At 71.8% G+C, this 57,671-nt stretch carries 44 protein-coding genes, 2 pseudogenes and 1 riboswitch (1 of these 47 cut by a window edge); of the genes and pseudogenes, 30 read left to right on the top strand and 16 right to left on the bottom strand.

The features are described 5' to 3' along the window. The 3 genes from FRADC12_RS15595 to FRADC12_RS15585 form a co-directional block, all read left to right on the top strand. Positions 1–1,096: the 3' portion of an amino acid transporter gene (locus FRADC12_RS15595; RefSeq protein WP_232303824.1), read on the top strand. 959 nt of this gene lie to the left of the window's left edge; 1,096 of the gene's 2,055 nt are visible here — the last part of the coding sequence; the start codon falls outside the window, past its left edge; the stop codon is at positions 1,094–1,096. A gap of 132 nt (positions 1,097–1,228) precedes the next feature. Continuing rightward, positions 1,229–3,946: a sensor histidine kinase gene (locus FRADC12_RS15590; protein WP_045877194.1), complete on the top strand. Its 2,718-nt coding sequence runs from the start codon at positions 1,229–1,231 to the stop codon at positions 3,944–3,946. Beyond that, positions 3,943–4,722: a response regulator gene (locus FRADC12_RS15585; protein ID WP_045877193.1), complete on the top strand. Its 780-nt coding sequence runs from the start codon at positions 3,943–3,945 to the stop codon at positions 4,720–4,722. The genes FRADC12_RS15590 and FRADC12_RS15585 overlap by 4 nt, the downstream gene beginning before the upstream one ends. 13 nt (positions 4,723–4,735) lie before the next feature. Here the strand turns inward: FRADC12_RS15585 and FRADC12_RS28445 are convergent, their stop codons facing one another. Further along, on the bottom strand, positions 4,736–5,119 hold the full coding sequence (locus FRADC12_RS28445) for a type 2 periplasmic-binding domain-containing protein (protein WP_198152918.1): 384 nt from the start codon (positions 5,117–5,119) through the stop codon (positions 4,736–4,738). A 516-nt stretch (positions 5,120–5,635) separates the two neighbouring features. Next, positions 5,636–5,807, top strand: a riboswitch (cyclic di-AMP (ydaO/yuaA leader). A gap of 78 nt (positions 5,808–5,885) precedes the next feature. Here FRADC12_RS28445 and FRADC12_RS15575 point away from each other — a divergent pair. Next, complete coding sequence (locus FRADC12_RS15575; RefSeq protein ID WP_084010789.1) at positions 5,886–6,569, top strand: peptidoglycan-binding protein; 684 nt, start codon at positions 5,886–5,888, stop codon at positions 6,567–6,569. Positions 6,570–6,838: 269 nt separating this feature from the next. On the opposite strand, the gene FRADC12_RS15570 is transcribed toward FRADC12_RS15575, so the two are convergent. Continuing rightward, complete coding sequence (locus FRADC12_RS15570) at positions 6,839–9,415, bottom strand: DEAD/DEAH box helicase (protein ID WP_045877191.1); 2,577 nt, start codon at positions 9,413–9,415, stop codon at positions 6,839–6,841. A gap of 240 nt (positions 9,416–9,655) precedes the next feature. Between FRADC12_RS15570 and FRADC12_RS15565 the strand changes: the two genes are divergently transcribed. Further along, the gene (locus FRADC12_RS15565) at positions 9,656–10,429 is read left to right on the top strand and encodes a hypothetical protein (protein ID WP_157488876.1); all 774 of its coding nucleotides are present in this window, start codon (positions 9,656–9,658) and stop codon (positions 10,427–10,429) included. 479 nt (positions 10,430–10,908) lie between these two features. Continuing rightward, positions 10,909–12,171 (top strand): peptidylprolyl isomerase, encoded by a 1,263-nt coding sequence (locus FRADC12_RS34365; protein WP_084010787.1) that lies wholly within the window; start codon positions 10,909–10,911, stop codon positions 12,169–12,171. A gap of 147 nt (positions 12,172–12,318) precedes the next feature. Here FRADC12_RS34365 and FRADC12_RS15555 read toward each other — a convergent pair whose 3' ends face one another. The 4 genes and pseudogenes from FRADC12_RS15555 to FRADC12_RS15540 all read right to left on the bottom strand — a co-directional run. Beyond that, complete coding sequence (locus FRADC12_RS15555; protein WP_232303823.1) at positions 12,319–14,259, bottom strand: EAL domain-containing protein; 1,941 nt, start codon at positions 14,257–14,259, stop codon at positions 12,319–12,321. Positions 14,260–15,245: 986 nt separating this feature from the next. Then, positions 15,246–15,809, bottom strand: a pseudogene (locus FRADC12_RS15550) (DUF5753 domain-containing protein); the annotation flags it as partial. Between the two features lie 39 nt (positions 15,810–15,848). Beyond that, positions 15,849–17,027 carry an ISAs1 family transposase gene (locus tag FRADC12_RS15545; protein WP_045876696.1) on the bottom strand — a complete coding sequence of 393 codons (1,179 nt, stop codon included), beginning with the start codon at positions 17,025–17,027 and terminating at the stop codon, positions 15,849–15,851. A gap of 315 nt (positions 17,028–17,342) precedes the next feature. Then, a pseudogene (locus FRADC12_RS15540) lies at positions 17,343–17,657 on the bottom strand (helix-turn-helix domain-containing protein); the annotation flags it as partial. A gap of 1,587 nt (positions 17,658–19,244) precedes the next feature. On the opposite strand from FRADC12_RS15540, the gene FRADC12_RS15535 reads away from it, so the two are divergent. Both FRADC12_RS15535 and FRADC12_RS15530 read left to right on the top strand, forming a co-directional pair. Continuing rightward, the gene (locus FRADC12_RS15535) at positions 19,245–19,475 is read left to right on the top strand and encodes a DUF397 domain-containing protein (RefSeq protein ID WP_502685310.1); all 231 of its coding nucleotides are present in this window, start codon (positions 19,245–19,247) and stop codon (positions 19,473–19,475) included. A gap of 53 nt (positions 19,476–19,528) precedes the next feature. Continuing rightward, positions 19,529–20,317: a hypothetical protein gene (locus FRADC12_RS15530; RefSeq protein ID WP_045879661.1), complete on the top strand. Its 789-nt coding sequence runs from the start codon at positions 19,529–19,531 to the stop codon at positions 20,315–20,317. 249 nt (positions 20,318–20,566) lie between these two features. Here FRADC12_RS15530 and FRADC12_RS15520 read toward each other — a convergent pair whose 3' ends face one another. Next, positions 20,567–20,773, bottom strand: coding sequence for a cold-shock protein (locus FRADC12_RS15520; protein WP_045879660.1), 207 nt, complete (start codon positions 20,771–20,773; stop codon positions 20,567–20,569). A 404-nt stretch (positions 20,774–21,177) separates the two neighbouring features. On the opposite strand from FRADC12_RS15520, the gene FRADC12_RS15515 reads away from it, so the two are divergent. The 4 genes from FRADC12_RS15515 to FRADC12_RS15500 all read left to right on the top strand — a co-directional run bounded on the left by FRADC12_RS15515 (position 21,178) and on the right by FRADC12_RS15500 (position 26,766). Then, positions 21,178–22,839 (top strand): pyridoxal-phosphate dependent enzyme, encoded by a 1,662-nt coding sequence (locus tag FRADC12_RS15515; RefSeq protein WP_045879659.1) that lies wholly within the window; start codon positions 21,178–21,180, stop codon positions 22,837–22,839. Then, the gene (locus FRADC12_RS15510) at positions 22,836–24,164 is read left to right on the top strand and encodes a cystathionine gamma-synthase (protein WP_255355194.1); all 1,329 of its coding nucleotides are present in this window, start codon (positions 22,836–22,838) and stop codon (positions 24,162–24,164) included. The genes FRADC12_RS15515 and FRADC12_RS15510 overlap by 4 nt, the downstream gene beginning before the upstream one ends. Positions 24,165–24,995: 831 nt before the next feature. After that, the gene (locus FRADC12_RS15505) at positions 24,996–25,994 is read left to right on the top strand and encodes a hypothetical protein (RefSeq protein ID WP_232303822.1); all 999 of its coding nucleotides are present in this window, start codon (positions 24,996–24,998) and stop codon (positions 25,992–25,994) included. Positions 25,995–26,193: 199 nt separating this feature from the next. Further along, a complete protein-coding gene (locus FRADC12_RS15500; RefSeq protein WP_052710936.1) occupies positions 26,194–26,766 on the top strand; it encodes an NADPH-dependent FMN reductase in 573 nt (190 codons plus the stop codon). A 13-nt stretch (positions 26,767–26,779) separates the two neighbouring features. Here the strand turns inward: FRADC12_RS15500 and FRADC12_RS15495 are convergent, their stop codons facing one another. The 3 genes from FRADC12_RS15495 to FRADC12_RS15485 form a co-directional block, all read right to left on the bottom strand. Then, the gene (locus tag FRADC12_RS15495) at positions 26,780–28,525 is read right to left on the bottom strand and encodes an acyl-CoA dehydrogenase family protein (protein WP_232303821.1); all 1,746 of its coding nucleotides are present in this window, start codon (positions 28,523–28,525) and stop codon (positions 26,780–26,782) included. A 166-nt stretch (positions 28,526–28,691) separates the two neighbouring features. Next, a complete protein-coding gene (locus FRADC12_RS15490; protein WP_045877185.1) occupies positions 28,692–29,441 on the bottom strand; it encodes a histidine phosphatase family protein in 750 nt (249 codons plus the stop codon). A gap of 77 nt (positions 29,442–29,518) precedes the next feature. Continuing rightward, complete coding sequence (locus FRADC12_RS15485) at positions 29,519–31,219, bottom strand: long-chain fatty acid--CoA ligase (protein ID WP_045877184.1); 1,701 nt, start codon at positions 31,217–31,219, stop codon at positions 29,519–29,521. 594 nt (positions 31,220–31,813) lie between these two features. On the opposite strand from FRADC12_RS15485, the gene FRADC12_RS15480 reads away from it, so the two are divergent. Then, positions 31,814–32,212 carry a response regulator gene (locus tag FRADC12_RS15480; RefSeq protein ID WP_052710935.1) on the top strand — a complete coding sequence of 133 codons (399 nt, stop codon included), beginning with the start codon at positions 31,814–31,816 and terminating at the stop codon, positions 32,210–32,212. Continuing rightward, positions 32,209–33,159 (top strand): sensor histidine kinase, encoded by a 951-nt coding sequence (locus tag FRADC12_RS15475; RefSeq protein ID WP_052710934.1) that lies wholly within the window; start codon positions 32,209–32,211, stop codon positions 33,157–33,159. The genes FRADC12_RS15480 and FRADC12_RS15475 overlap by 4 nt, the downstream gene beginning before the upstream one ends. Positions 33,160–33,205: 46 nt before the next feature. On the opposite strand, the gene FRADC12_RS15470 is transcribed toward FRADC12_RS15475, so the two are convergent. Then, complete coding sequence (locus FRADC12_RS15470; protein WP_045877182.1) at positions 33,206–34,153, bottom strand: LysR family transcriptional regulator; 948 nt, start codon at positions 34,151–34,153, stop codon at positions 33,206–33,208. A 251-nt stretch (positions 34,154–34,404) separates the two neighbouring features. Here FRADC12_RS15470 and FRADC12_RS15465 point away from each other — a divergent pair, with 251 nt between their 5' ends. From FRADC12_RS15465 to FRADC12_RS15455, 3 genes are read left to right on the top strand one after another with little or no spacing between them, the layout of a single operon-like run. After that, positions 34,405–35,874 carry an amidohydrolase/deacetylase family metallohydrolase gene (locus tag FRADC12_RS15465; RefSeq protein WP_045877181.1) on the top strand — a complete coding sequence of 490 codons (1,470 nt, stop codon included), beginning with the start codon at positions 34,405–34,407 and terminating at the stop codon, positions 35,872–35,874. A gap of 11 nt (positions 35,875–35,885) precedes the next feature. After that, the gene (gene fdxA, locus FRADC12_RS15460) at positions 35,886–36,239 is read left to right on the top strand and encodes a ferredoxin (RefSeq protein ID WP_045877180.1); all 354 of its coding nucleotides are present in this window, start codon (positions 35,886–35,888) and stop codon (positions 36,237–36,239) included. Beyond that, on the top strand, positions 36,236–36,946 hold the full coding sequence (locus FRADC12_RS15455; protein WP_045877179.1) for a hypothetical protein: 711 nt from the start codon (positions 36,236–36,238) through the stop codon (positions 36,944–36,946). Before fdxA ends, FRADC12_RS15455 begins: the two co-directional genes overlap by 4 nt. A gap of 21 nt (positions 36,947–36,967) precedes the next feature. Here the strand turns inward: FRADC12_RS15455 and FRADC12_RS28440 are convergent, their stop codons facing one another. Continuing rightward, complete coding sequence (locus tag FRADC12_RS28440; RefSeq protein WP_052710933.1) at positions 36,968–38,353, bottom strand: sensor histidine kinase; 1,386 nt, start codon at positions 38,351–38,353, stop codon at positions 36,968–36,970. 563 nt (positions 38,354–38,916) lie between these two features. Between FRADC12_RS28440 and FRADC12_RS15445 the strand changes: the two genes are divergently transcribed. Then, the gene (locus tag FRADC12_RS15445; RefSeq protein WP_045877178.1) at positions 38,917–40,320 is read left to right on the top strand and encodes an adenylate/guanylate cyclase domain-containing protein; all 1,404 of its coding nucleotides are present in this window, start codon (positions 38,917–38,919) and stop codon (positions 40,318–40,320) included. Here the strand turns inward: FRADC12_RS15445 and FRADC12_RS15440 are convergent. Then, entirely contained in the window at positions 40,278–41,054 is a 777-nt protein-coding gene (locus FRADC12_RS15440; protein WP_232303820.1) for an SDR family oxidoreductase, read from the bottom strand. The two genes, FRADC12_RS15445 and FRADC12_RS15440, sit on opposite strands and share 43 nt — an antisense overlap. A 354-nt stretch (positions 41,055–41,408) precedes the next feature. Here FRADC12_RS15440 and FRADC12_RS15435 point away from each other — a divergent pair, with 354 nt between their 5' ends. Continuing rightward, a complete protein-coding gene (locus FRADC12_RS15435) occupies positions 41,409–41,825 on the top strand; it encodes a hypothetical protein (protein ID WP_198152916.1) in 417 nt (138 codons plus the stop codon). Between the two features lie 18 nt (positions 41,826–41,843). Here FRADC12_RS15435 and FRADC12_RS15430 read toward each other — a convergent pair whose 3' ends face one another. Then, on the bottom strand, positions 41,844–42,767 hold the full coding sequence (locus FRADC12_RS15430) for an LLM class F420-dependent oxidoreductase (protein ID WP_045877177.1): 924 nt from the start codon (positions 42,765–42,767) through the stop codon (positions 41,844–41,846). A gap of 302 nt (positions 42,768–43,069) precedes the next feature. Here FRADC12_RS15430 and FRADC12_RS15425 point away from each other — a divergent pair, with 302 nt between their 5' ends. Both FRADC12_RS15425 and FRADC12_RS15420 read left to right on the top strand, forming a co-directional pair. After that, positions 43,070–44,323, top strand: coding sequence for a YncE family protein (locus FRADC12_RS15425; protein ID WP_084011349.1), 1,254 nt, complete (start codon positions 43,070–43,072; stop codon positions 44,321–44,323). A gap of 88 nt (positions 44,324–44,411) precedes the next feature. Continuing rightward, positions 44,412–45,173, top strand: coding sequence for an SDR family NAD(P)-dependent oxidoreductase (locus FRADC12_RS15420; RefSeq protein WP_045877176.1), 762 nt, complete (start codon positions 44,412–44,414; stop codon positions 45,171–45,173). Positions 45,174–45,365: 192 nt separating this feature from the next. On the opposite strand, the gene FRADC12_RS15415 is transcribed toward FRADC12_RS15420, so the two are convergent. Then, the gene (locus FRADC12_RS15415; RefSeq protein ID WP_045877175.1) at positions 45,366–46,244 is read right to left on the bottom strand and encodes a TIGR03854 family LLM class F420-dependent oxidoreductase; all 879 of its coding nucleotides are present in this window, start codon (positions 46,242–46,244) and stop codon (positions 45,366–45,368) included. Between the two features lie 333 nt (positions 46,245–46,577). Between FRADC12_RS15415 and FRADC12_RS34360 the strand changes: the two genes are divergently transcribed. From FRADC12_RS34360 to FRADC12_RS15370, 9 genes are all read left to right on the top strand, one after another. After that, entirely contained in the window at positions 46,578–47,147 is a 570-nt protein-coding gene (locus tag FRADC12_RS34360) for a hypothetical protein (RefSeq protein WP_349305940.1), read from the top strand. Positions 47,148–47,477: 330 nt separating this feature from the next. Further along, a complete protein-coding gene (locus FRADC12_RS15405; RefSeq protein WP_045879651.1) occupies positions 47,478–49,370 on the top strand; it encodes a hypothetical protein in 1,893 nt (630 codons plus the stop codon). A gap of 201 nt (positions 49,371–49,571) precedes the next feature. Continuing rightward, a complete protein-coding gene (locus FRADC12_RS15400; protein WP_045877173.1) occupies positions 49,572–51,539 on the top strand; it encodes a serine/threonine-protein kinase in 1,968 nt (655 codons plus the stop codon). Between the two features lie 69 nt (positions 51,540–51,608). Beyond that, on the top strand, positions 51,609–52,412 hold the full coding sequence (locus FRADC12_RS15395) for a class I SAM-dependent methyltransferase (protein ID WP_045877172.1): 804 nt from the start codon (positions 51,609–51,611) through the stop codon (positions 52,410–52,412). Positions 52,413–52,861: 449 nt separating this feature from the next. Then, positions 52,862–53,377, top strand: a complete 516-nt coding sequence (locus tag FRADC12_RS15390; protein ID WP_232303819.1) for an OmpA family protein — start codon at positions 52,862–52,864, stop codon at positions 53,375–53,377. After that, the gene (locus FRADC12_RS15385; protein WP_045877170.1) at positions 53,374–54,177 is read left to right on the top strand and encodes a hypothetical protein; all 804 of its coding nucleotides are present in this window, start codon (positions 53,374–53,376) and stop codon (positions 54,175–54,177) included. The genes FRADC12_RS15390 and FRADC12_RS15385 overlap by 4 nt, the downstream gene beginning before the upstream one ends. 198 nt (positions 54,178–54,375) lie before the next feature. Then, a complete protein-coding gene (locus FRADC12_RS15380) occupies positions 54,376–54,966 on the top strand; it encodes a hypothetical protein (RefSeq protein WP_198152915.1) in 591 nt (196 codons plus the stop codon). A 129-nt stretch (positions 54,967–55,095) separates the two neighbouring features. After that, the gene (locus FRADC12_RS15375; protein WP_045877169.1) at positions 55,096–56,175 is read left to right on the top strand and encodes a hypothetical protein; all 1,080 of its coding nucleotides are present in this window, start codon (positions 55,096–55,098) and stop codon (positions 56,173–56,175) included. A gap of 328 nt (positions 56,176–56,503) precedes the next feature. Next, complete coding sequence (locus FRADC12_RS15370) at positions 56,504–57,067, top strand: tetratricopeptide repeat protein (RefSeq protein ID WP_045877168.1); 564 nt, start codon at positions 56,504–56,506, stop codon at positions 57,065–57,067. A 285-nt stretch (positions 57,068–57,352) separates the two neighbouring features. On the opposite strand, the gene FRADC12_RS15365 is transcribed toward FRADC12_RS15370, so the two are convergent. Then, the coding region (locus FRADC12_RS15365; protein WP_283215129.1) for a metal-sensitive transcriptional regulator at positions 57,353–57,671 on the bottom strand (319 nt) is incomplete at its 5' end.

Genomic DNA, 57,671 nt, shown 5'->3' with positions numbered 1-57,671 from the left:
GACGGTCTGGCTGATCCCGGAGCAGGACTTCCAGAGCGGAGGGCCTGCCAACGGGCGCGCGCTGGCGTACCTAGCCCACGAGTTGCTCGGTAAGGCGTTCGGCACCGCCTATGACGTCAGCACCATCACGATCCTCTGGTTCGCGGGCGCCTCGGCGATGGCCGGGCTGCTCAACCTCGTCCCTCGCTACCTACCCAGGTACGGCATGGCTCCCCGGTGGACCAGGGCGGTTCGCCCGCTCGTCCTCGTCTTCGTCGGCATCGGCTTCCTGATCACCTGGGTCTTCGACGCGAGTGTGGACAAGCAGGGCGGCGCCTACGCGACCGGCGTGCTCGTCCTGATCACTTCGGCCTCGCTCGCGGTGACGCTGTCCGGAATGCGCCGCAAGGCCGACGGGCGACGCTCGACCAAACGGCTCGTCACGTTCGGCCTGATCACGGCCGTTTTCATCTACACGACGATCGCCAACGTCTTCGAGCGGCCGGACGGTCTGATCATTGCGTCGATCTTCATCATCGTGATCGTCGCTGTCTCGTTCATCTCCCGGGCGGTCCGGGCGTTCGAGCTGCGGGTCACCGAAGTCCGCGCCGATCTAGCCGCAACGCAGTTCATCGCCGACGTGGCGGCAGCTAGTCGGCGCGGTGGCATAGGGGACGGGGAGCCCGTCGACCTGCGACTGGTGGCCAACGAGCCCGACACCGGCGAGGCGGCGGAGTACCGCGGCAAGGAGGCGCAGATCCGGCGGGACGCGCACATCCCGGCCGGAGACCCGCTGCTGTTCGTCGAGGTGGCGATCACCGACGCGTCCGAGTTCGAGTGTGCCCTCGACGTCGCCGGCCTCGACCAGCACGGCTATCGCGTCCTGCGCCTGACCAGCACCTCGGTGCCCAACGCGATCGCCGCGCTCCTGCTCTACGTACGGGACATCACCGGCACCCATCCGCACATCTACTTCGAGTGGACGGAAGGGAACCCGTTCACGAACCTGATCCGGTTCCTGATCTTCGGCGTCGGTGAGGTCGCCCCGATCACCCGCGAGGTGCTCCGCGAGGCCGAGCCCGATCGTTCCCGCCGCCCCGCCGTCCACGTCGGCTGAACGGCGCTCCACACCCACCCGCGAACGCGCCGGCCCGCCGAGACCGGTCCGAGAACAGGCCGGCTCCTGGAAGGCCCGGCCGGGAACACTGAGAACAGCACACTACGACGATCAGACAGGACCGGACCGCGCATGACCTCCGACGCCGTCGACGTGCCGCGGCGAGGCCGGCTGCGGATCTACCTGGGCGCCGCCCCCGGCGTCGGCAAGACCTACGCGATGCTCTCCGAGGGTCATCGCCGGGCCGGACGCGGCACCGACACCGTGATCGGCCTGGTCGAGACGCACGGCCGCCACCTCACCGCCGAGATGATCGGCGAGTTCGAGATCGTCCCGCGGCGGACCTTCTCGCATCGCGGCGCCCGGTTCACGGAGATGGACGTCGACGCTGTACTCAACCGCAAGCCCGCCCTCGCGCTCGTCGACGAGTACGCGCACTCGAACGTCCCCGGTTCCCGCAACCCCAAGCGATGGCAGGACGTCGAGGAGCTGCTCGCCGCCGGCATCGATGTCGTGACGACACTGAACATCCAGCACCTGGAGTCGCTCAACGACGTCGTCAGCACGATCACCGGGGTGCCGCAGCGGGAGACCATCCCCGACGCGGTCGTCCGGGCCGCCGACCAGGTAGAGCTCGTCGACATGGCCCCGGAGGCACTGCGCCGCAGGATGGCGCACGGAAACGTGTACGCGGCCGACAAGGTCGACGCCGCGCTGGCCAACTACTTCCGGGTCGGCAACCTGACTGCGCTGCGTGAGCTGGCGCTGCTCTGGGTCGCCGGCAAGGTCGAGGACCAGCTCGACCGCTACCGGGTCGACCATGGCATCACCGACACGTGGGAGGCCCGCGAGCGGGTCGTCGTCGCGATCACGGGCGGGCCGGAGGGCGACACGCTGATCCGCCGGGCGGCCCGGATCGCGGCCCGCTCCACCGGAGGCAGCGACCTGCTCGCCGTGCACGTCAGCCGGCCGGACGGCCTGGTCACCGGTGCGGACCCGGCGGCGCTGGCCCGGCAGCGCACGCTCGTGGAGAGCCTCGGCGGCAGCTACCACCTGGTCCTCGGCGACAACGTCCCGAAGGCGCTGCTGGACTTCGCCCGGGCCGAGAACGCCACCCAGCTGGTGCTGGGCGCGAGCCGGCGTGGCCGGTTCGCGCAGCTGGTCAGCCGGGGCGTCGGCGTCACGACGACCGCCCGTTCCGGCTCGATCGACGTGCATCTCGTCACCCACGAGGAGTCCAGCGCCGGCGGACGACCATCGCGCCCATCAGCCGAGGACGTCCCGAAAACGGGTGCGAGTTGGGTGTTCGGCGCTGGGCGCGGCCGAGGGCGCGCGTCGTCGCTGACACTGGCGGCTGGCCGGCAGCTCGCCGGGTTCGCCCTCGCCGGCGCCGCTCTGGCGCTGCTCACCGTGTTGGCGGCCTCGGGCCGCACGGAGGTCAACCTGACCTCGGACACCCTGCTCTACCTGCTGGTTGTCGTCGTGGCGGCGTTCGTCGGCGGCATCTGGCCGGCGCTGGCGACCGCGGTCGCCGCCTCGTTGCTGTTGAACTTCTACTTCACCCCGCCGCTGCACACCTGGACGATCGACGACCGCAACAACGCGTTCGCGCTCGCGGCGTTCGTCGCGGTCGCCATCGCCGTAAGCCGGGTCGTCGACCTCGCCCGGCGCCGTTCGGTGCAGGCCGCCCGGGCCAGCGCCGAAGCGGAGGCCCTCGCGACGCTCGCCGGCACCGTCCTGCGCAGCGAGCATCCACTGCCGGCGATCCTCGAACGGGTCCGTGAGGGGTTCGGGATGACGTCGGTAACTCTGCTTACAGCCAGCTCCGGCGGCGACGTCTCTGGTAACGGGACCTCTGGCGGCACCGCTGGTGGCGGGGTCCCGAGCCCGCCACCCGGCCCAGGCCGGGACCGGTGGGAGGTCGTGGCCAACGTCGGTCCGAAACCATCCGAACACCCCTCTGACGGCGACGTCGAGGTGCCGGCCGGCCGGTTCACGCTGGTTCTACGCGGCCGGCCGCTGCCCGCGGCGGACCGTCGGCTTCTCGCCGGGTTCGCCGCGCAGGCGGCGACTGCCGCCGAACGGCTCCGGCTGGCCCAGGAGGCCGCCTCCGTGAAGCCACTCGCCGAGGCGGACCGGGTCCGTTCCGCCTTGCTGGCCGCGGTCAGCCACGACCTGCGTACCCCGTTGGCCGCGGCCAAGGCGGCTGTCACCGGCCTGCGGGCCGAGGATGTGGTGTGGTCACCGGAAGAACGGGCCGAACTGGTCGCTACCGCCGACGAGTCACTCGACCGGCTCACGACGCTGGTCGAGAACCTGCTCGACATGAGTCGTCTTCAGGCCGGGGTGTTGTCCGTATTTCCACGGGCGGTCCACGTCGAGGACGTCGTGGCGCTCGCACTTGACTGTCTGGGGCCGGACGCGACCGGAGTGCGCATCCAGGTCAGCGCGGACCCGGAGGTTCCGGCGATGCGCGCCGATCCGGTCCTCCTGGAGCGCGTGATCGCGAACGTGGTCGCCAATGCGATTCGCTTCTCCCCGACGGGGTCGCCGCCGCTCGTCAGCGCAAGCACGCTCGGTGACCGGGTGCAGATCCGCGTCGTCGACCGCGGCCCCGGGGTACCCAAGACGGACCGCGACGCGATCTTCCAGCCGTTCCAGCGGCTCGGCGACCGCGACAACACGGTCGGCACCGGCCTCGGGCTCGCGCTCTCCCGCGGCCTCACCGAGGCGATGGGCGGGACCCTCACCCCCGAGGACACCCCCGGAGGAGGCCTCACGATGGTCGTCGAGCTTCCGGCCGACAACGGCGGAACCGGCGAGATGACGACGTCGGAAAGGCCGCGATGACTCGGGTTCTGATCGTCGACGACGAGCCGCAGATCCTGCGGGCGATGCGGATCAATCTGCGTGCACGCGGCTACGACGTGGTCGTCGCGGATACCGGCGCCACCGCGCTCGCCGCCGCCGCCGCGACCCGTCCCGACATCGTGATCCTCGATCTCGGCCTGCCCGACCTGGACGGCGTCGACGTGATCCACGGCCTGCGTGGCTGGACACGGGTGCCGATCGTCGTGCTGTCGGGCCGCGCGGACAGTCGGGACAAGGTCGGCGCCCTGGACGCCGGAGCCGACGACTACATCACCAAGCCGTTCGGCATCGACGAGCTGCTCGCGCGGCTGCGCGCGGTCGCTCGCCGCACCGGCGAGCAGTCGGCGAGCCCCATCGTCCAGTTCGGCCGCGTGACCGTCGATCTGTCCGCCCACCGTGTCACACGGGCAGCCGCGCCGGTATCCAGCCCCAACGGCAAGACAGCGCCAACCGACGGCGAACCACCAGGCAGCGCGGCAGCAGACGGCCAGGGGGACGATTTCGCCAATGAGTCAGTGGAGGAGATCCATCTGACGAAGACCGAGTGGGGCCTGCTCAAGGTTCTCCTCAGCCACCCGGGCAAGCTCGTCTCCCAACGCCAACTGCTCACCGAAGTCTGGGGCGCCAACTACGGTTCCGAGACCCACTACCTGCGCACCTACCTGAACCGCCTTCGGCAGAAGCTAGAGGAGGACCCGGCCCGTCCCCGGCACCTGCTCACTGATCCGGGCATGGGCTACCGCTTCCAGCCCTGATCGAGGGATCCAGTCAGTGCTGGGCGCACAGCGTGGTCATCAGGTTCCTGGCGTGGTCGATGCACCGAGTGAAGCTGCCAGCGCGAAGCAGGTTCTTCGCCGAGTCGAGAGTCGTGTACTCGAGGAAGGCCGACAGCAGGCTGTCCCCGGCCGGGTTGCCATACGTGTAGAAGTACTCGACCTCCCAGAACGCGTAGTCGCCGCGTTCGACGGTGCTCAGGTCCGCCACCCAGCCGCCGAGCCTGACCTCGTTGACCTTCGCGTAGGTGGCCGCCGCCCCGCGTTCGGCGTAGCCGATCGCGCCGGGGCGGACCTGGGCGACGGTGAGGTCGTGGACCACGGTCGACTGATTCACCACCAGCGAGAAGACGACCCCCGCCACCGCACCATAGGGCACGTTCAAGAATCCGTCGCAATCATCGGTTCGCGTGCACCGCGCGTGCGCCCGCCCTTCCGGACACGCGGCAAAGGGACACCGTCCAAAAGTCGGCCCCTCGGCGGTGATCGCCGCGCAACGTGGCGGCCACCACGCTCACGACGGGACGCAAACGGCCGCCACCGAGGGTTGAGCAACCGGAGCGTAACGAGCGCCTACCTCACGCCCAGCACCAGGCCGGCCGCGCCGGCGAAAGACCTCCCTGTCCATCGCGGCCGCCTGGAGCCATTGCGCGACAACGGTTTGCAGAACAACAGCCCCCTGTTCCCGCATTTTCGCGCAGAACACCGTGACCCTCGTCACAGCTCACAGCTGGCACACACCTGGCTCCAAGGTATTGCACGGAGCGTGACAGATCCGCCGTACAGAAGCCCAGGTCAGCGGCTTGTTGGTACGTCGAGTAGTTGGTTACGGTTGCTCCGCTCGCAACAAAGCACCGTTTCGGACGCCGAGTTCTGCCCCCGTTCCGGTGCCCCCTCCTAGAGATCGCCAGGGCAGAAGTGGGGGAACCAGGTTCCTCCGGGACCGCGCCTAGCGCGTGCCCTTGGGGTTAAGCCAGCCATTTCCCGAGCGTCATCGGAAGAATGGCTGACCGGGCTTCCCGGCCCGAACCCGACAGCTAACTCCACAGGCGTGCGGGAAAGATTCTTCCAGAATGCTCAAGGGCCGTCACCGCAAGAAGTCCAATGCTCGTCGCCGCGGTTCCGCGATTGTCGCCGCAGGTGTCATGAGTGCCACAGCCGGCGCCGCCATCTTCACCGGCGTCGCTCCCGCCAGCGCAGCCAGCAGCAGCATCATCTCCGACGCGCAGATCGCCGCCTACGCGCACGGCGCCGGCCTCGACAGCTGCCGCGGTGTCGCGCTCTCGACCTGGGTCGCGATCGCGCTCGCCGAGTCCGGCGGTAACACCTACGCCCACGCCACCGGCATCGAGGACTCCCGCGGCCTCTGGCAGATCAACATGTGGGCCCACAGCAGCTGGGTCGGCAGCCGCAACCTCTACGACCCGGCGACCAACGCCTGGGCCGCGACCCAGGTCTGCAAGGGCTCCGGCCCGGGCGCCTGGAGCACCTACACGAACGGCGCGTACCGCTCCTACCTGTCACGTGGCTACGCCGCCGCGAACGCGGTCGGCAGCGGAACCGTCTCGGCCGCACCGGTATCCCTGGCCAAGGTGGCCCCCGCCGTGCCGGCAAGCGCCTGGTACCTGTCGCAGGCGGCGAACCACAGCTCCTACCTGGACGCGGTCCGACAGCTGCAGGCGAAGCTGTCCGGCCTCGGCTACACGATCGCGGTCGACGGCTACTTCGGCCCGCAGACCGACGGGGTCGTGCGCGCCTACCAGGCCAGCCATGGCCTTCCGGCCGACGGTGTCGTCGGACCGCAGACCCACGGAGCGCTGTTCGGCTAGTTCGGACCAGGCCCACCTCGGGCCGTCACGCGCTGGCGGCCGGTCCCCCAGCCGGCGGGCGAGCGACCCAGCCAGCCGGCGCCCGAGCACTACCAGAGCACTCCCACGCGCCGTCCCCGCGAGGCGTGGGAGCAGAACCGCCCCGGCCACCCTCCTGTCACGGCCGGGGCGGTTCGCCATTCTCGGGCCGGCACCGCTTCACGGGAAACTCCGACGGAGCAACGCCGGGCCGACGGGCCTGACCATCCGCGTGGGCTTGGCCCGGGCCGTCAGAGCTGGCCGATGGCGGTGACGGTGAGGGCGGCGGCGCCGATCTCGTCGGACTCGGCGAGATCGACCTCGGCGCTGATACCCCAGTCGTGGTCACCGGCAGGATCGTCGAAGATCTGGCGGAGCAGCCAAGCGCCGGGCTGCGTCGCCGTGTCCACGATGAGCATCTTCGGGCCGCGGGCATCGGCGCCGGTACCGATCTCATCATGCTCGACGAAATACGGCGTGAGCGCGTCCTCCCAGGCATCGGCGTCCCATCCGGCCCCGCCGTCGAGCTCGCCGAGCTCGTACCAGCGGCGCAGCGCCGCGAGCTCGACCCTGCGGAACATCGCGTTCCGCACGAGCACCCGGAAGGCGCGGACGTTCCTGGTGACGGCCGGTGGTTTGTCGCCGAGCCGATCACCATGCTCGATGGCGGCCGCCTCGGCCAGGTTGGCCGCGTTCGGGTTGCGCAGCCGCTCCCACTCGTCGAGCAGGCTGGAGTCGACCTGACGGACCAGCTCGCCGAGCCATTCGATCAGATCGGACAGTTCCTCGGTACGGGCCGTGTCGGGCACGGTCTGGCGCAGCGCCTTGTAGGCGTCGGCCAGATAGCGCAGCAGCAGCCCTTCCGAGCGGGCGAGACCGTAGAAGCTGATGTACTCGGCGAACGTCATCGCCCGCTCGTACATGTCCCGGACCACCGACTTCGGGGCCAGCTCATAGTCGTCGACCCAGGGTGCGCCCTGCCGGTAGATCTCCAGCGCCGCGGTCAGCAGCTCGTCGAGCGGCTTCGGGTGGGTGACCTCCTGCAAGGCCTCCATCCGGTCGTCGTAGTCCAGGCCCTCGGCCTTCATCGCCGCGACCGCCTCGCCGCGCGCCTTGAACTGCTGGGCCGACAGCACCTGCCGCGGGTTGTCCAGGATCGACTCGATCACGGACAGAACGTCGAGCGGATAGTCCGGCGCCTCCCGGTCGAGCAGGTCGAGCGCGCCGAGCGCGAACGGCGACAGCGGCTGGTTCAGCGCGAAGTCGAACTGCAGGTCGCCGGTGAGCCGGATCGTGCGCCCCGTCGCGTCCGGCTTCTCAAGCTTCTCCACGACGCCGGCCGCGAGCAGGGCACGGTAGATCGCGATCGCCCGCCGGATGTGCCTGCGCTGCGCGGACCGGTCCTCGTCGTTGTCCGTGAGCAGGTGGCGCATCGCGGTGAACGCGTCGCCAGGCCGCGAGATGACGTTCAGCAGCATCGAATGGGTGACGACGAAATGGGACGTCAGCGGCTCCGGCTCGGCGGAGATGAGCCGCTCGTAGGTCGGCTGCGCCCAGCCGACCTGGCCCTCGGGCGGCTTCCTGCGGACGACCTTGCGGCGCTTCTTCGGGTCGTCACCGGCCTTCGCCAGCGCCTTCTCGTTCTCGATCACGTGCTCGGGCGCCTGCACGACGACGTAGCCGGCCGTGTCGTACCCGGCCCGGCCGGCCCGGCCGGCGATCTGGTGGAACTCCCGGGCGGTCAGGATGCGGTTGCGGGTCCCGTCGTACTTCGACAGCGACGTGAACATGACCGTGCGGATCGGCACGTTGATCCCGACGCCCAGCGTGTCGGTCCCGCAGATGACTTTCAGCAGCCCGGCCTGGGCGAGCACCTCGACGAGTCGGCGGTATTTCGGCAGCATCCCGGCGTGGTGCACCCCGATCCCGTGGCGGACGAGCCGGGACAGTGTCTTGCCGAACCCCGAGCTGAACCGGAAGCCGCCGATCGCCGCCGCGATCTGCTCTTTCTCGACTTTCGTCGCGACGTTGATGCTGGTCAGCGCCTGGGCACGTTCCAGCGCCGAGGCCTGGGTGAAGTGCACGATGTAGACCGGTGCCTGGTGTGTGGAGAGGAGTTCCTCGATGGTCTCCTGCAGCGACGTCATGACGTACTGGAAGTAGAGCGGCACCGGCCGGTCCGCGGAGCGGACGACCGCGGTCGGATTACCGGTGCGGCGGGTCAGGTCGCGCTCGAACCGGGCGACATCCCCGAGCGTCGCCGACATCAGCACGAACTGGGCCTGCGGCAGTTCGACAAGCGGCACCTGCCAGGCCCAGCCGCGGCCCGGGTCGGCATAGAAATGGAACTCGTCCATCACGACCTGGCCGACATCGGCGTCAGCGCCCGCGCGCAGCGCCAGGTTCGCGAGGATCTCCGCCGTGCAGCAGATGATGGGCGCCTGCTCGTTGACACCGGCGTCGCCGGTGATCATGCCGACGCTCTCGGCGCCGAAAATCTCGATCAGCGCGAAGAACTTCTCCGAGACCAGGGCCTTGATCGGCGCGGTGTAGTAGGTGCGCCGGCCGGTCGCGAGCGCGGCGAAGTGCGCGCCGGCGGCGACCATGCTCTTACCCGACCCGGTCGGGGTGGCCAGGATGACGTTCGCCCCGGAGACGATCTCGATGAGCGCCTCCTGCTGGTGCGGGTAGAGCGACAGCCCGCGGTCGCGCGCCCACTCATCGAACGTCGCGTAGATCGCGTCCTCGCCGAGCGGATCCAGACGCGCGGCGGGCAGCCCGCCGGGGGGCAGGGCGTCAACGAGGTCGGTGGTGGCAGCAAGCGTCATGGTGCTTCCGATCGTGCCTGACAATTCGGTCCGCCGCCCGGCGCCCCTCGCCACCAGCACAACTACGTCCAACCAACCAACACGCTGTTACCAAATCGTCCCATAGAGGTGACCTACGGCGGCCATATTTCACCGGATGACCGGTCAGATGTCCGTCGCGGGATGGTCATATCGGGTGCATCGGTCGTATTGTGAGCGGATCACATCGCCGAAGGCGGCTTGGGGCGTGGAATGCTCAGGGTGCTGATCTATTGCGTTCTGTTCGCGATCGTCCCAGTGGTCGCCTGGCTGAGCGCCCGACGGGTGTCGACGTTCGAGCGGCGGCTGGTGGCCGCCGTAATGGTCATCGTCCCGACCGGGCTGATTGTCTTCGTCATGGTGATGACCAGGCACGGTAGCGGCGCGCCCGCCTCGCTCAGCGCCGCGGACGGGCCGAACGCGGCGACGGCGAGCTGGAGCCTGGGCCCGCTACTGCAGTTCGATACCGCTCCGGCAACTGTTGCGCCGACCATCGACGCGAGCGTCGAGCCTCCGCCGCCGAATACCGTCGGACTTCACGCGCTGGCCTTGGGCGGTCGCCCGGACGCGAAGTCGGAGAAGCAGCCCGGCTCGACGAAGGCCCTGACTCCTGGCCTCACTCCGACGACGCCCACGGTCCCGGTCGGCACGATCCTTCCGGCGGCCACGTTCCCGCCGACCACCGAGCCGACGACGGACCCGACGCCGCCGCGTCCGTCCCCGCCAGGCCAGCCGACGACGAGCCCGCCAACCATCGTGCCGACGACGCCGGCCACCACGCCGCCAGGCACGACGCCGCCGCCGACCACTCCGCCGCGCACCACGACGGAGCCGCTGCCTCCCACCAGTGACGCGCCCGCTCCGACGACGAAGCTGCCGGTCGTCGAACCGACGAGCGCCGAGCCGACGACCCCGAGCGAACCGGTGACGACCGAGGTGTCTGACTCGACCAGCACCTCCGCGCTCCTTTCCGCGGTGGCCTCCCTGCCGGTGTAGCCGGCAGGGAGGCCACTCGCGCCGCCGGTCAGCTCGGTCCGTGGGCCGGTTCCACCTCCACACCCGGCGGGTCTTCTCTCCCGGAGCTGATGTCACCAATTCGGCGCGCTCGCGAGGGCGAGACCCGCGGGGGGCGGAGCCGGCCGGGCGCGGACCGGCGGGTCCGACCCGGAGCCGATGTCGGCGAGTCGCCACTGATCGCGGCGACAGTCCGCTCGGCTGCCACCTCGCTGGCCAGGCCAACAGCACCTCGGACTCCGCGACCTGGCCTGTGCCGCTCGTCGCTTCCGGACCGGGGCACATGCGGCGCGGCCCACTACGTCGACCGGGCACAGCTTTCGCTGCGCTCGCTCACGCCGCAGCCCGCGGCCGCCATCCGGTCGTCGCCAGCCCGTAACCAGATGTGTTCGCTCCGGCGGAGGGAGCCGGCCGTCCTACAGGTTGGGTTGCTAGGCTGCGACGCCGGGAGGTAGCAACTGATGCCGGACGAGAAGGACCCCGCCGGGCCGGACGAGCGGCCCGCCGAGTCGAGTGCGCCGGCAGAGCCGGCGGCCAAGGCCAGCACCGCGCCGCCGATCATAGTTTCGGCCGCTGGAATCCCGATGATCCCGGGCGTGGGCACTGCCGACGCTGCTCCGGGTGGGTGGGCTGGCCTGCTGCCGCCACCGCGGGACCCAGCCGCCGGGCCGTGGGCGGCCACCGGGCCGACGCTGCGTGCCGGCGCGACCGACGACGAGGACGACGCCGGCCAGGACGACGACGACCCCGACGCCGACGCCAAGGACCTCGGCGACGACGACCTCGCCGCCGAGAACGAGGACGACCTGGACGCCAAGGACCTCGCCCCCGAAAACCCTGACGCCGAGGACTTCGACGAGCCCGACCCCGCCGACTTCGAGGATGACGAGGACGACGAAGACGACGAAGACGACGAAGACGACGCGAAGCCGAGCTGGCAGAAGGACATCTCGGCCGGGACGCCACGCCGTCGCCAGCTGTCCCCCGAGGTGAAGGTCGCGGCCTTCGGCCTGCTGGCCGCGGCGCTGCTCATCACCGGCGCGGTCCTGATCTCGAAGGCGGCCGGCGGCTCGTCCAGCTCCGCTGACACGCTGTCGACGTTGCCGACCCCGACCACCAAGCCACTGGCGTCCACCAAGGTCGGCGACTGCGTCTACACCGAGGACGGCCAGCAGCCGGCGCGTGACGTCACGCTTCCGCCGGCCGGGCCGAGCGTCGACACGAAGACCGCGACCATGACGATCAACACCAACTACGGCACGATGGTCGCCACGCTGGACGCCGCGAAGGCTCCGTGCACGGTGCATGCGCTGGAGTACCTCGCCCAGCACAAGTTCTACGACCAGACGACCTGCCACCGCGAGACCTACGGGCCGAGCTCCATGATCTTCGTCCTACAGTGCGGCGACCCGACCGCGCAGGGCGCCGGCACCCCCGGGTTCGCCTACAAGAACGAGAACACGAGCGGCGTCAACTACAACCGCGGCGTCCTCGCGATGGCGAACGCGGGCCCGGACACCAACGGCAGCCAGTTCTTCATCAGCTACGCGGACCCGACCGAGGCCGGGGCTCAGGCGCTGGCCGGCGGCTACACGGTCTTCGGCGAGATCACCCAGGGTCTGGACATCCTGGACAAGATCACCAGCCCGGGTGTCGAGGGCGAGGCCGGCGACGGCGTCCCGGCCAGCAAGCCCGAGATCACCTCGGTCGCCATCACCCAGTGATCCGGTGGCGGTCCGGCCTCGGCGACGCCGAGGCCGGACCGCCGGCAGCCTGGCTCAGCGACCTTCTTGACTGCCGGTCATGACCTCTGGGGCGCTGGATAGCCCAAAAGTCTCACTACTGTCCGACGAGCCCGCGCCAGAGCGGGCTCAGACCCATCGGTGGGGGGCCGCGTGGTCGTGCAGCCGATGGTCCCGCGCCGACGGAACCGGCATGGCGGCCAGGCGCGGCCCATGCGTCCCGCCGACGTTCGCCGGTTCGCCGGCGAAGACGGCAGCGAGCTTGTCGGCACAGACAGGATGGCCGAACAGGTGGCCCTGACCGAAGTCGGCGCCGTGTGCCAGCATCCGCGCCGCCTGCTCGCGCGTCTCGACACCCTCGACGGTCACCGTGTGGCCGAGCCGATGGGCGATCAGGACGATGCCCTCGACCATGTGATCGAGAGCCACCGCCGACAGCAGGCCACCCGGGTCGCCGTCCGGACCGTCGGCGTCATCGTCGACCTGGCCGGCGAACTGCCCCGCGAGCTTGAGCGCACGGACTGGCAGCGTCGGCAGGTAGGCGAAGTTCGAGTAGCCGGTGCCGAAGTCGTCGATGGCGATCCGGATGCCCGCGGCGGCGAGGGCGCGCAGCGCCTCCAGCGGACGGCCGACCGTGTCGAGCATCAGGCTCTCGACCAGCTCGAGCTGCAGCCGGCCGGGCTCGATCCCAGCCCGCTCGACGATCCGCAGGATGACCGGTACGGTGTCCGGCTCCTCCAGCTGGCGCACCGAGAGGTTGACGCTGACGAACGGGCGGACCGGCGGCTCGTCGTCGCCTAGCGCGGGGGCGGTCGCAGCCACGTTCGCCCACCGGGCCGCGTCCTGGCAGGCCGTCTCCAGCACGTGCAGACCGAGCGGGACGATCAGGCCGGACTCCTCGGCGGCACCGATGAACTCCTCCGGCCGGCGCATCCCGAGCCGCGGATGGTTCCAGCGGACGAGCGCCTCGGCGCCCTGGATCCGCCCGTCGAGCAGGCGCACGATCGGCTGGTAGTGCACGACGAACTGGCCGTCCCGCAGCGCGGCCGCGATCCCCCGGGTCATCCGCGCGGCGGCCGCCGCCTGGTCCGACTCGGACACCCGGGTCGCGTCGACCTGCCGGCCCAGCGCGCTGTCCGTGCCGGCCGTGGGCGTGAGGCCTGCAGCGGGAGCGGCCGGCCCGCCGCGCTCAGGCGTGTACCGCGGGTCGGGCCGGTAGGTCACGTCCTCGATCGTGACGGCGAAGCACACTCTGGCCGCGTCGTCCTCGACCATGGTCGCCGTCAGCGCCACCCACACCGGGCCGCCGTCGGGACCGGCCGGCCGGTCAAGCCGCCAGACGCCGTGCCCCGAGCGGCCGGCCCGCACGGCGGCCCACATGTCGATCAGCTCGGCCCGGTCGCGTGAGTGGACCAGGTCCCAGACGTCGCCGATGGACAGGTGCGCGAGGTCTCGGCCGACGATCTGGCTGGCGGTGTCGTTGACCTCCACGATCTCGCCGCAGTCGGCCACCACCAGGGCCCCGATGCCGGCGTGGTCGAAGGCGGCACGGAACTGGGCCGCACCGTCCCGGCGGGCCCGCTGCGCGCTGCGCAGGGCGGCGAGTTCGGCGCGCTGCTTCTCCGCGGCGACGGCCAGGTCCCGCTTGCGCAGGGCGTCGCCGTGGCCAGCGGCCACGGCGCCCAGGAGAGCGTAGACGGCGGTCGCGCGCCCGGCGCCGGCAGCGGCGGCCAGGGCAGGGCCGAGGATGTCGACGCTGCGGGCCAGCGCGTCCGGCTCGGCGAACCCGATCCGGACCAGCCGCGCGCCAACCGCTCGACCGGTCCCCGGGTCGGCCGGGTCGGCCGCGATCGCGCGAAACAGCTGACCGGTGAGCTCTCGCAGCTCGGCCCGCATCGCCGCGCCGGCCGCGGCGAATCCGTCCGGGGGTCCGAATCCGATTGCGGGTGCCGCCGGGGCTGAACAGGCGAACGTCTCGACCTGGGCCGGCGAGTCCGGCTGGCCGGACCCGCTGAGAACCGCGCACATGTCCGGGACGGCCGAGGCCCCGGGGGCACCGTCGGAAATCACGGCGACGCTGGTCGGCTCAACGGTCGCCGAACCAGCCGGTCCCGGAACGGGCCGGCTCTTCCGCGTTGCCTCAGGGGTCGGCGCGCCGGGCGGGGTCATCCGCGCGGCCGGCGCCGACGGCGACACGCCCGCGCGTGCCGACACCACGGTCACCGCCTCATACCAACGATCGGCGATCGGGTCGTCCACAGCGCCTTCCCTGCGGTCCGCGAGTTGATTGCTCCCTATCGTCCCAGAACGAGTTCCGGCCGCCGCACGGGCACCCCTGCGCGGATCGGAGCCCAACGCCGCGAACGCGGTCCCGATGGGCCCCGTCTCCGCTGGTTTCCCCGGGCAACCGGGGCCTGCCTGTCGAGGGCGACATAACGGCACGCAGGCGCCACGATGCCGGCCCGGGAGCGCCAGCCGCGGTCACGCCGGTCCGGCTACGCGCCGGGTCGCCGCTAACACAGCCGGACGAATCGGGCAGGGATACCGGAATTACCACTCCGTATACATGTGAGATTTCAGCGGCCGTCCGCCACCGCGATGTGACAAAACCGAATCACGTGCAGGTCGCCAACCGAGGCGTAACCCGCACGTACACAATCTGCATGATGCAGGAAACGCCTCCGCTCAATGCACGCGGAGAATGCACGGGCGTTCTGCACGGCGTGGATGCACGTGCACGCCGGCCGAACCCGAATGGAACGCGGCCGGGGCCCTGATCGCCAAAAAGGGTTCCGTCACGTAAGGGCCAGCCCGAAAAGGCTTCCTCGGGAGGGGTCGCGGACCCGCCGCGGCGGGTCCGGGCGGAGTCTCCACGGCCGCAGCGAGACCAGCCATCAAAGATCACCAGTGGCGGCGCGGGCTGGACAGCCCGCGGGGCCGAGCAGAAGCCGCCACGACGTCGCGGTGCGGGCCCTCGGCGACGGAGCGAGGCTTGGCTACAGATCGGGTGCCCACCAGCAAAGGCCCACGAGGGCCGGGGGCGGGCGGTCAGGCCGTCAGAGCTGGCGTGCAATCTTCTTCAGGACGTCCGCGGTGCGGGCCGGCGTCGTGCTGTCGACCGCCAGCCGGTCCATGGCCTCCATATACCGGTCGACTTCCTCGCGTTTGTCCAGGTAGTTGGCCCCGCCGAGGACCTCGATGTACACAACATCCGGAATGTCCGGCTCCGGGAATCGCAGGATGCTGAACGCGCCGCCCTCAGCGGCGTGGCCGCCGAAGTCGAACGGCATGACCTGCAGAGTCAGCGACGGCATCGTCATCAGGTCGATGAGGTGTTCGATCTGCGCCTTCATCGTCTTGACGCCACCGATCGGCCGCCGCAGCGCCGCCTCGTCGATGACGACCCACAGGCGTGGGGCGTTTTCCCTGCTCAGGACCTTCTGCCGGTTCATACGTACGTTGACGCGGGCCTCGATGATCTCTTTCGGCACGCCCCGGTTTCCCTGGGTGATGATCGCGCGCGCGTACTCCTCCGTCTGCAGAAGGCCCGGGATGAACTGCAGCTCGTAGGTACGGATGAGGGACGCCGACTCTTCCAGCCCGATGTATGGCTGGAACCAGGGCCTCGCGAAGATCGCACTGCGTGTTGATCGGCTACGCTAGGTAGCGAGGTACTGGACGGCTCTATTACGGTCGCGGCCAATCTCCTGCACAGTTTCCTTGATCTTGGTGACGCCGTGGAGGCGTAGTAGGCCGAGCGCGAGATTGCGGAGGATCGCGAGATTGTGCGGGCCGTTTTCTTGGTGGGCTTGGCAGGCATCTTCCCGCCAGGTGGTGTCGCGGACGTAATGGACACGGTTCTCTATGCCCCAGTGCATTCGGACGTGGGTGTGGATAGCGTCCGGAGCGGCGCGCTCACCGCGCAGGCTGGTGACAATGAAGGCGTATTCCTTGCTGAGACGGGCGCCGGTGAGATCGAATTCTTCGCGGCAGATGACGGCTATTGTTCGGGCCCGTGGGAAACGGATGTCATCCACGGGTCGCGTCCAAGTCGTCCAGCGCTTGATACTTCCGCGGGAGCATTCCTCGACCTCATGCCCCGGTGTTTTCTGAATAACCGGCAGGAGGCGATCGAAGATTTGCTGGAAGAGCTTCGGCTGGTTCCCCTTGACAGTGAACACGTAGTCGATTCGTTTTTTCCAGAGTAGGATCGCGGTTTTGACCTGCGTGTGCGCGGCGTCTGCGGTGATGACGGTTCGGCCGCGCTCGTGTTTGATGTTTTTGAGTAGGTTCGCGACCTGGGTGATCTCGTTGGTATCCGCGGGGACCTTGGTCTGGGCGATGACGACCCCCTGGTTGTGAGTCATGGCAGAGAACAGCGTGAACTGCTGGTTCTCCGTGCTCCAAGCGCCGCGCAAGACCTTACCGTCCAGGGCGATCACCAGATCGCCGTTGTGATCGCGGGTCGCTTGTTCGTGCAGCCAGGTGCCGACGACCAGGTCCAGCACATGCGAGTTGACTCCTTTGAGGGTCTCGCGGATGGTGGATTCGCAGGGAACGGTGTAGCAGCCCCGAAAATAGCCGTAGGGCGCGCCGAGTGCGGCGAGGAGCCCTTGGGAGAGGTCGGCCGCCTCGCTTCCGATCTCGCGGTAACACGTGGCGCCAGCGAGCGTCGCGACGGTCGCCGTGGCAAGCACGAACTCGAGGTCGTAAACCCGGCCCCGGGCGTCGCGGAAATCCTTCACAAGACGCAGCATGGCAAGAAGTCGACCGATTTTTTCTTTGCCGGCGTTGTCAAGGCCGCTCGACAAAGCGGCGCCGGTCTGGCATGATGACACTTGGCGGCCTTCTGTCTCGGGGGATTGTTTGTTCGCACTCTCATTGTCCCGATCAGGAGGCCGTCGTTTCGCAACGGCGGCTCTTGTTTTCGTCAATTCAACGGCCATGGCGACTGGGCGCACAGCGGCGGATTTTCGGGTAGGCATTCGTAGCTGCCGATGGCGTCATTTCCGATAGCTCGGAAGCGCGGGCGGCGAGATTCCGGCCGGAAGGAACTGCACCCGCGAGACCCGTCGAAACCTGGACCGAGAGCTCGATCGTGACGATTACTCAGAGCGATAGTTCGCTACCTGGAGTGATCTTCCCTTGGCCCTGGGCTGGAACCAGTTCGGCAGGACCTCGGAGAAGCTCTGCCACCAACCCTGCTGGTTTGCCTCGCGGACCAGCGCCATGAACGGCGCCCGCTCTGCTTCTTCGGTCACGCCGTAAAGAGTAAGCAGATCCTCGACGTCGCGTTCCTTGAAACTCACACGTCCGAGCTCAAGCCGACTGATCTTTGACTCGGAACCGCGAATGTGGTAGCCCGCATCTTCACGAGAGACGCCTTTGGCTTCACGCAACCGTCGCAGCTGGGAGCCGAGCATGATGCGACGAACGGTCGGGCCACCGCCCGCCGACGCTGTCGTCACGTCTCACTCCCTCTGATCCCGCTGTCGTAACGGTAAGCAAGCTTGTCCGTGTCCGGGCGCGGCGTCCAGACCCGACCGGAGTAAAAGTCTCGCGACCTGCGAGGCACAGCGCTCCGCGGTCCTTGCCGATCACGATTCAGGCGCGCTGCAACGTCCGGCGAAAGACCGGAAATCGGAGCAAAACAGACATTCGCTCCGTCGCAGCCGGTCACCGAATCGCGAAACCCCCGAACCTGTACGGCCCCGACGACCCGCCCGGATCGGCCGAACGGTTCTATTCTGCCAGCGCCTGCAGCACCCCCGACGGTCACCCGGCTCCGCCCCGAAACTCGCCCGGATCGGCCCGGGCCGCCCACCGCGAAGGAGCTGGGCCGGAACGCCTTCGCGGTCGCCCCCGTGACATGACTCACAGTCATGTCGGGCGAAGGCCACCTAGGCAAGCTCCCGGAGCGGGCGACTGACAGATCGTCAACGCACAGTGACCGAAGAGAGTCGATTGCGGGCGCGCAAAAGCGCGAGACGGCCACCCCGGGGCGCAGCGCGCCCTCGTCCGCCACTCGACCCCTCCATCGTGATCACCACGCGGGACCTCCCAGCCAACGCCCTGACGTACCCAGCCCGATCAGCCACGGAGCGTCATTTGCGTGATTCCTACACCATCACGGGCCGGTGCGCACCATCGGCCCGATATACCGCGTTGGGTATAGATCTCCGTCACGCTACGAACACGCTACCAACCCTTCACCGCACCTCCCCCCGCCCGGCAACCGGCCCACCACTCGCCCGCCCACCCGCGTCGGCCGAGTCGGGTCCTCCAACGCGGCCACCGCCGGCGATCACCAGCCTCTGCCGCCGCACGGCGACCGGTCTCCAGCGCCACTCGCCGCCCGGCGACTCACCCACTGGCGCCCGGCACCCGACCACCTTGACCGGTCACCGGCTCAGGCGCACGGCCGACGGGTCGTCGCCGGCGGGGTCGTGCGGACCGTCACCGGCTGGCCCCGGACCCCGTCGCCGCGTCCGGCCAGGCGCGGCGACTGGCGAGACGTAGGCCACAAAACGGGCGGCGCCCAGCCGGTCGCCGACGCGGCCGGAGGCGTACGAGCGCCGCCCAGGCCCGCGTCTGCGCAGGTCAGACGCCTGCCTGTGCGCGAGCTTCGCCCAGTGCGGGCAGGTGCGCCCGCGGACGGCGACAACGTTCGCTCCCAACGTTTGCACACGTCCTCTCCCGGGCAGATGCACGTGCATGCGACCGTGCCATACTGCTGCTGAACAAAGAAGCACGGCGTATCCGGGAACTTCCGCGACGCGGAGGGGGGTGGGCTGGTGTACCCGACCGCAGGTCGGCGTCCCGCTGGGACAGCCGTGACGGTGATCGTTGCGGGCCGCCGAGCGCATGCCCGGACCGGTTCGTCCGAGGGACTGGTCGGAGGGCAGCCCCTCGCGAGGCGGAGGCACGGCTTGCAGGACCGCTCGCAGCATCCGCGCCGTTCGCCAATGGCGACGAACGGCGCGGCCACCTCGTTCGACACGGATTCGGGGTGCGGTGGCAACCGTCCCCGGCATCCTCAGGAGACCGCCTTGACCATGATCTACAACGGCATGTCTGCTGCCGCTCTGAAAAGCGCCACCTGGCAGAAGAGCCGACGCAGCAACTCCCAGGGGAACTGCGTCGAGATGGCGCGGATCTCGGGCGATGCCGTCGCGGTCCGTAACTCCCGGCATCCGCAGGGACCGGCTCTCATCTACACCCTCGCCGAGATCGAGGCCCTGATCCTGGGTGCCAAGGACGGCGACTTCGACAACCTGCTCTGCTGATGGGCGTCGCCGCCGCCACCGTTACGCCTGCCTCGCGCTCGTTCGGAGCCCGCATGGACACCCTGACTTCCTCGGAGAAGACGCTGGCTGGAGAGCGCATCTTCACGTCGAGTGACCTTCCGAGCCTGTCGTTGCCCGACGCCGACGGCCTGGTGACCTGTCGGTGGTTCCAGGATCCGGCTCCCGGCCGGACCGCCTGGCGGACTTCCTCCCAGACCTACCGGCCCTCGTTGGCGGCGACCGAGGCCGCGGCGGTCGAGGACGACAACTTCGCGCCGCGCGGCCCCGGCCAGGTCGCGTTCGTCGCCGTCGACCGCACCTGGCTCGTCCGGGAAGGGATGGACCGGGTACGCACCCGCGCGGTCGACGCGGTGGTGCTGCACGCGAAGGCCAGTCCACCCGGTCGGACCGCGCTCGCGCTGGCGTTCAGCGCGCATCTGCGCACCCGGCAGCACCGGATGGGCCTGGGCGCGGACGTCGTCACCGCGGCGGTGCGCCCGGACCTGGCCGGGGCACCGGACGCCTTCCGGGTTCCGCACCTGGTCACGGTCTCCGACGGCACCGGCACGGTCGCCGACACGATCATCTGGCAGGTCATGACCGGCGCGCGGTACGACGCCTGGCTCGGCGGCGCGCCGCGGCCCGACAATGTGGCGATCGAGACGGCGCTGCCCGGCCTCGTCCGGCTACGTCATCTCTGGCGCACCGGCCGGCTGGACCGCTCCCGCGCCGACACTCTGGCCGCCGTCCTCGACGGTGGTGAGCTCACCGCGCAGAAGATCTTCCGCTACCCGCGCGTCGTACTCCCGATCGCCACCCGCGCGCTGCGCGGCGTCCTCTAGCGCGCGGGCACGTTCGGGGCCACCGGACGACGCTCGCGGCCCCCTGCCAGCCCCGGCACAGCGACGTGCTCGGGGCGACCCACCGCGGACGGCCCGCCAGCGATGCCGGCCACCGCGTTCAGCCAGCCCCGGTCACACCGATGTGTCCCGGGTTTCCTGCCGTCCGGGGCGAAGGTGAACCCGGCGAGGCCATCGACGAACGGGACGCCCATCAAGGGCCTCGCCGGGCATCGTGGCAGCCCGGCCTCGTCAGCTGGTAGGACGCACCTTGCCGGCCTGCGGCCCCTTCTGGCCCTGCTCGACGTCGAACTCGACGCGCTGCCCCTCGTCGAGGGTCCTGAAGCCGTCGGTCTGGATCGCCGAGTAGTGGACGAAGACGTCCGGGCCGCCACCGTCTAGCGCGATGAACCCGAAGCCCTTTTCGGAGTTGAACCACTTCACGGTGCCCGAAGCCATGTCGACCTCCATGCCGATCTTTCGTGGGTGGGCTGCCACGCCACCCCGCTCCACGACGCCGGCGCGGCCCGCCAAGGGCGCCGACGACCGTTCCCCCCAGCCTGTCGCGCTGGTCCCCGTCTACACCCGCGGCGGGACAGCGGCCAGCTCGAGCGACGGCGACGCCGTCACTCTATCCGGACCGACCGGCGACTGGATCACCGGCCGCCCCGGCCGAGGACGCCCGGCAGCGACTTCGAGCGAGCACCACTGTCACCAGTGACGGTAGATTCATTACCAACAGTTATCGCGTGGACGGTGACCGCGAGCTGGCGGGCACGGCCGAGGCCAACGGCCGCGGGCCTGGCCGCGAGGGCGCGAGCCGGCCTCACGACCATGCACGATCAGGCAGGCGGGTGGCGGCGATGCGATTCCAGGACGACTCCAACGGCCTCGATGTCCCCGGTGACGAGCGCCGCCTCAGGGTCGTCGACCGGGTGACCGACCTGATCGGGAACACCCCGCTCGTCCGGCTCACCGAGGCCGTCACGGCCGCCGCGCGCCTGTGGCCGGCGGACGGGACCGGCGAGGCGGACGGGCGCGGCGGGGCGCCGCTAGTCGGAAAGCTGGAGTACGTCAACCCGGGCGGCTCGGTGAAGGACCGGATCGCCGTGACGATGGTGGACGCGGCCGAGCGGGACGGCCGGCTGCGCCCCGGCGGGACGATCGTCGAGCCGACGAGTGGCAACACCGGCGTGGGCCTCGCGATGGTGGCGGCCCTGCGCGGTTACCGCTGCGTGTTCACTATGCCCGACAAGATCAGCGAAGAGAAGCGCTCGGTGCTGCGCGCCTACGGCGCGGAGGTTCTCGTCTGCCCCACGGCGGTCGACCCGGACGACCCGCGTTCCTATTACTCCGTCGCGCGCGACGTCACCCGCCGGACCCCGGGCGCGTGGAGCCCCGACCAGTACTCCAACCCGGACAACCCGGCCGCGCACCGGGCCAGCACCGGGCCGGAGATCTGGCGGGACACGGCCGGCCGGGTGACGCACTTCGTGGCCGGCATCGGCACCGGCGGGACGATCAGCGGGGTCGGGCAGTACCTCAAGGAGGTCAGCGGCGGCCGGGTGCAGGTGATCGGCGCCGACCCGGAGGGCTCGGTCTACTCAGGCGGCAGCGGCCGGCCCTACCTGGTCGAGGGCGTCGGCGAGGACATCTGGCCATCGACGTTCGACAAGACGGTCGTCGACCGGGTCGAGGCGGTCAGCGACCGGGACTCGTTCCTGATGACGCGGCTGCTGGCCCGCGAGGCCGGGCTGCTGGTCGGCGGCTCGTGCGGGCTCGCGGTGGTCGCCGCGACCAGGACCGCCCGCGCGCTCGGGCCGGACGACCTGGTCGTCGTGCTGCTGCCCGACTCCGGGCGTGGCTACCTGTCGAAGATCTTCGACGACGAGTGGATGTACGACTACGGCTTCCTCGACCCGCCATCCGACGAACCGGTCGTCGGAGCGGTCCTGGCCAGCAAGCACACCGCCAACGGCAGGGCCAACGGGAACGGCAGGCCGGGTGGCAGGCCCGCCGCCAACCGGCCCGGCGGGTCCGACCGGTCCGGGGGGGCCAACGGCGCCGGCGCGGCCACTGTCGCTGGGGCCGCCGGGACCGGGGCCACCGGGACCGGGGCCACCGGGACCGGGGCCACCGCCGACGGCGGAACCGCCACGGCGCCGGAGCTGGTGCACGTCCATCCCGACGAGACTGTCGGCGCGGCCATCTCCTACCTGCGCGAGTACAACGTCTCGCAGATGCCGGTGGTCCGGCACGAGCCACCGCTGCGGGCCGCCGAGGTCGCCGGCGCGGTCCTCGAACGCGAACTGCTCGCGGCCGTCTTCGCCGACCGGACTGTGATCGACACGCCGGTCGCCGCGCACATGTCGGCCCCGCTGCCCACAATCGGCTCGGGCGAGCCGCTCTCGACCCTCGTCGAGGCTCTGGGTGGTGACGACCCGGCCGTTCTCGTCCTCGACAGCGGCAACCCGGTCGGCATCCTCACCCGCGCGGACCTCCTCAGCTACCTGGCCGCCCGGTGACCTCCGCGAGCCCGAGCGCGGAGCGGCCCAGCCGGAGCCAGACAAGCCCGAGCCAAATCACCGCGGCCGCCGCGCCGGAGCCGGTCCCCGGCCAGCCGCGCCGCGTCGGCGAGTCCCGTGACCAGGCGCGGGCGGCGGGTCCGGAACGGGAGCGGGCCGGCCACGACGACACCAGGCGAGGATTCGAGACGGTCGCGGTGCATGCCGGTCAGGAGCCGGACCCGGCGACCGGCGCCGTCGTCGTGCCGATCCACCTGGCCTCGACCTTCGCGCAGGATGGGATCGGCGGGCTGCGGGCCGGCTTCGAGTACGCCCGCTCCGGCAACCCGACCCGCGCCGCGCTCGAGACGTCGCTCGCCGCGCTCGAAGGCGGCCGGGCCGGGCTCGCGTTCTCCTCCGGCCTGGCCGCCGAGGACGCGCTGCTGCGCGCAGTCTGCCGGCCGGGCGACCACGCGCTCATCCCGGCCGACGCCTACGGCGGCACCTACCGGTTGTTCCACCGCGTCTACGCCGACTGGGGCCTGGAGTACACACCCGTCGACCTGGCCGACCCGGCCGCCGTGCGCGCCGCGCTGCGCGCCGGGCGGACCCGGCTGATCTGGTGCGAGACCCCGACGAACCCGCTGCTGTCGATCGCCGACATCGCGGTGCTCGCCGAGCTGGCCCACGCGGCCGGTGCGCTGCTCGTCGTCGACAACACGTTTGCCTCGCCCTACCTGCAACGACCGCTCGCGCTCGGCGCGGACGCCGTCGTGCATTCGACCACCAAGTACCTCGGCGGGCACAGCGACGTCGTCGGCGGGGCCGTCGTCGTGGTGGACCCTGAGCTGGGCGGGCGGATCGCGTTCGTCCAGAACGCCGCCGGCGCGGTGCCCGGGCCGTTCGACGCCTGGCTGGTGCTGCGGGGGATCAAGACGCTGCCCGTGCGGATGGACCGGCACTGCGCGAACGCCGCCCGCGTCGCGGCGCTGCTGGACGGCCACCCCGGCGTCGCGGAGGTCCGCTACCCGGGCCTGCCGACGCATCCGGGCCACGCGGTCGCCGCACGACAGATGTCCGGGTTCGGCGGCATGGTGTCGTTCCGGGTCCGCGCCGGCGCGGACGCCGCGGCCGCGGTCTGCCGCCGGGCCAGGCTTTTCACGCTGGCCGAGTCGCTGGGCGGGGTGGAGTCGCTGATCGAGCATCCGGGCCGGATGACGCATGCCTCGGCGGCGGGGTCCCCGCTCGCGGTGCCCGATGACCTCGTCCGGCTCTCGGTCGGGATCGAGTCGGCCGACGACCTGCTCGCCGACCTGCGCCAGTCTCTGGATGCTTCCTCCGCCTGACAGAACAGAAGAAGAGCGTCAAACCGCGGACCGTTGCCCGGCCTCGCAGGCCAGGCCGGCATGCCGCGCGCCCGGGCCGCAGCCCCTCGACGGTGTCCGAAAATCGGTGACTCTCCGCTACGGATACGCGAAATGTTGTGCGGCGTTGCGATTCTGGAGTCGCAATTTACAGTAACCGTGGACCGGCCTCGCGAACCTAGTCGCTAACCGAAGGTAAGCGGAGAGTCCGTTCCGATCCGGCGCACGGCCCACCAGGCAACTGGCGAAACACTTGACCGACTGCAAGCAAAGGCGATATGCCACCCCGCTCGCAAGGATAGACGTCCGCAGTGCCTCCGCCCCACTGTGGCACGTAGCGGGCCTGAGAATGTCTCGGAGACGACGTTCCGTCGCCGACCATGCGCAATTCCGTCGACAATGCACATGCCGACGATGCGGCCGACCGCCGGGGCATTACTGTTCTCTGAGGTTGCCTCGGCCGCGGCGCCCGCCACGGCCCGTAAGGATGGCTCGTTACGCAGAGCCACCATCGCCGGGCCAAGTCGGTTTGCGCCGCCGGTAGGCGACCCGACCATGACCACGCAGCGCTATCGGGAGGGGTGGGGCGTGGCAAGAGGAAACCCGACGTTGGCGGGCGGCGCGGCCTGGCCGGCGGCGCCGCCGGAGCAGCACGCCGATGACATCCCAGGCCTCTATCTGGCCTCGGACAGCACAGGCCCGCCCTTGGCCTCGGACAGCACAGGCCCGCATTCGGCCTCGGACAGCACAGGCCCAAACGTGGCCCCAGACGACACAGGCCCGCACTCGGCCTCAGACAGCACAGGCACAGATATGAACATCGACGGCCCGGCCGATGGGGCCGACCAGTCCCGGGCCGGTCTCGCTGGCACCGGGGAAAACCCGCCCACCGGCGACGACGCGCTCTCCACCGGGGAACGCGCCGGCCGGCTGCTGCGGGAGCTGCTCACCGGGACGGCGGAGTACCGCCGGATGTGGGAGTCGCGGGTCCGCCGGGCGAGCGCCCAGGAGCCGAGCTTCGCGGCGGTGGCTCGCGTCATCGCCGAATACCTCTGGAACGCCGGCATCGTCGCCGAGGAGGACCAGGAGCTCGACCGCGCTCTCAAGGACCGGGTCAGCCGGGCGCTCGGCGGCGGGCGCATCTCGGCCCAGACGATGGAATGGTTCATCGAGGCGTTCGGGATGCGTGAGCAGGAGGCCGGGTTGTGGGCCGCGTTCGCCGGTCTCACCGACCCCGGGGTCGACGCGAGCTCCGGAAGCAGGCGCGGCGCGCCGGCGCTGATCCTGCCGCAACGCCACCGCACCCTCGCGTTGTTCGAGCGCTACCGGTTCGATGACACCGGTTCGCTCGTCGAACAGCACACCCACCAGGTGATCTCCGCGCAGGAGGACGGCGTCGCCGTCTACCCGTGGGTGCTGCGCTCGGACGCGACCGAGAGCACGGTTCTGGTCGGCGGCCAGCCGGGCTCCCGGCATGCCTACAGCTCCCGGCTGACACTCACCGAGGTCGGGCTGGACCGGACCCTCGGCCGGGGCGCCCGGCACGCGCTGGAGCTGCGGGCCCGGTTCCCGTCGGGCCAGCCGGTCCAGGAGATCCGGCGGGCGGTGCGGGCCAAGACGGAGAGCATCGACCTCGCGATCGCGTTCGACCCGGCCCGGCTGCCGCGCGACCCCCGGTGGACGGTCTGGAGCACCCATGAGGGCGGCCTGATCGTCGACGACGAGCCGGTGGCCCTGTCGGAGAACAACACCCTGCACCGGTTCCTGCCAGCAATCCATCACGCCGTCGTCGGCTTCCGCTGGTCCTGGTAGCCGCATCCCGAGAAGCGGCCGTGGGCCGGGGCTGGCGCCTCCGGTCCCCGGCCGCTCCCGGAGCCAGCGCAACAAGTGTTACCGCAACATGACAGGCACGGCTCAACCGCTCCTGGAAAGCTTGGATCCGCGATCGGCCGGCGCATAGCGTGGCACCGTCCGAGATCGCGGCGTCAGGTGCCGCCCAGGAGGTCTGGCGATGGCTGGTTGGCGTGTGCTGAGCGTCGTGGGCAACCCGAAGCCGCAGTCGAGGACCCGTCGGGTGGCCGAGGCGGTGGCCGAGCGGGTCACCCGCGGGCTGGCGGCCACCGGCAACGGCGGGGCGGGCAACGGCATCCCGGGGAGCACCGCGGCCGAGGTCATCGAGGTCTCCCAGCTGGGCGCCGGGCTGCTCGGCTGGGGTGACCCGGCCGTCAAGGCGGCGACGACGGCGATGGCGGCGGCCGACGTCCTCATCGTCGCGACGCCGACCTACAAGGCGACCTACACGGGCCTGCTCAAGCTGCTGCTCGACCAGATCGGCGCCGGCGAACTCGGCGGCGTGCCGGCGATCCCGGTCCAGGTCGCCGCGGCGCCCCAGCACGCGCTCGCCGTCGAGGTCCACCTGCGCCCGGTGCTCGTCGAGATCGGCGCCTCGCTGCCCACCACGGGGCTGTTCGTCCTGGACAGCACCCTCGGCACCCTGGACGAGACGCTCGACCGCTGGTCGGCAACCAACCTTGACGCGGTGATCGCCCTCGCCACGGCACGCGCGGCGCGCGTCCGGGCCTGAACCGGCGGCCGGGTCAGCCGCGGGTCACCGGAGGGACACGGGCGAGGATGGCGGCGACGTCCGTGCCGCGCGGCAGCGTGCCGTAGGCCCGGCCGCCGCCGGTGGCCAGCCGGGTGGCGCAGAATGCGCCGGCGACGGCGGGCGGTGCGTGCCGGACCAGCAGCGCGCCCTGCAACACCAGCGCCATCCGTTCCACCAGGGTACGGGCGCCGAACTCCAGCTCGCCCGGGTCCGCCGTCGGCAGGTCGGCCAGGTCCGCGCGCAGCGCGGCGACGGCCGCGTCGAGCCGGTCGTCCCCGCCGGCGGACCGGGCAACCTCGGCGTCGAACGCCGCCACGGCGGCCGGCTCACGGTCGAGCGCTCGCAGCACGTCCAGGGCGTTCACGTTGCCCGCGCCCTCCCAGATGCTGTTCAGCGGCGCCTCGCGGTAGAGCCGGGGCATCCCCGACTCCTCTGCGTAGCCGTTCCCGCCGAGGCACTCCAGCGCCTCGGCGACGAAGCCCGGCTGCCGCTTGCAGATCCAGAACTTCGCCAGCGCGGTGGCCAGCCGCAGGAACGCGCGCTCCCCCGCGTCGCCGCGCACGCCCCGGTCGATCGCACCCGCCAGCCGCAGCATCAGCGTCGTCGCCGCCTCCGACTCGACCGCGAGGTCGGCCAGGACGTTGCGCATCAGCGGCTTGTCGACCAGCAGGGCGCCGAACGCCGAGCGGTGCCGGGTGTGGTGCAGCGCCTGGACAAGGGCGGCCCTGGTTCCGGCCGCGGAGCCGAGCGCCGAGTCGAACCGCGTCATGGCGACCATCTCGATGATGGACCGCACGCCGCGCCCCTCCGGGCCGACCAACCAGCCGACGGTATCGTCGAACTCCGGCTCGGCGGAGGCGTTGGAGCGGTTACCGAGCTTGTCCTTCAGCCGCTGGATGCGGAACGTGTTGCGCGATCCGTCCGGAAGAACTCGGGGCACCAGGTAGCAGGACAGCCCGCTCGGCGCCTGCGCGAGCACGAGGAAGAGGTCGCTCATCGGCGCCGAGGTGAACCACTTGTGCCCGCGCAGCCGGTAGCTGCCGTCCGGGTGGGGCACCGCGGCCGTGGTGTTGGACCGAACGTCCGAGCCGCCCTGCTTCTCCGTCATCCCCATGCCGGCGATCAGGCCGAGCTTGCCGGTAGGCGGGCACATCGCGCGGTCATAGACCCGGCTGGCCAGCAGCTTCTCGTAGACTGCGGCGAGCTCCGGTTCGGTGCGCAGCGCCGGGATCACGGCGTAGGTCATCGAGACCGGGCAGGTGTGGCCCTGCTCGACGGTGCTCCAGACGTGCAGCCCGGCGGCCCTGGCGACGTGCGCTCCCGGACGGCGGCTGCCCCACGCGGCACCGGCCAGGCCCTCGCGCACGGCCACGTCCATCAGGGCGTGCCACGACGGGTGGAAGTCGACCTCGTCGATCCGGTTGCCGTACCGGTCATGGGTGCGTAACTCGGGGACGTGCCGGTTCGCGAGATCCCCCCAGCGAGCGGCCTGCTCGCTGCCGGCCAGCCAGCCCAGGCGGTGCAGGTCGTCGATATAGAAGGCGGCGCCCTCGCGGCGCAGACCCTCCTCCAGCACCGGGTCGTCGGCGACGTCGTAGTCGACCAGCGGCGGTGGCTGGTTCGTCACCGCGTGGGTCACGGCCGGCCGCGACCGCACCGGCTCACCGCCGAGCCGCGTCGAGCCGCTGGACGATCGTCGCGTCGACCCAGCTGTCGTCGATCCAGGTGCCACCGTCATGGCGCCGCACCTCCTCAGCCGGAACTCACCGGCCGTCGCGGTCATCCTGCTCCCGTATCCGCTCCGCATCCAGTACCCAGCCGCAATCCGGCGTGCACCCGCGCAGCGCGCCAGGCCCGCGCGGGTGGTTTCCTGCGCGCGAGCTGGGCCGAGAGGCCGCTGGTCGTCAGCGGTAGCTGAGGAACTCCCGGCCCGCGGCGTCGATGTGGCTGTGCTCGTTGACCGAGATGAGGCTGGTGCCGGACCGGCCACAGACGATCTTTGCGATGCCTCCGTTGATCATGGTTCGGTTCAGTGAGACGAGGCCCTCGACGCCGACGCCGAGCAGCCGGCCGCACAGCGCGGCGATCGGGCCGGCCGACGAGAAGACCACCGCGGTGCCACCGGAGCCGAGCCGGCCGGCCAGCCCGTCGAGCGCGCCGGCGACGCCGTCGCTGAAGGCCCGGAAGCTGCCCGGCCCGGTGTCGTCGCGGGCCATCCAGTCGGCCAGCGCGTTGTCCAGCAGGCCCTGGAACGACCGCGACGAGATCCCGCTGGAGGTCGACACCCGCTGGGCGGGGGGCGCGTGGCCCTGCCGGCCGCCGGTGACCATCGTGTCCTGGTCGTACTCGTTCCAGCGGGCGTCGGTCTCGGTCCCGCCGGCCCAGCCGCCCGCGTCGACGGCAACCGCCGAACCCGCGCCGGTGCCTGTGCCGGCCTGGCTGGCGGGGGCAGCGGCATAGGCGGTGAGCGCGGCGGCGGCCGTCTCCCGCTGGCGGCGCAGGGTGCCAGTGGCCACAAGATCGACCCGAACGCCCCGGGCCCGCAGCTCGGCCCCGGCCAGCGCCGCCTGTCGGTGGCCGAGCTCGGACAGGACGTCGTAGTCGGCGGCGCCGAACGACGCCTGGCCATGCCGCACCAGGTAGACGACGCTCACGCCAGCCTCCGATCTGCCCGCCGCCGCGGCTCCAGGTCCGAAGGCAAGCTATCCGGAACCGGCCACGAGGCGTGGCGTCACGGCGCGGGGACCAGCTGGGCGACCAGCTCTCCGACGGCGTACTGCTGCCGCAGCCGGCGCTTGTCGAACTTGCCGACCGACGTCTTCGGCACCTCCGCTATCACCTGCCAACGCTCCGGCACCTGCCAGCGGGCCACCTTGCCACTGAGGAACTCCCGCAGCTCGGCGAGCGTCGCCACGGCGTCCGGGCGCAGTACCACCAGCGCGAACGGCCGCTCGCCCCAACGCTCGTCCGGCACGCCGATGACGCTGGCCTCCGCGACCGCCGGATGTGCCATCAGCAGGTTCTCCAGCTCGACCGACGAGATCCACTCGCCGCCGGACTTGATCACGTCCTTGGCCCGGTCGGTCAGGGTCAGATAGCCGTCCGGGCTGATGTGCCCGACGTCGCCCGTCCGCAGCCAGCCGTCGTGGAACTTCTCCGGGTCGGCGGCCCCCACCCCGTCGCCGGTCAGCGTGCCGCCGGAGTAGTACGAGCCGGCGATCCAGGGGCCGCGCAGCTCCAGCTCGCCGACGCTCTTCCCGTCCCAGGGCAGGATCTCGCCGCCGGCACCGACCAGCCGGGCGGCGACGTTGGCGACGAACCGGCCCTGGGTGAGCCGGTATGGCCAGGCCTCCTCGGGGCTGAGGCCTGCCGGCGGGCGGGCGACGGTGACCAGCGGCGAGGTCTCCGTCATGCCGTACGCGTGCAGCAGGGTGATCCCGAGCCGGTCGTACGCCTCCATCACCGACGGCGGGCAGGCCGAGCCGCCGACGACGGCCTCCTTCAGCGACGAGATGTCGACGGCGCCCGGGTTCGCCTCCAGGAAGGCGAGCAGGCCCTGCCAGATCGTCGGCACGCCGGCGGCCTTGTTCACCCCGGTGGCCTCGATCATCTTGGCCAGCGGCTGGGCCTGCAGGAACGGTCCGGGCAGCACGAGCTCGGTGCCGCCGAGAAACGCGATGTAGGGCAGGCCCCAGGACAACACGTGGAACTGCGGCACGATCGCGAGCACCCGGTCGGCCGACGAGATGCCCATCATCGACGGCAGGGCGGAGCCCATCGCGTTGAGGAAGATCGACCGGTGGCTGTAGACGACGCCCTTGGGGTCACCCGTCGTGCCGGAGGTGTAGCACATCGCGGCCGCCGTCGTCTCCGCCACCTCCGGCCAGTCGAACGTGTCCGGGCGGCCGGCGATCAGAGCCGCGTAGTCGTGCACCTCGACCGGGCGGCCCGCGGCGGCGGCGAGCGCGGCCAGATCCGTTCCGACCGTGGCGGCGTCGAGGACGCCGTGGTTCACGACGACATGCTCGACCGTCTTCATCGCCGGCAGCAGCGCGACCAGCGCCGACAGCAGCGTGTGGTCGACGAGGAGCACCTTGTCCTCGGCGTGGTTGGCGATGAAGACGATCTGCTCGCCCGGCAGCCGCAGGTTCAGGGTGTGCAGGACCGCACCCATCGCGGGCACGGCGAAGTACGCCTCGATGTGTTCCTCGTTGTTCCACATCAGGGTGGCGACCCGATCACCAGCCGTGACGCCCAGCTCGGTGAGCCCGTGCGCGAGCCGGGCCGCGTTGGCCCCGGCCTCGGCGAACGTGGCGACCGTCAGGCTCCCGTCCGCCTGTGCGGTGAACAGCTTCTGGTCGGGATACACCGTGACGGCGTGTTCCAGCAGCCGCCGAATCCCCAGCGGCACGTCCTGCATCGTGCTGATCATGGTTGCTGCCACCGTGTCCTTTCGGCGCCGTGAGCCAGGACCGTGCGCGGCCGGGCCGGTCAGTGCGCGAAACCGTAAGGCCCGGCCATCGGGCGCGCAACCAACCAGATCTCCGCGTGGCTTGCGACCAGGCCCGCGCCGGCGCGGTCGATCCGGCCCGTTCGAGCCGGCATGGATGTGATACAGGTCACCGACAGTTTGCCGCATCCAGGACACCGCGACCAGATCCACGGGCACAGAAGGACCGAATGTCTCTATTGACGTGACCCCCAAAAGTCCCCTCCGGGGGATGCCCGAGGCGAGGCGCCTGCCGTATGGTGTAGCCGGCTCGTTACCCCTGACAACCGAGGTCCTGGTCAGACGGGTCGCGGGTCACCGGCCGTCAGCTGTCCGGGTCGACCGGCCGCTCCGGCCGGGCGGCCGGGTACGGCCGGTCCTGGCGGAGCGATCCTGGCCGGGTCGCGCTGGCACCGGGCGGACGCCGTCCGCGCGGAACAAGTGGTCCGGTCCCGGAATGCGGCGCGAAAATGACGGAGATGCGTTCGAGCGGACCCCCCCCACGCTCGAGCGAGGCCACGGCGAGCGAGGTTTTCTGTGCGAGCCATCGGGATGCGGCCCAACAGTCCAGGGCGCGCGCTGATCGTCGACGACAACGACATGATCCGGACACTGGTCAGCCGGCTGCTGAGCCACGACGGGCACGAGGTCGACGCCGCGGCGTCGGTCGAGGACGCACTCGCCCTTCCCATGGCCGACTACCACGCGCTGATCATCGATGTGCGCCTCGGTGCCGGACGCGGGACCGACCTGATCGAGCGGCTGCGCTCCCAGGACCCGTCGATGCCGGCCCGGTGCCTGCTGATGACCGGCGGGATCGACGACGACCTGCCGCCCGACGTGGCCGTGCTGTACAAGCCGTTCACCGCCGACGACCTGTCGGCAGCGGTACGCGCGTTGGGTGACGTACAGCCCAGCGGTGCGTCGGGGAGGTGACCGTTCACACCGGCACCGGCACCGGTCGTGCCGCCGCCGTGGGCGATGCGGGCCGCCCGGCGGTCGTCGTCGGCCCGGTCGGGCCGCCGCGCGAGGCCGAGCACGGCACGACCGCGACCGCGACCGCGACCGCGACGATTTCACCGTCAGGACGTGGCGACGCAACAGACCCGGCCTCGGCCGGCCGCTACCTTCTGCCCGTGGAGCATGGACCGGCCGCCGACCGGACCTGCCCGACGACGGGCCAGCCGCACGATCCGGTCAGCGAGACCACCCGGCTGCTGCTGCGGCTGATCGCCGCCGGGCAGGAGCGCGAACGCCAGCATCTGTGCGACGCCTTCCATGACGGCCCGATCCAGGACCTCACCGCCGTCCTGCTGACCTGTGCCGCGGTGCGCCGGACACTCGACGGGCCGGCGGCCGAGAGGCTTGCCGCGGTCGAGACCCAGCTGCGCGACGCGATCACCACCTTGCAGCTGCCGGCGCCGGCGTTCCGCGCCGGCCGCGGCGCGTCCAAGATCCTCACAACCGCCCTCACGAACCGGGTGCGCGGGGCGCTCGCCCACGAGCTGGACGCCGTCCTCGATGTCGACGACGTCCCGCCGAGCCGGGCCGAGGTCGCCGAGGTCCTGTCCGCCGTGCAGCTGCTGCTCCTGGAAAGCGACCCGTGGCGGCCGGCCCGGCGCGCCGTCGTGACCGTCCGGTCCGGCCACGACGGCGTAGCCCTGACGCTCTGGGCCGTCCCGGACCGGTGCTCGGCGACCAGCGTCGACGCGGCTCACGACGCCGCCGCCCGGGCCGTCCGGCTGCGCCGGGTCGCGGCAATCGTCGGCGCCCGCATCACCGAGGACCAGCCCGGCGGCGCCTGGCGGGCGTCGGTCAGCTGGCCGCGGCGGGCCCCGTCGCCGGTCACCCAGGCCCGCCTCGACTCCCCGCTCCCGAGCTAGCGCGTCAGTCCCGGGGCGTGGCCGGCCCGGCCAGCACCAGCCGAGATCAAGGCGCCGCGGGGGGACGCACGAGGCCGGGGACCGTCAGCATGCTGAACAGGTCCAGGAAAGCTGCCGCGGCCGGCGGAAACGCCGCGCGTGCGTAGCCCACGACGGCGACGACCGGCGCGTCCGCCAGCCGCACCCGGTGGGCCGCGAGGTCCGCGCGCACCGCGGCCTCCGGCACCAGCGCCACCCCGAGCCCGGCGGCGGCCAGCCGCGCGGCGGCGTCGACCGTGCGGGTCTCGACGGCCGCCCGCGGCGTGAACCCGGCGGCCCCGCAGGCCTCCAGCACCAGCGTCCGCAGGCCGTGCCCCGGCGCGTACAGCACCCAGTCGACGGCGGCGAACGCGCGCAGCGGCACCCCGGCCGTCCCGGCGCGCGGGTCGCTCGCGGGCACGACGAGCGTGTAACGCTCGGCGCCGAGAAAGCGGACCGGACCGGCCCAGTCCGGCGGCCGGGCGCCGATCGCGAGGTCAGCCCGTCCCTCTGCCATGAACTCCTCCAGGCCGAGCCGGTCCGGGAACTCGGTCAGCCGCGGTGGCACGTCCGGGAAACGCTCCCGGAACCGCGCGACCGCGTCCGGCAGCACCCAGGTCGCCAGCGAGGTCAGCGTGGCGATGTGCAGCGTGCCGCCGTCCAGGCCGGCGGCAGCGCGCGCCCGCGTCACCGCGTTGCCGGCGTCGGCGAGCAGGCCGCGGGCCGCGTCGAGGAAGGCCCGGCCGGCCGGGGTGAGCCGCGCGCCCCGGCTGGAGCGCTCCAGCAGTTCGGCGCCGAGCTGCCGCTCCAGGGCCCGGATCTGCTGGGACAGCGACGGCTGGGCGACCAGCAGGCGGGTGGCCGCCGCGGTGAAGGACTGCTCTTCGGCGACGGCGACGAAGTACGCCACCTGCCGTAGGTCCAGCCATGGCTGCCGCGGCCCTGGACCGGCTGTCGAGGCGCGTGGGGCGACCATAGGAGTTTTCTATAGCTCCAGGTGGGTTTGCGTCTTGGACCCCGGGTCAGGAAAAAGAGACGATGACGCCGGTGGCCCGCGACGAGGCGAGCGCCCAGCGGTGACCGGCCTGGCAACAGGATGTCTGGCAACGATGCCCCGGCTCGCCACGAGACCTGGTGTTCCCACCGCCGCCCTGCTGTCCTGGCCGGCCATGGGCACCGGCGTCTCCCGCTTCCACTCACGCCACCGCGCGTTCTGATCGGAGAGAGATGCGCGACCCGAACCTCCCGGCGGGATCCACCCAGTCGAGCAACGGCCGTGGCGACGCGGCCAGCGTCATCGTCCTGGCCGGCGGCCGGGTGATCGACCCGGCCAACCGCCTCGACGTGATCGCCGACGTGGTCTGCGCGAACGGAAAGATCGTCGCAGTCGGGCCGGGCGCGGGCGCCGCCTACGCGGCGCCGGGCGCCACGGTGGCCTCGACGGCGCCCCCACCCCCCGCGGGGCCCGTCGAGGTCATCGACTGCGCCGGCCTGGTCGTCACCCCGGGCCTCATCGACCTGCACGTGCACGTCTACCCGGGCCTCGGCGACTTCTGCGTGCACCCGGACCGAGCTGGCGTCGAGGTCGGCGTCCCGGTCGTCGTCGACGGCGGCACCTCCGGCGTGCGCACGCTGGGCATCTCCCGGGCGTTCACGCAGGGGGTGGGGGTACGGACCCGGGTGCTCGCCTTCATGGACCCGTGCCTGCTCTACCTGGCGACGAAGGACTTCATCGCGCACCGCCTGGAGATCGCCAACGACCCGCGCAACCTCGACCTGGACGCCGCCGCGGCGGCCGTCGAGGAGAACCGGGACTACGTGATCGGCTTCAAGGTCCGCGCGACCACCACCGAGGACGACCGGGTCTCGCCGTTCCTGGAGGGTGCCAAGTCCATCGCCGGCGACCTGCCGATCATGATCCACCTGGGCAGGTACCCGTACACCAAGAGCCTGACGAACCTGGACGCCCTGGCTGCGCTGCGCCCCGGCGACATCGTCACGCACGCCTTCCGGGGCCACTCGGGCGCGCTGGTGAACGGCGCGCCGACCAACGACACCGGCGGGTCCGGGCGCGCCGCGGCCGAGCAGGTCGCCGTGCACCCGGTGTTCGCCGACGCGGTCGCCCGTGGCGTCCGGCTCGACCTGGGCCACTCGGGCTCGGACTTCCGGTTCGCCGCCGCCCGGGCGCTGTTGGATCTTGGCTACCCGCCGGACACGATCAGCACCGACCTCAACCTGTTCAACGAGGACGGCCCGGTCTACTCGCTGCCCGAGACGCTGTCGAAGATCTGGGCGCTGGGCGTCCCGCTGGCGGACGTGATCGCGATGGCGACGGTCAACTCCGCCGCGTCGATCCGGCGGTCGGACGTGCTGGGGACCCTGGGTGTCGGCCGGGCCGCGGAGGTGAGCGTGCTGCGGGTCGACGAGGGGCCGGCTGTGTTCTCCGACGGCTTCGAGACGGTGGCCGGCGACCGCCGGCTCGCCCCCGTCGGCTGCCTGCGTGGCGGAACCTGGATCGAGGCGACCGGCCCGTTCAGCCGGGCCTCGGCCGAGGCTGTCGCGGCGTCGGCCGAGGCAGCCTCGGCTGGGCTGCCGCGCCGCCGGGCCGGCAGCGCCGCGGCCGAGGCCGCCGCCGAGTCCGCCCGCTTCGGGATGCCGGCCGGCGCCGGTCCGGCCATGACCTCCCGGTCCTGGTAGGCCGGCCGGCCATGGCCTACCTGATCGGCAACGCGTGCGTCGACATCATGGACCGGTCCTGCGTCGAGGACTGCCCGATCGACTGCATCTACACCGGCGCGCGCAAGCTCTACATCCACCCGGAGGAGTGCATCGACTGCGGCGCCTGCGCCCCCAGTTGCCCGGTTGACGCGATCAGCTGGGACCGCGACCTCGACCCGGGCGACCCGGACATCCCGCACGTCCAGGACGCGGCGGCGTTCTTCTATCAGCCTCTGCCCGGGCAGCCGGCGCCGCTGCGCGAGCCGGGCGGGGCGGCCGGGCTTGGCCCGGTCGGCGTCGACACGGCGCTCATCACGGCCATCCCGGCGCACGGCGAGCGATGAAGCACCTTCCCGGAAGGCCGACCTCCGGCTCGGTCACGCCGGACGCGTTCTACGACACGTTGGTGACGACCATCGAGGAGGCCCGCGCGGCGCTGCCCGCCGAGGAGGCCTCGTTCTTCAACCGCCCCATGAGCGAGCCCGAGCTGATCGAGTGGCTGTGCTTCCAGGCCTACTACGAGAAGCGCGCGGCCGAGTTCATCGGGCGGTGGCTGGCCGACACCCCGGAGCTCGACGCGTTCACGCTGCTCGCCCGCCAGGTGCGCGACGAGGCGCGCCACTACCGGCTGCTGATGCGGGCGCTGGACCGGCGCGGGGTGCCCTCCCTGGACCGGTGGAAGCCGGAGCCCGAATGGGAGGAATGGATCGACGGCTGGTACCCGTCCGGGGCGGACACGATCGAACGGGTCGCCGCGCACAATGTCACCGGCGAGATCGGCGCGGCGAACGCCATGCTCGCGGTGAAGCCCCGGCTGCCGGCCGACGTCGCCGCGGCGATCGACAAGATCCTGCCGGACGAGCAGTTCCACATGCGGCTCGGCCGCACGGTGCTCGCCAGGCACTGCGTCAGCGACGAGGCCCGCGAGCGCGTCCGCCACCGCGCACGGCGCACCTTCGAGCTGGAGCAGGCCGGTCGAGCAGCCTACAACCGGCGGATGGCCGGCCTCGGGCTGTCCGACCTCGACGCCGCGACCCCGCCACTGGCCTGAGCCGGGGTCCTGGCGGCGGGCTCAGCTCGAACGGGTCGCCCGCGGGATCGCGGTCGGTGGCTGGCCATACGGCCGGCGGACCGCGGACGGCCTCGTGCTGGCGTCGGGCCGGTGGCCGTCCGGGCGATGGGGGTGGATCCACAGCCCGTCGGCGCCGGTGGGCTCGGGACCGGCGGCGGGATCCGGCGCGGGCTGGTCGACCGCCGGCAGCAGCAGGCTGACGGTGGTGCCGACGCCGACGGTCGAGCAGACCTGGACCTCGCCGCCGGCCTCGGTGACGACCTCGCGCACGACCGCGAGCCCCAGGCCGGTGCCGCGGTCCGCGGGCTTGGTGGTGAAGAAAGGCTCGAAGGCGCGGGCTCTGGTCGCCGGGGTCATCCCGTCGCCGGTGTCGGAGACCCAGACGCCGACGTGACGACGTCCGGCGGGGTGCCGATGCCGGTCGGGGTACCAGACAGGCGCACCGGCACCGAAGCCGGCCGGGGCGACGGCGGCTGCCGCATCGTTCTGGTCAGACAGCACGACGTTGCCCGTCGTCACGGTCAGCGTGCCGCCGCGCGGCATCGCGTCTCGGGCGTTCATCGCCAGGTTCACGATCGCCTGCTCCAGCCGCGCCGGGTCCGCCCGCACCCGCCAGAGGGCGTCGTCGAGCTCGATCCGCAGGTCGAGGTGCTCGCCGAGCGGGCGGCGCAGCATCGCGACGGTCTCACGGACGAGCGTGTTCACGTCGATCGGCCCGACCGGGACGGGCTGGCGCCGTACCGCGGCCAGCAACTCGGCCGCGAGCTCGGCGGCCCGCTCGCCGGCGCGCTGGATCTGTGCCACGTCCCGGCGAACCGCGTCCCAGCCACCGGGGACGCCGCGGGCGTCCACCCGCGGCGACGCGGCCCCGCCGACACCGGCCGGACCGGCCACGTCGATGCCGTGTTCGCGCCCTTCGTCGAGCGCGTCGGCGACGAAGTCGGCGTAGTTCCTGATTACCGAGAGAAGGTTGTTGATGTCGTGCGCGACGGTGCCGGTCAGCTGCCGCAGGCTCTCGAACCGCTCAAGCACGCTCTGCTCGCCGGCCCAGCTCGAAGGGTCGGCGGGCATGGCGCCGCGCTGCCCCGGGCCGGTGGCCGGCGCCGCTCCCGCCAGCGGGATGGCCGCGGCCTGGACGGCCGCCGTCTGGACTGCCGCCGTCGGGACTGCTGAAGACCGTGCGGCCGGCGCGGGCACGACCGAGGCCGTCATCGCCGCGGGCGGCTGCCCAACCGGCGGCCAGATGTTCGACGGGTCCGGATAGGACGGATGGTCGACGGGAAGGTCGAGGTGCCACCCGGTCGACGGTTGTCCCTCGGGTGCGTAGGAGCCCTGCGGCCGCTGGGCCGCCTGGAGCGATGTGGCGCCGTCCGGCTCGCTGATCATGTCACCCCCGATGCGGTGTCGGTCCGCGCGAGCCGACCGGCAACGCCTTCGCCCGCGGTTCAAACCTTGGAAGATCTCGTTCTCCGTGCCTCCGCCGCGGGGACAGCCCCCACCCCGGAGAGGATCACAGCCTCGGCGCCGCGGTGCGTGCCGGAGCGTATCGCGCTCGCTACGCAAGAGCGCGTCGTACGAACAGCTACCCAGCCGACCCGGAGCCACGATGACGACCCGGCGGCTACCTGGCCACGCCGCCCACAGCTCACTTGTCCACCCGGCCGAGCAGCCGGGCGGAGCCGCACCCAATAAACCCGAACCGACCTATCTCGTCCAGATCGTCCACTCGCCCAGGCCCGGCCACCGGGGGCTGTCCGCGCCCGTCACCCGATGCCCGTTCTCGACCGATTCGCCGGAGCCGCAGGGTTCCGCGCCGAGGCGGCAGCCGAGTACGGACCGCCCGCCGATGGTCCTATAGACGCGAACACCGAGAAGGTGGTACTGGCACCACCGTGCCTGTGGGACCAGCCCCCTGTGCAGAGGGTCACCTGCTGGGCTGAACTAGCACCATGGAGCAGATCGGGGTTCTGCTGGCGGACGACAACCTGATCGTTCGTGCCGGGGTACGAGCCTTGCTCGCCCGGGTGCCCGGGGTGTCGGTGGTCGGCGTCGCCGCCGACCGCGACGAACTCGTGCGCCTCGCCCGGGAGCACCGGCCGCGAGTCGTGGTCACCGACATCCGGATGCCACCCACCTTCTCCGACGAGGGCATCGAGGCCGCGCGGGAGATCCGCCGGCACACGCCGGGGACGGGCGTCGTGCTGCTGTCCCAGTACGACGAGCCGGAGTACGGGATCAGCCTGCTCGCCGGCGCCGACGCGGGCGGCTGCGCCTACCTGCTCAAGGAGCGGCTGGCCGACCCGGAGATCCTCGTCCGGGCGATCCGGGAGGTCGCTGCCGGCGCGGCGATGCTCGACCCGCGGATCGTCGCCGCGGTGCTCAGCCCGGTCCGGGACGCCGCCGACCTGACCGACGACCAGGAGCGGCTGCTGCGCGAGGTCGCCGAAGGCCGCTCGATCAGGGCGATCGCCGACGGCCAGGGTGACACCCCGGCCGCGGTCAACGCCGCCATCGACGCCCTCCTGCTGCGGCTCGCCCATGGCGCCAGCGCGGGACGGGCCGGCGCGCTGCGCCAGTTGCGGATGCTGCACGCCGCGATCGTGCGGCGCGACGAGCAGGGCGAGGCGCTGTCCCGGCTGCTGCCCGGTGGCCTGGCCGACAAGCTCCGGGATGACGCCAGCGCCGGGCAGTCCGCCGAGCGGCTGACGGTCACAGTCCTGATGTCGGACATCCGGGGCTACACGACGATCGCCGAGCGCACCGACCCGATCGTGCTGGCTGGCCTGCTCGACGCGCACCGCCGCGAGATGAACGCGGCGATCCTCGCCGAGAACGGAACGGTCCTGCAGTACGCCGGTGACGCCGTCATCGCCGTCTTCGGCGCGCCCTACCCGCAGGACGACCACCAGACCCGGGCGACCCGAGCCGCGACCGCGATGCACACCCGCCAGCGCGCCCTGAACGCGCACTGGCGGCAAGAGGGCCTGACGCCCTTCGGGCTGGGGATCGGCGTCAGCACCGGCGAGGTGGCCGCCGCGCTGCTCGGCTCGGAGGCCCGCCGCGAGTACACCCTCGTCGGCGACACGATGAACATCGCCGCCCGGCTGCAGGCCTTCGCCCACGCGGGTCAGACCGTGCTCTCCGGGCCCACGGTCACCGCCTTGCCGGGCCCGTTGGCCGCGGCACTCGCTCCGCTGCCCCCGCTGACGGTGAAGGGCCGCGCCGGCCCCGTCCGCGCGTACCTGCTGGACGCGCCGGCCGTGGTTCCCGCCGCGCCCGCCGTGATGCGGGCGGGGCCGCCGCCCGTGGGTCAGCGGCCGCCGCTGAGGTCGAGAAGGGCCGCGGTGGCGTAGGAGGACGACTCGGGCAGGCAGAACCAGAGGATCGCGGAGGCCACCTCGGCGGGGGTGCCGGCGCGGCCGAGCGGCGCGTTCGGGCCGATCTGGGCGGCGCGGTCGGGCTGCCCGCCACTGGCATGGATGTCGGTGTCGATGATGCCCGGCCGGACCGCGTTGACCCGGATGCCCTCGGCGGCGACCTCCTTGGCCAGGCCGATCGTCATCGTGTCGATGGCGCCCTTGGACGCGGCGTAGTCGACATACTCGCCAGGGCTGCCGAGCCGGGCGGCCGCGGACGAGACGTTCACGATCGCGCCGCCCGTCCCGCCGTACCGGGTCGACATCCGGCGCACGGCGGCGCCCGCGCACAGGAAGGCGCCGGCGACGTTGACCGCCAGCATCCGTTCCAGCCGCTCGGGCGACATCTCGTCGACGCGGGCCTTGCGGTCGACGATCCCGGCGTTGTTCACCAGGACGGACAGCCGGCCGAGCCGGTCGGCCGCGGCGAACAGAGCGGTGACGTCGGCGTGGGACGACACGTCGGCCCGCACGGCGACCGCCCGGACCCCCGCGGCCTCGCAGCAGGCCAGCACGCCCGCCGCGGCCTCGTCGTCGGCGCGGTAGCTCAGGCAGACGTCCCAGCCGTGCCGGGCCAGCTCGACCGCGGTCGTCGCGCCGATCCCCCGGCTCCCGCCGGTCACCACCGCCACTCCCCGCTGCCCGGGCATCGACTCGGCTCCGAGCGTCACGTCAGCCTCCGTCGCACCCGTCCGGACTCGCGCCCCGCCAGCGCGGGGCCCGCCGGCAGCCTCCCACCTTCGGTGGCCGTCTCCGGGATGCCCGTGGCGAGCGGCTGCGCGGCCTGTCCGCCAGGCGGGTCTTCGGGCCCGGCGGGAGGAGACTTTCTGCCGTCGTTCCAGCAGAACGCGGGCGTCTGATGCGTTTCGGTGCGGATATGTACGGACGTACCTCCCCCGACGCCCCTTCCGGGGGCACGGTCGGCAGGTTCTTCAGGCTTCCTTCGGCATAGGGCTTCCCCTTATCTATGAGGCACGTCACAATCGGCCAAAGCAGGTCGGACGGCGCAACCCGAGGAGGAGGCCGTGGAGCAGGCACAGGACCGGTCCGTCGCGACCACGGCCGGAACCGGCAGCAGTGTGATCGTGGGTCTGCGCGTGGGCGACCCGGGCGAGCTCGCTGACGTCCTGCTCGCCGCCGAGCTCGCGGTGCGCACGGGCGCCAGGCTCGTGGTGGTCGCCGAGCGCGACCGCTGGGCGCGGTTCGCCCGCTGGACGTCCGGCATGTACTGCGCGTTCGGGATGGACGGGGTCGCGCAGGCGTCGCAGACCGCCGAGCGAGCCGTCCAGGACGACCTCTACGAGCGGGTGGCCGGTGTGGTCGGCCTGGTGTCGGTGGACTGGACGCTGGTGTGGGCGTCGGGCTCGGCCACCCGGGCGGCGGTCCGCTATGCCCGACGCAACCCCACCGTGCTGGTCATGTTCCGGCCGCCCGGCCGGTAGCCAGCGGATCCGGCGCCTTCAGACCTGCGGCAGGACCTCGGCGGCCAGCAGCGCGATCTGCTCCAGGTCGTCCATGTCCAGGAGCTGCAGGTACAGGCGGCCAGCACCGATCTCGGCGTATTCACCGATCCGCGCGGTGATCTCCGCCGGCGTGCCGGCCAGACCGTTCTCCTTCAGCTCGGGCACCTCCCGACCGATAATCGCGGCCCGCCGGGCCACCTCGGCGTCGTCCTTGCCGCAGCAGACCGTCAGCGCGACCGAGCGGATGAGGCTGGCCGGGTCGCGGCCGATCTCCTCGCAGGACTGGCGGGTCGCGTCGAACAGCCTGGCCGCCTCCCCGACGGGCTGGAACGCGGTGTTGTACTCGTCGCCGAAACGGGCCGCCAGCCGTGGCGTGCGCACCGGGCCGAACCCTCCGATGATCACTGGCGGCCGTGGGGACTGGACCGGCTTCGGCAGCGCGGGGCTGTCGTTGATCGAGTAGTAGCGGCCCTCGTAGCTGAACGGCTCCGTCGCGGCCCACAGGCCGGTGATGATCTCGAGCTGCTCGCCGAGCCGGTCGAACCGCTCACCCAGCGGCGGGAACGGGATCGCGTACGCCTTGTGCTCCGCCTCATACCAGCCGGCACCGAGGCCGAGCTCCACGCGCCCGCCGCTCATCTCGTCGACCTGGGCGACGGAGATCGCCAGCGGGCCCGGGTAGCGGAACGTCGCGCTGGTCACCATCGTGCCCAGCCGGATCCGGGTGGTCTCGCGGGCGAGGCCGGCGAGCGTCACCCAGGAGTCGGTCGGCCCGACGCCGGGGCCGCCGCCGCCGATCCGCACGTAGTGGTCAGAGCGGAAGAACGCGTCGAACCCGCCTTCCTCGGCGGCGCGAGCGACGGCCAGCTGCTGGGCATAGGTGCTGCCCTGCTGCGGCTCGACAAAGATCCGAAGGTCCATACTCCCTGCCTACCAGGAACCCCGCCGGTTCGCGAAGCGGGCGCATCCGCCGGGTCTGCCCGCCGACGGCTTGCCCACGCCAGGTCACCAACCATGTCACCCATGGTCGTCTCGGCGCTTCGGAGGGCAGGAAGCTCTCGCGCCGAGCGGGCCGCGCCAGGGCGTCCCGGGTGCCACCCTGTGCCACCCGGGACGAAGGACCACGGCGAGCACCGGACCCCGGCTGGCCGCGGCGCTACCGGCCCTGAGAGGCTCCCCGGCGAGAATCACGGCACTGGCGCTGCACGGAGGATGTGTTCCGCGTGAGATCCACGAGCTCCGCCCGCCTCGGCGGGCATCGGCGGGCATCGGCGACCGCCGGCCCCGCGTCGGCGCGCGCCGGCCGGCCCGGCCGCCGGGTCCGGCCCGCCTCGGTGGCCGCTTTGCTGGCCGCCGTGCTGCTTGCCGCCGGGTGCTCCAGCACGAGCGCGAACGCCGGCGGCGCCGCGACCTCCGACCCGATGGCCGGGATGAGCATGACGCCGACGATGCCGGCCGAGCTGCCACCGGCCGCGACGCCGACCAGCGTCAACGTCTACTCCCACGACGGCGCGAACGCTCTGAGCCCGAACGTCGCCGGGCAGCGGCCGCTGGTGTACGTGCCAAACAGCGACAGCAACTCGGTCGACGTCATCGACCCGGCGACGTTCAAGGTCATCGACCACTTCGTCACCGGGAAGAACCCGCAGCACGTCGTGCCGGCCTGGGACCTCAGGACGCTGTACGTGACGAACGACCTGGCCAACAGCCTGACGCCGATCGACCCGACGACCGGCAGGGCCAAGGGCCCGAACATCCCGGTCGACGACCCGTACAACATGTACTTCACCCCGGACGGCAAGTACGCGATCGTCGTCGCCGAGGCCCGCGAACGGCTCGACTTCTACGACACGCAGACCTGGAAGCTCGTGCGCCAGGTGCGCGTCGACTGCCCGGGGGTCGACCACATCGACTACTCGGCCGACGAGAGCTTCCTGGTCGCCACCTGCGAGTTCTCCGGGAAGCTGGTCAAGATCGACTGGCGGAACTTCCAGGTACTCGGCTACCTGACCATCGGCGGGATGCCGCAGGACATCAAGCTCGACCCGCAGGGCGAGGTCTTCTACGTCGCCGACATGCAGTCGAACGGCGTCCACCTGATCGACGCGAAGACCTTCACCAAGATCGGCTTTATTCCGACCGGCAAGGGCGCCCACGGCCTCTACCCGAGCCGGGACGCCAAGGTCCTCTACGTCTCCAACCGGGGCGAGGGCTCGATCTCACTGATCGACTTCGCCACCCGCCGGATCGTCGGACGCTGGCAGATCCCCGGCGGCGGCAGCCCCGACATGGGTGGCGTCTCAGCGGACGGCAGCGTGCTGTGGCTGTCCGGCCGCTACAACCGCGAGGTCTACGCCATCTCGACGACGGACGGGCACCTGCTCGCCCGCATCCCGGTCGGCGCCGGCCCGCACGGGATGTCGGTCTGGCCACAGCCCGGCCGCTACTCCCTCGGCCACACCGGCATCCTGCGCTGACCCGGGCTCGTCCACCCGAGCGCGGGGCCGGCCGTCGGCACTAGCCTGATGGCCGGCCCCGCGTCCGTTGTGTGCTGAGGGAGAACCTGTGTCCGTGCTCGACCGCTTCCGCCTGGACGGCAAGGTGGCCGTCGTGACCGGCGCGTCCGCCGGGCTGGGTGTCGCGTTCGCGAAGGCGCTGGCCGAGGCGGGCGCCGACGTCGCGCTGGGCGCCCGCCGCGTGGAGCGGCTCGAGGACACGAAGGCGGTCGTCGCGGCCGCCGGGCGCAAGGCGGTGGCCGTCCGGGCGGACGTCGCGGAGCCAGCCGACTGCCAGGCCCTCGTCGACGCGGCCCTCGCGGCCTTCGGCCGGGTCGACGTGCTGGTCAACAACGCCGGCGTCGGCACCGCCTGCCCGGCGACCAGGGAGACCCCCGAGCAGTTCCGCCAGGTGATCGACGTCAACCTGAACGGCTGCTACTGGATGGCCCAGGCCTGCGGCCGCGTGATGCAGCCCGGCAGCAGCATCATCAACATCTCCAGTGTCCTGGGCCTGACCACCGCGGGGCTGCCACAGGCGGCGTACTCGGCCAGCAAGGCGGGGCTGATCGGCCTGACCCGGGACCTGGCGCAGCAGTGGGGGGCGCGCCGCGGCATCCGGGTGAACGCCCTGGCCCCCGGCTTCTTCGCCTCCGAGATGACGGACCAGTACAAGCCCGGCTATCTGGAGGCCCAGATCTCGCGCGTCCTGCTGGGCCGCCATGGCGACCCCGAGGAACTGGCCGCCGCCCTGATCTTCCTGGCCAGCGACGCCGGTTCCTACACCACCGGCCAGGTCCTGACCGTCGACGGCGGCTTCACCGCCACGTAGGGCGGTCGGCCGGGACGGGCGCTGAGCGCCCGCCGGCCGACCGCTTGTCGGGCGCTGAGCGCCCTCCTGCGTGGACCTCCGTGGACGACGAAGACTGAGGTCCACGCGCTCCTATGGCCGGCACCGCGACCGGGTCTCGTCCAGCGTCCATGATCGCGGGTTGAGTGGAAACGGGCGATCACGGCCGGGGCCTCAGGTCTCCAGCGGCTTGAGCTCGGCGGCGAACCTGTCGAGGAAGCGCGGGAGATCCTCGGGGCGGACGGCGGGGTAGAGGACGAACTTGCTGAACCCCACGGCGACGAACTCCTCGACCTTCGCGCGGATCGCGGTCCAGCCGACCGGGAGGTAGTCGGCCGGGTCGATCTCCGGGCGCCGCGCCCGCAGGGCCTTCAGGCCCGGTGGCGGTCCGTCGAGGGCGACGCGCATGCTGACGCCGAAGTGCTCCGGGTCGACAGCGCGGCCCGCCTCCGCGGCGGCGGCGTCGACGGCGGCCCGGCCCGCGGCGGCCTCGGCCGGGGTGATGAAGCTCGGCAGCCAGCCGTCGCCGAACCGGCCCACCCGGCGCAGCGCCTTCGGGCCGCCGCCGCCGAGCCACAGGTCCAGCGGGCGTTCCGGTCGGTCGCCGAGCCCGAGGCCGTCCAGGTGGAAGAACTCGCCGTGGTGGGTGACGGACGGCTCGGACAGCAGGCGGCGCACGACGACGAGCGACTCGTCGAAGACCTCGCCCCGCCGGCCGGCCGGGACCGGGAACGCGTCCCGCTCCGCCGGGCGGGCCGGGCCGAGGCCGACGACGGGCAGCACCCGCCGCGGCGCGAGCGACGCCAGCGACGCGAGCTGCTTCGCGTAGACGACCGGGTTGCGGCCGGGCAGCACGTTGACGGCGGTGCCGACCTTGAGCCGGCTGGTGCGGGCCAGCGCCCAGGCCATCCCCATCATCGGGTCGACCGCCCGGCTGGAGAGCTGCTCGGACAGCCACAGCGAGTCGATGTCGAGCTGGGCGGTCTTCTTCACCAGCCCGGACAGCTCGTCGCCGGACACGCCCCCGAAGCCGATCCCGATCCTGACCTTCACCCGCCCAGCCTCCCGGCCCACGGCGGCAACGGTCAACCCGCCGGGTTGTCCCAACCGGGTTGACCAGCCTGGCCGCACCACGGACCCTGGTCGCATGGGTGACATCGGCAAGCCCGAGCGGATAGTCGAGGACGAGCCCATCTCGTGGCCGGACGAGGAGCCGCTTACGGTGCCGGCGCCGCCTGAGCGTGAGCCCGAGCCGGCGGTGGCCCCCGGGCGATGAGCCTGCTGGGGTGGCGGCAGTGGGCGGTGGACCGGGACGGTCTGCTGCGGCCCGCCTGGACGCCCTGGACGCCGTTCCCGGCTGGCCTGCTGCTGTGGCGCCCGGACGGGCTGACCCGGGCGCACTGCCTGCGCGACACCCACACGATCGCCAGCCCGCCCCGCGCCGCCGCCGAGCCGCCTCGTTCCGCCGGCGAGCCACCGCGCACCGTCGGCGATGTCACGACCGCGGCGGGCCTGCCCCGGCGTCCCGTCGGTGATCACTGGCCCGGCTCCCGACCGGCCAGGCCGCCGGAGGCCGGCGCCCCGGCCGGCGATGCCGCTGCCGCCGATGACCCAGCCGATGACAGCGACGACCCGACCAGCCGGCCGGCTGACGCCACGCCAGCCGTGATCCCGGCCGAAGGCTGCGTCTGCGGTCTCTACGCCTGGCGTGACCCGGAGACGCTCGCCGCGGCCCCGTATCCGCGCTGGACGAGGCGTCCGATCGTCATGGGCGCGGCTCGGCTGGGCGGCCGGGTCATCGTCGGTGAGCGTGGTTACCGGGCCGAGGTCGGGTACCCGGTCGCGATCCACGACCCGCACGGCGTCATAGCGCCCGCCTATCAGGTGGCCCGCTACCGCTACTGGAGCGCGCTGGTCGCCGAATGGCTCCCGGAAGCGCCGTCCGCGGCGGCCTGACACCGGCCTAGACCGCCGTGCCCGGCCCAGCCGGGACCGTGGGCGCGCAGCGCTCGACCCCTCGGCCTCGCTGACCACAGGGCGCGGCGCCCAAGCACAGCCACAGGTCTCCAACTCGCGGCATGTCCGCTCGGCTTTCCGCGCCTACCCGGCGAAACGCGCCCGAGCCGACAGTGCGCCGATCTACGACAGTGTTGGTGTTCGCATACCCAAAGCGACGATTGCTCCATTACGGGTAAACTGCCGGGCGGCGCGTCGACTTGACGACGCAGGGTGAAGCCGGGCCTTCCGGCCGGCTCCGCCGGCGGACCGGCTCCGTCAGGAGGTCTCGTGTCGGCCACCGAGCAAAGCCCGGGCGTCGTCGCCCCCTTCCGGCTCGGCCGCATCGGCTCGGACGACCTGCTGGAGACCCCGGGGACCGGCGAGACCACGCTCGGGCCGGGGGCCGGGGGCCGGCTCCCGATCAGCGCCCGGCACCGCCGGCACGCGCGGCGCCAGCTACCGCGCTGGCCGCTCGTCCTCGCCGGCTACCTCGTGCTCGCCGCGGTCCTGCTGCGATCACTGTGGGGCGACCCGGGCGCCCGTGGCTACGGGGTGTCGGACGCGACGCTGTTCGCCTGGTTCATCGGCTGGGTCCCGCACGCCGTGCTGCACGGGACCAACCCGTTCGTCACGCACCTGCTCAACGCGCCGGACGGCGTCAACATCATGTGGAGCACCCCCGTGGTGCTGCTCGCCGTGCTGATCACACCGGTGACGCTGCTCGCCGGGCCCGTCGTCGCGCTCAACACGCTGCTCACGCTCGCGCCGGCGGTCTCGGCGATCGCGGCGTACGGCGCCGCCCGCCGGTGGGTCTCGGTCTGGCCGGCGGCGGTCGCCGGCCTGCTCTACGGGTTCAGCCCGTACATGATCGGCGCCACCCGTGGTCATCTGCACCTGACGTTCGCGCCGTTCCCACCGCTGCTGCTGATGCTGCTGCACGACCTGTTCACCGGCCGCCGGTCGGCCCGGCGCACCGGCCTGTGGCTCGGGCTGCTGGTGGCCGCGCAGGCACTGGTCAGCGAGGAGCTGCTGGCGACCGGGGCGCTGATCGGCGCGCTGGGCGTGCTGATCGCGGCAGCCCGGAACCGGGCGGCGGTTCGGGCCCAGATCGGCCCGCTCGCGCGGGCGCTCGGGTGGTGCGCACTCGTCGCGGCCGTGTTGCTGGCCTGGCCGCTGTGGATCCAGTTCCGCGGCCCCTACCGCGTCAGCGGCTCGATCCAGCCGCAGGACGTGGCCGTCTCCGACCTGCTGACCTTCGCCGTCCCCACCTGGGCGCAGTGGCTGGCGCCGCACCAGGCGCTGGCGCACAGCCACCGGTTCACCGGGAGCCCGGTGGAGGTCAGCGCGTACTTCGGCGTGCCGCTGCTCCTGTTGCTGGCCGTCCTGTCGATGCGGCTGCGGCGCGATCCGGTGGTTCGGGTGCTCACCCCGCTGTTCGTGATCGTCGCGCTGCTCTCACTCGGCGGTCACCTGCACCTCGACGGCCGTATCACCCACATCCCGCTGCCCTGGCTGGTCGCCGAGAAGCTGCCGGTGATCGGCAACGCGCTGCCGTCCCGGCTGGCGCTCTACCTGACGATGTTCGCCGGGCTGGCGCTGGCCATCTGGCTGGAGCAGGTGCGGTCACGGCCGGTGCCGTGGCGCGCGGGCGCCGGGCTGCTCACCGCCGCCGCGCTGGTACCGCTGGTCCCCACCCCGATGCACGCCCACGAGATGCGCGCACCCGCGTTCTTCACGACGGCCGCCGTGCGCGTCATCCCGCCCGGCGCCCGGGTGCTCGTCGCGCCCTACCCGCGCCCGGACATCCCGGCCGCGATGCTGTGGCAGGCGCAGGCCGGCTACCGGTTCGCCCTGCCAGGCTGCTACTGCACGGTGCCGGGCCCGGACGGGCGCTCCCAGTTCCACGGCGACGCGAGCCCGCTGACCACCGCGCTGCTGACGGTGGAGGCCGGCACGATGACGCCACGAGCCGCGCTCGCCCTGCCCGGGCTGCGCCAGGCCTACCGGACGCTGCACGCCGACGCGGTGATCGTCGGCCCGGCCGACCACCACGCCGAACTCGTCGAGCTCGTCACGGGGCTGACCGGTCACGGCCCGGTGGACGAGCCGGGCGGCGTCGCGCTGTGGGCAGAGTCCTTCAGCTTCATGCAGTTTCAGCACCGGACCAGTTCCGGAACGTGACCGCTTAGGGGTCCGAATCCCGCCCGGCCGGCCAGCCATTACACCGGGTGCTGACGACCCGGCGAGGTGCGCGCGAGAAGCTGTTCGGGGTCCCGCTCCGGATTGCCGTCCGGGATGATGAAATGGCCGCGGGAACTCCCGCCAAGGTCGGGGAAGAGCCGAAATGCTCAACCATCCGGACGACGGCGGCGCGCGTCCCGCATGTTGGGTGGGGGTGACGTGACAGCCGGGCCAAACCGAGTGGTGGCAGGTCGCTACCGGCTGCTCGCGCCGTTGGGCGCGGGCGCGATGGGCACCGTCTGGCGCGCCTTCGACCAGTTACTCGACGCCGAGGTCGCGCTCAAGGAGATCGAGTTCGCCGGCGGCGTTCCCGACGAGGAGCGGGCCGACCGGGTCGAGCGCGCGCTGCGCGAGGCCCGGCACGCGACCAAGCTGCGCGCGCACCCGAACGTGGTGACCATCCTCGACGTCGTCCTCGAGGCCGGTCTGCCCTGGATCGTGATGGAGCTGGTGCCGTCACGGTCGTTGTTCGACGTCGTGCGCCAGGACGGGCCGCTGCCGCCGGCCGAGGCGGCCCGGGTCGGGCTGGCGATGGTCGACGCGCTGGCCGCCGCGGCCGAGTTCGGCATCATCCACCGGGACGTCAAACCGTCGAACGTGCTGATGGCGAACGACGGCAGGATCGTGCTCACCGACTTCGGCATCGCCACCGGCGACGGGGATCCGACGCTGACCGTGACCGGTGTGATCGGAACTCCGCTTTACATGGCCCCGGAACGGTTGAACAGTCTGCCGGCCACGCTGGAATCCGATCTCTTCAGCCTCGGCGGAACTCTTTACTTCGCGGTAGAAGGACAGGCGCCGTTCGCGCGGGACAGTTTCAGCGCGATGCTCGCGGCGATCGTGCTCGCCCCGGTCGCCTACCCGCGGCAGGCCGGCCCGATCGCAGATGCTCTGATCGGCCTGCTGGAGAAGGACCCGGCGGCCCGGATGCGGGTCGCCGTCGCGCGCCGGATCTTCATCGACAGCATCCGCTCGATCGACAGCGCGTTCCTCGACCCGGAGGCGACCGCGTCCGCCCCGCGCCGCACCCGCAGCGACCCAGCCGAGCCCGGTTCGGACCCCGGCCAGCGTGACGCCGGCAGAGCGCCCGCGGGAACGACCCGTCCGCAGGACGTCCCGGCGAGCTCCGCGCCGCCGGCGCTGGCCCCGGCCCGGTCGGCACCGCCGGCCGTGGCGGGAGGACGCCCGGCACCGCCGCGCGAGCTCACCGCGACCGAGGAGGACGGCGCGATCGCGCTCACCTGGGAGCCGTCGCCGACCCCCGGCGTCGTCTACCGGGTGTTCCGGCTGGTCGCCGACCCGGCCGCGCCGAACGGCTGGCGCGCCCGGGGCCTCGGCACGACCGGTGTCACCGGGCTAGTCGACGCCGGCGTGCCCAAGGGTGTGCCGTTCCGGCACGAGGTCGTCGCCGTGCTGCGCGACCCGGCCGGCCACACCATGACGGTCGGGCCGGACTCGCCCGCCGCCTCGCCGCCGGTCGGCACCACGCCGCGGACCATGTCGCCCCGGATCCACGGACTGCGCGCCGACCTGCTCGGTGACGCGATCGCGCTGTCCTGGCGGCCGATGCCCGGGCAGAACGAGGTCGTCATCGAGCGGGTCTTCGACACCTCGTCGTCGTTCCAGGGGGCGATGCGCCGCTTCCGCGGCACCGGCGGTCAGTACCTCGACCACGACGTCCAGCCTGGGGCGACCTACCGCTACCGGGTCTGGGTGGCGCCGGCCGTCCACGGCACCCTCGCGCTCGACCCGGCGGAGGGCGCCGAGGTGGCCGCCACCGCGGTCCCCCGCCCGCGTGCCGTCACCGACCTGGAGAGCCAGCGGACCCCGGCCGGCACCGTGCTGCGCTGGACGAGCGTTCCCGGTGCCGTCGTCCGCGTGTACGCGACCCCGGTGGCGACCGGTTCCGGGCTGTCCGGGACGGGGCCGTTCGGGCCGGCCGGGCACGAGGTGCGGGTCGGCTCGCTGGAAGGCAGGGCCCGGCTGGTCGGCGAGAGCCGCCGGGGCCGGCTGCTCGACCCCGAGGGCGGCGACGGCGTCGTGTACTCCCCGGTCAGTGTGGCCGACGACCGCGCCATCATCGGCGCCGCCGTCATGCCAGGATGACCGCGCCGCCGCGGCACCGAGGCGCCGCTCGGGGGCGGAAGACCGTTCCCCTTCTGTAGAGGACGCACGATGAGCGAGGCGGGGTCCGTCCGGTACGAGGACGTCGACGAGACGATGGCCAGGACCGCGAGCCGGCGGTACTGGGAGGACGAGGCAGCCGCCTACCAGAAGGAGCACGGGGCGTTCCTCGGCGACGTCGACTTCTGCTGGTGCCCGGAGGGGCTGCGCGAGTCCGACGCCCGGCTGCTGGGCGACGTCTACGGCAAGCGGGTGCTGGAGGTCGGCTGCGGCGCGGCGCAGTGCGCCCGCTGGCTGACCGCGCGCGGCGCGCAGGTCGTCGGGGTGGACCTGTCCGCAGGCCAGCTCGCGCACGGCGCCGCGCTCGGGCGCCGGACGGGGATCGAGGTCGGGCTCGCCCAGGCGGACGCGACCGCCCTGCCGATCGCGTCGGAGTCGGTGGACCTGGCCTGCTCGGCGTTCGGGGCGGTGCCGTTCGTCGCCGACAGCGGCGCGGTGATGCGCGAGGTCGCCCGGGTGCTACGCCCGGGCGGGCGGTGGGTGTTCTCGACGAACCATCCGATGATCTGGTGCCTGCCGGACGAGCCGGACGAGACCGGGCTGCGCGTCATCCAGAGCTACTTCGACCGGCGCGCCTACCTGGAGCGCGATGGCGGCGGCCAGCCGTCGTACGTGGAGACGCACCGGACGATGGGCGACCGGGTCCGCGAGATCGTCGCGGCCGGCCTGGTGCTGCTCGACGTCGTCGAGCCCGAGTGGCCCGCGGACAACACCGAGATCTGGGGCCAGTGGGGACCGGTCCGCGGGTACTACGTGCCTTCCACTGCCATCTTCGTGACCGCCCGGCCGGACTGATCCGGCCCCGGCCGCGGCGGTGGGTGCTCGGCGGCGCACCAGGGTCGAAGGTCCCGGTGGGCCGGCTGGCCCACCGGGCATCCACGTCCAGGCCGCGCACGCTCGGCGCCCGGCCGGACGCGCGCGGTCGAGGCAGGTACTGCGGACCGTGGCGCTCCCTCACCGGACAGTCGCCCGGGACCGAAGCGGCGACTCGGCGGCGTCGGCATCACCGGTTCCGATCGCCGTCAGTGGCGACCAGTGGCAACAAGTCGCGCATCGTCTTGGTAACGAAGCGTTATGCGGACCTCAACAATCTACGGACAAGTCCCACTTGAGCAACAACGGACCGGCCTGGTCGCAGTCCACCCGGCTTGCCCCGTTATGTTTGGCCCCGCATTCGCCGTTAGGGGCTGTCTGTGTATCACGCCAACCACACCACCGGGGATGAATCGCCCACGAGGCGGCACATGCCCATGGTTCGCATGCGCGCCGGAGCCGTACTCGCGTCCTGCGCGCTCGCCGTCGTGGCGGCTGGGTGTACCACTACCAGCGGCGATACAAAATTCACCCCGGCAGCGCCCGGCAGCCGGACGCTGCCGAGCGTCGCGCCGTTCGAGCTGCCCGATCTGAACCGCTTCATCAGGCTGCCCGACGGGAGCCTGATGTCGTCGGTCAACTCCGACTACCTGTTCGACGTCGGCAGCGACAAGCTGGTGCCTGACGCGGCTGCCGAGATCGAGAAGATCGTCCCGGCGATCCAGACCCACGACGGCCCGGTCCAGGTCCTCGGCTTCACTGACGGTGTCGGAACGGACTCCTACAACCAGGACCTGTCGCAGCGCCGCGCGGACGCGGTGAAGGCCATCCTCGTCGGGGCCGGCGTCAAGGCGTCGCTCCTGCAGGCCATCGGGAAGGGCTCGGACGGCGCGCCCGCTGGCGTGCCCGACTCGACCCGTCGCAAGGTGGAGATCGTCCTCAAGTGAGCACCCTGACCGCCGCGCGCCCGATCCGCCGCCTCGCGCTCGCCTTGGCCGGCGTACTGATCCTCGTCCCCGTGCTGGCCGGCTGCGACATGAACAGCGTCCTGGGCAAGAAGGCCGACTGTTCGCTCTATCAGGCCAAGACGAAGAGCAAGAACGCCACGCCTCTGCTGCTCGTGCTCCTCGACCTGTCGAACAACTCGGCCGACACGGGGCAGCAGGTCGCGTCCGCGCTGAAGCCCTACCTGGACAACGCCCTGTCCGACGGCGCCTACGTCAAGCTCCTCGCCAGCGGCGGGACGACCGCGGGGCTCAAGACGTTCTCCTGCTTCTCCGCCTCGACGCCCTACCTCGTCAAGCGGAACAACTCCAACCGCCAGAACAAGGACAGGGCCGCCGGCTCCGTGGAGCTCCAGACCCAGATCACGAACGACGTCCAGGAGACACCGATCAGCCAGACCGGCAGCGTAACCAGCCTGCTCGGCGGCGTTCCGGACGACATCCAGGCGGTCAAAGCAGTCCCCGGCGTGACGATCGGCTCCGTCACCGTGTTGGTGTGGAGTGACCTGCTCGGCAACGGCGGCGACCAGGACTGCATGAACGTCGAGAACAAGCAGGCCTCCGTACAGGTGGCCGAGGCCGTGGTGTCCCGCTGCTTCGCCGCCCAGCAGATCAGCCCCGTGAAGGACGCGAAGATCCGCTTCATCGACGTCAGCCAGGGGAACCTGACACCTCCCCAGCAGAACCTCTCCCGGTATCTGCGCGGCGAGCTATGCCGGCGGCTGAGCAGTGACTGCAGCTAGCCGCGCCGCGGCCACCGTGCGCCGCGTGGAGTCGCCCACCCGGGTGACGCCACGCGGCCTTGCCGTCAACGGGATCAACCCGGTCACCACCGGAAGCGCACCAATCAGGGCCACCCAGCCAGAAGTCGGCGCGACGCCACGCCACCTTCGCGCCACCGGCGGCCTCATCACCGAGGGTCATCGACCGGAGGCAGCGGCATGAGCATCTACGATCAGAACGCCCGACCTACGGAAGTGACGACCGCTCCGCAGGAGTCCTTCGTCGCGTCCACGCAGACGATGGCGCGGGCGAAGAAGCGCCCCGGCGGCTCCTTCAGCGAGCACCGGGACCAGCACTACGCCCCGGCGCTGATGCGCTCCGGAGCCGTGATCTCCGTCTGCGTCCTCGCGATGCTGGTCGTCGTCGGCTTCCTGTGGCTCACGCTGCCACCCAAGTCGTCCGTGCGGGTCTCCGTGAGCGGCTCGATCTTCGTCACGGCGATCGGCTTCTTCCTGTCCGGCAACACGTTCCGGCTGCGCGACGTGCGGCGCCGGGTCGGGAACCGGGCGAGGGCCGGGCTGATCGCGCCGATCGACGCCCTCTCCGAGTTGCCCCCGCGGGACACCATCCACCGCCGGTTCATCATCGGCGCGGTGTCGGCGGGTGTCGGCCTGACCGCGCTCGTCATCGTCGCGGTGCTCGCCCGCGGCGAGGACGACAACAACGCGACGATCATCGCGCCGATCATCGGTGCGATCTTCGCGATGCTCTGCTTCCTCGCCGGCAGCTACTCCCGCCCGATCGACTGACGGCGACCGATCTGATGGCTCCACCCAGGCCGATGCCCCCCGCCGGCCCAGCACACCGGCCACGAACAATCGCCGTGGCCCTGTACACCACCGAAACAGGAACGAAGAGATACGGAAAGCGAGACCCAGGTGCTGCGCAGGGGTAACCAGCCAGGGAAACTGGCCAAGCAGCTGATCCGCCGGGTCGGGGACGCCGACGTGGCCCTGGCGGGCGCCGAGACGCGCCCCAAGGTCCTGAAAACCCTCGAGGACGCCGAGGTGCAGGAGATCCGGGCCGCGACCCGGGCCGACGCACGCTCCCTCGAGGAGGAGATCGCCGAGCTTCGCACCGAGATCGACGCCCGAGCGGAGCGACGCGAGCGCCAAACCGAGCTGATGCGGCACAAGGTCGAGCAGGCTCGGCTGTGGCGCAGCGTCGGCGTGCAGGAGCGCATTCCCCAGCTGCACCTGGGGAAGGCCGCGCGCAGCGCCGTGCTCATCGTGCTGGCCTCGCTGGACTTCTATGTCTTCGCGAGCGCGTATGCCAGCGTGGACGACGTCGGCCAGTTCACCGTGAGCTGGTGGCTGGGCGGTCTGCTGGGTATCGCGGTCTTCTTCGCGGGCTTCGCGCTGTCGCACGCCATCAAGGGCTCGATCCTCGCCCGCGCCCAGCGGCAGTTCCTGCACGCAGCCGACAATGGCCGGCTCAACATCGACCAGGACGTCCGTCCGCAGCTGGTCGACTCGAAGTCCTCGCCGCTCGCCCTGTGGCTCACCGCGATCATCTTCTTCATCCTGATGATCGCCGGTGTCATGGTTCGGCTCCAGGGCAGCGCGGCCAACGCGTCGCTCGCGCTGATCCTTTTCCAGGGCCTCATCCCGCTGGTCGCCGTCGTCGTCGAGCTCTACCTGCACGACCCGATGGAGCGCGACGACCCGCTGCCGACGTGGCGGGACCGGCGGCTGGAGCGCAAGCTGGCCCGGGCCGAGCGCCGGCTGCGAGTCGTGGCAGCGCAGGTCGAGGCGCGGGTCGCCAAGATCGAGAAGCTGTACCGCGTCGAGGAGGCCATCCTCGACGTCGAGCAGAAGGACATGGGCCTGCGCCACACCACGGACCTCGTCCTCAACGGGGGCCACATCCCGACCGTGTCGTCCAACGGCCGGGTGGCCGAGGTCGACCGCGACCAGCTCGAGAAGACCATCAAGATGGCCCGCAGCAGCCGTTCGTAACCGCACCTGGCTCCCAGCGAAGGCTGGGGTGGCCGGGCCCGGCTCCCGGGCCCGCTTCCCCCAGCCCTCGCCTTTTTCGTGTGGACGGCAAATCGGCGGCGGCGCGGCGCGCCCGGCCCTACGAACGAGGTCTCTCAGGCTGCCGCAGCGAGGTCGCCTCCGCGCTGTGGCCGCTGTGACATCGTGGCCGCTGTGACATCGTGGCCGCCCAGCCGCCGACGAGCGCCAGCGCCCGAAGGGGTGAGCCCGCCGTAACCGGCCGCCAGCTGGCCAGGCGCCCCCGGGGAGCCGGTTGCGGCGGGCATCGGAGCAGTCGCGAGAATGGGGCATGCTCACCGAGGACGACGTTGACGACATCGTGATCAAGGCGGCCGGGAACGGGCGGCACGATGCCGCGGCTATCCGGTTCGAGGAGCTGGCCGGGCAGTCGCGGCTGCACGGCGAAGAGATCAACAGAGCGTCGCTGCTGGTCGACGCCGGTGGGCAGCATGGGCTCGCCGGGGACTGGGACGCGGCGATCCGCTGCTACCGGGAGGCCATCGCCGACGGCGGCGCCCAGACGATCGACCCGCGAGTCTGGCTGCACGACGCGCTGCTGCGCCGCGGCGAGCTGGCCGAGGCCGCGACCCTGCTCAAGCAGCTGAGGGCGGCCCGCAGCCAGGACCCGGACTTCTACGCCGCGGTCGCCGAGTCGCTGGAGGCGCAGGGCCTGCTGGCCGACGCGCACACCTGGTTCACCATGGGCTACCACCGCTGTGAGAACGCCGACGTGCCGGAGTTCCTCCTGGACCTGCTGCTGGTCGGACGTCGCCGCGTCCGCGCCAGCCTCGGCTACCCCCTGGACGACCTCGACGAGTTCGCCGAGGACTACCTGGCCGCCGCCGGCGACTGACACCCGCGCGCCCGGTGGGCCGGCGGACTCGGCGGCCAGGCGGACTCGGCGGGAACCCGTTTTGCGGGCCGCCTGGACCCTGCTGGCCAATTACACGCAGCTACGATTCGGCCGGGGGACTGGCCGCTGATCAGGGGGGCGAGCGGTCGCTCCGGCGTCCGTTATGCGGCGTATGCCTGGGCGCCTCTTCTAGATCACCGAGGCTCTCCCGAATTGGCCAGCAGGGTCCAGCAGAGCGCCAAAACGGCGATCAACGGGCGGCGAACCGGTGCGGGAGTCCGGCCGTCAGGAGCGGACCAGGCGGGCGATGGCGGCGCTCGCCTCGCGCAGCTTCGCCTCGGCGACCGGGCCGCCCTCGGCGGCGGCGTCCGCGACACAGTGGCTCAGGTGGTCCTCCAGCAGGCCGAGGGCGACGGACTGGAGTGCCCGCGTCACGGCGGAGACCTGGGTCAGGATGTCGATGCAGTACTTGTCATCGGACACCATGCGCTGCAGCCCGCGGACCTGGCCCTCGACCCGGCGCAGCCGGGCAAGGTAGTCCTCACGGTGGTGGCTGTAGCCGTGCGGCGGCACTGGCTCCGCGGCGGCTGGGTCCGTCCCGGCT

It is taken from the genome of Pseudofrankia sp. DC12 (genome assembly GCF_000966285.1).
In the GTDB taxonomy this organism is placed as follows: Bacteria; Actinomycetota; Actinomycetes; order Frankiales; family Frankiaceae; genus Pseudofrankia.
The sequence above is the reverse complement of the archived record's forward strand: the minus strand, read 5'-3'. Positions and strand labels throughout refer to the sequence as shown.

Bases quoted from the DNA above. Each gene is read 5' to 3' on its own strand.
- FRADC12_RS15495 (WP_232303821.1), bottom strand. From the start codon at position 28,525: ATGACGGTGGCACCTGGATCGACGACAGCTGGGTCGACGCGACGATCG.
- FRADC12_RS28440 (WP_052710933.1), bottom strand. From the start codon at position 38,353: ATGATCAGCGAGCCGGACGGCGCCACATCGCTCCAGGCGGCCCAGCGG.
- FRADC12_RS15515 (WP_045879659.1), top strand. From the start codon at position 21,178: ATGCGATTCCAGGACGACTCCAACGGCCTCGATGTCCCCGGTGACGAG.
- FRADC12_RS15390 (WP_232303819.1), top strand. From the start codon at position 52,862: ATGCCCATGGTTCGCATGCGCGCCGGAGCCGTACTCGCGTCCTGCGCG.
- FRADC12_RS15530 (WP_045879661.1), top strand. From the start codon at position 19,529: ATGGACACCCTGACTTCCTCGGAGAAGACGCTGGCTGGAGAGCGCATC.
- FRADC12_RS34365 (WP_084010787.1), top strand. From the start codon at position 10,909: ATGCCGGACGAGAAGGACCCCGCCGGGCCGGACGAGCGGCCCGCCGAG.
- FRADC12_RS15430 (WP_045877177.1), bottom strand. From the start codon at position 42,767: ATGGACCTTCGGATCTTTGTCGAGCCGCAGCAGGGCAGCACCTATGCC.
- FRADC12_RS15465 (WP_045877181.1), top strand. From the start codon at position 34,405: ATGCGCGACCCGAACCTCCCGGCGGGATCCACCCAGTCGAGCAACGGC.
- FRADC12_RS15505 (WP_232303822.1), top strand. From the start codon at position 24,996: ATGAACATCGACGGCCCGGCCGATGGGGCCGACCAGTCCCGGGCCGGT.
- FRADC12_RS15485 (WP_045877184.1), bottom strand. From the start codon at position 31,219: ATGATCAGCACGATGCAGGACGTGCCGCTGGGGATTCGGCGGCTGCTG.
- fdxA (WP_045877180.1), top strand. From the start codon at position 35,886: ATGGCCTACCTGATCGGCAACGCGTGCGTCGACATCATGGACCGGTCC.
- FRADC12_RS15455 (WP_045877179.1), top strand. From the start codon at position 36,236: ATGAAGCACCTTCCCGGAAGGCCGACCTCCGGCTCGGTCACGCCGGAC.
- FRADC12_RS15535 (WP_502685310.1), top strand. From the start codon at position 19,245: ATGATCTACAACGGCATGTCTGCTGCCGCTCTGAAAAGCGCCACCTGG.
- FRADC12_RS15400 (WP_045877173.1), top strand. From the start codon at position 49,572: ATGTTGGGTGGGGGTGACGTGACAGCCGGGCCAAACCGAGTGGTGGCA.
- FRADC12_RS15500 (WP_052710936.1), top strand. From the start codon at position 26,194: ATGGCTGGTTGGCGTGTGCTGAGCGTCGTGGGCAACCCGAAGCCGCAG.
- FRADC12_RS15445 (WP_045877178.1), top strand. From the start codon at position 38,917: ATGGAGCAGATCGGGGTTCTGCTGGCGGACGACAACCTGATCGTTCGT.
- FRADC12_RS15470 (WP_045877182.1), bottom strand. From the start codon at position 34,153: ATGGTCGCCCCACGCGCCTCGACAGCCGGTCCAGGGCCGCGGCAGCCA.
- FRADC12_RS15575 (WP_084010789.1), top strand. From the start codon at position 5,886: ATGAGTGCCACAGCCGGCGCCGCCATCTTCACCGGCGTCGCTCCCGCC.
- FRADC12_RS15590 (WP_045877194.1), top strand. From the start codon at position 1,229: ATGACCTCCGACGCCGTCGACGTGCCGCGGCGAGGCCGGCTGCGGATC.
- FRADC12_RS15585 (WP_045877193.1), top strand. From the start codon at position 3,943: ATGACTCGGGTTCTGATCGTCGACGACGAGCCGCAGATCCTGCGGGCG.
- FRADC12_RS15570 (WP_045877191.1), bottom strand. From the start codon at position 9,415: ATGACGCTTGCTGCCACCACCGACCTCGTTGACGCCCTGCCCCCCGGC.
- FRADC12_RS15395 (WP_045877172.1), top strand. From the start codon at position 51,609: ATGAGCGAGGCGGGGTCCGTCCGGTACGAGGACGTCGACGAGACGATG.
- FRADC12_RS15520 (WP_045879660.1), bottom strand. From the start codon at position 20,773: ATGGCTTCGGGCACCGTGAAGTGGTTCAACTCCGAAAAGGGCTTCGGG.
- FRADC12_RS15370 (WP_045877168.1), top strand. From the start codon at position 56,504: ATGCTCACCGAGGACGACGTTGACGACATCGTGATCAAGGCGGCCGGG.
- FRADC12_RS15380 (WP_198152915.1), top strand. From the start codon at position 54,376: ATGAGCATCTACGATCAGAACGCCCGACCTACGGAAGTGACGACCGCT.